Origin of the sequence: Photobacterium sp. BZF1 (genome assembly GCF_014349205.1) — a bacterium.
In the GTDB taxonomy this organism is placed as follows: domain Bacteria; phylum Pseudomonadota; class Gammaproteobacteria; order Enterobacterales; family Vibrionaceae; genus Photobacterium.
This window is the reverse complement of the sequence record NZ_JACSOF010000023.1, coordinates 1-54,396: the sequence shown is the minus strand read 5'-3', so window position 1 is coordinate 54,396 and position 54,396 is coordinate 1. Positions and strand designations below refer to the sequence as shown.

The 54,396-nt window shown below is 45.4% G+C and carries 50 protein-coding genes; 15 read left to right on the top strand and 35 right to left on the bottom strand.

The genetic code is table 11. The features are described from left to right. Window positions 1-312: a hypothetical protein gene (locus BIZ37_RS07220; RefSeq protein WP_187460934.1), complete on the bottom strand. Its 312-nt coding sequence runs from the start codon at window positions 310-312 to the stop codon at window positions 1-3. 265 nt (window positions 313-577) lie between these two features. Between BIZ37_RS07220 and BIZ37_RS07215 the strand changes: the two genes are divergently transcribed. Together BIZ37_RS07215 and BIZ37_RS07210 are read left to right on the top strand one after the other, a co-directional pair. Then, on the top strand, window positions 578-1,405 hold the full coding sequence (locus BIZ37_RS07215; protein ID WP_187460933.1) for an AraC family transcriptional regulator: 828 nt from the start codon (window positions 578-580) through the stop codon (window positions 1,403-1,405). 34 nt (window positions 1,406-1,439) lie between these two features. Next, entirely contained in the window at window positions 1,440-2,066 is a 627-nt protein-coding gene (locus tag BIZ37_RS07210) for a LysE family translocator (protein ID WP_187460932.1), read from the top strand. A gap of 32 nt (window positions 2,067-2,098) precedes the next feature. On the opposite strand, the gene BIZ37_RS07205 is transcribed toward BIZ37_RS07210, so the two are convergent. Together BIZ37_RS07205 and BIZ37_RS07200 are read right to left on the bottom strand one after the other, a co-directional pair. Further along, window positions 2,099-2,632: a porin family protein gene (locus BIZ37_RS07205; protein WP_187460931.1), complete on the bottom strand. Its 534-nt coding sequence runs from the start codon at window positions 2,630-2,632 to the stop codon at window positions 2,099-2,101. Window positions 2,633-2,772: 140 nt separating this feature from the next. Next, on the bottom strand, window positions 2,773-4,101 hold the full coding sequence (locus BIZ37_RS07200) for a ferric reductase-like transmembrane domain-containing protein (protein ID WP_255526697.1): 1,329 nt from the start codon (window positions 4,099-4,101) through the stop codon (window positions 2,773-2,775). A 194-nt stretch (window positions 4,102-4,295) separates the two neighbouring features. On the opposite strand from BIZ37_RS07200, the gene BIZ37_RS07195 reads away from it, so the two are divergent. Continuing rightward, complete coding sequence (locus BIZ37_RS07195) at window positions 4,296-4,631, top strand: PepSY domain-containing protein (protein WP_187460930.1); 336 nt, start codon at window positions 4,296-4,298, stop codon at window positions 4,629-4,631. Window positions 4,632-4,706: 75 nt separating this feature from the next. Here the strand turns inward: BIZ37_RS07195 and BIZ37_RS07190 are convergent, their stop codons facing one another. The 7 genes from BIZ37_RS07190 to BIZ37_RS07160 all read right to left on the bottom strand — a co-directional run bounded on the left by BIZ37_RS07190 (window position 4,707) and on the right by BIZ37_RS07160 (window position 11,271). Then, a complete protein-coding gene (locus tag BIZ37_RS07190; RefSeq protein ID WP_187460929.1) occupies window positions 4,707-5,477 on the bottom strand; it encodes an ABC transporter ATP-binding protein in 771 nt (256 codons plus the stop codon). Then, entirely contained in the window at window positions 5,470-6,279 is an 810-nt protein-coding gene (locus BIZ37_RS07185) for an ABC transporter ATP-binding protein (RefSeq protein ID WP_187460928.1), read from the bottom strand. Before BIZ37_RS07185 ends, BIZ37_RS07190 begins: the two co-directional genes overlap by 8 nt. A 12-nt stretch (window positions 6,280-6,291) precedes the next feature. Further along, a complete protein-coding gene (locus BIZ37_RS07180; RefSeq protein ID WP_187460927.1) occupies window positions 6,292-7,818 on the bottom strand; it encodes an ABC transporter substrate-binding protein in 1,527 nt (508 codons plus the stop codon). Between the two features lie 26 nt (window positions 7,819-7,844). Further along, a complete protein-coding gene (locus tag BIZ37_RS07175; RefSeq protein WP_187460926.1) occupies window positions 7,845-8,666 on the bottom strand; it encodes an ABC transporter permease in 822 nt (273 codons plus the stop codon). 5 nt (window positions 8,667-8,671) lie between these two features. Next, a complete protein-coding gene (locus BIZ37_RS07170; protein ID WP_187460925.1) occupies window positions 8,672-9,601 on the bottom strand; it encodes an ABC transporter permease in 930 nt (309 codons plus the stop codon). A gap of 313 nt (window positions 9,602-9,914) precedes the next feature. Beyond that, window positions 9,915-10,556: a transmembrane anchor protein gene (locus BIZ37_RS07165; protein ID WP_187460940.1), complete on the bottom strand. Its 642-nt coding sequence runs from the start codon at window positions 10,554-10,556 to the stop codon at window positions 9,915-9,917. 16 nt (window positions 10,557-10,572) lie between these two features. Beyond that, window positions 10,573-11,271, bottom strand: a complete 699-nt coding sequence (locus tag BIZ37_RS07160; protein ID WP_187460939.1) for a HupE/UreJ family protein — start codon at window positions 11,269-11,271, stop codon at window positions 10,573-10,575. Window positions 11,272-11,523: 252 nt separating this feature from the next. Here BIZ37_RS07160 and BIZ37_RS07155 point away from each other — a divergent pair, with 252 nt between their 5' ends. Together BIZ37_RS07155 and BIZ37_RS07150 are read left to right on the top strand one after the other, a co-directional pair. Next, window positions 11,524-11,892, top strand: a complete 369-nt coding sequence (locus BIZ37_RS07155) for a DUF2784 domain-containing protein (protein WP_255526695.1) — start codon at window positions 11,524-11,526, stop codon at window positions 11,890-11,892. Then, window positions 11,889-12,644, top strand: a complete 756-nt coding sequence (locus tag BIZ37_RS07150; protein ID WP_187460923.1) for an alpha/beta hydrolase — start codon at window positions 11,889-11,891, stop codon at window positions 12,642-12,644. Before BIZ37_RS07155 ends, BIZ37_RS07150 begins: the two co-directional genes overlap by 4 nt. Here BIZ37_RS07150 and BIZ37_RS07145 read toward each other — a convergent pair. After that, window positions 12,641-13,561, bottom strand: coding sequence for a LysR family transcriptional regulator (locus tag BIZ37_RS07145; RefSeq protein ID WP_187460922.1), 921 nt, complete (start codon window positions 13,559-13,561; stop codon window positions 12,641-12,643). The genes BIZ37_RS07150 and BIZ37_RS07145 overlap by 4 nt on opposite strands. Window positions 13,562-13,658: 97 nt before the next feature. Between BIZ37_RS07145 and BIZ37_RS07140 the strand changes: the two genes are divergently transcribed. After that, entirely contained in the window at window positions 13,659-14,735 is a 1,077-nt protein-coding gene (locus tag BIZ37_RS07140; RefSeq protein ID WP_187460921.1) for a medium chain dehydrogenase/reductase family protein, read from the top strand. On the opposite strand, the gene BIZ37_RS07135 is transcribed toward BIZ37_RS07140, so the two are convergent. The 9 genes from BIZ37_RS07135 to BIZ37_RS07095 all read right to left on the bottom strand — a co-directional run bounded on the left by BIZ37_RS07135 (window position 14,732) and on the right by BIZ37_RS07095 (window position 26,331). Next, window positions 14,732-15,628 (bottom strand): LysR family transcriptional regulator, encoded by an 897-nt coding sequence (locus BIZ37_RS07135; protein WP_187460920.1) that lies wholly within the window; start codon window positions 15,626-15,628, stop codon window positions 14,732-14,734. The genes BIZ37_RS07140 and BIZ37_RS07135 overlap by 4 nt on opposite strands. A 71-nt stretch (window positions 15,629-15,699) precedes the next feature. Beyond that, window positions 15,700-16,998, bottom strand: a complete 1,299-nt coding sequence (locus tag BIZ37_RS07130; protein ID WP_187460919.1) for a BatD family protein — start codon at window positions 16,996-16,998, stop codon at window positions 15,700-15,702. Further along, window positions 16,995-18,695, bottom strand: a complete 1,701-nt coding sequence (locus BIZ37_RS07125; RefSeq protein ID WP_187460918.1) for a VWA domain-containing protein — start codon at window positions 18,693-18,695, stop codon at window positions 16,995-16,997. Before BIZ37_RS07125 ends, BIZ37_RS07130 begins: the two co-directional genes overlap by 4 nt. Then, window positions 18,688-19,764 carry a VWA domain-containing protein gene (locus BIZ37_RS07120; RefSeq protein ID WP_187460917.1) on the bottom strand — a complete coding sequence of 359 codons (1,077 nt, stop codon included), beginning with the start codon at window positions 19,762-19,764 and terminating at the stop codon, window positions 18,688-18,690. The genes BIZ37_RS07125 and BIZ37_RS07120 overlap by 8 nt, the downstream gene beginning before the upstream one ends. Then, complete coding sequence (locus BIZ37_RS07115) at window positions 19,757-20,281, bottom strand: DUF4381 domain-containing protein (RefSeq protein ID WP_187460916.1); 525 nt, start codon at window positions 20,279-20,281, stop codon at window positions 19,757-19,759. The genes BIZ37_RS07120 and BIZ37_RS07115 overlap by 8 nt, the downstream gene beginning before the upstream one ends. Before the next feature lie 2 nt (window positions 20,282-20,283). Continuing rightward, the gene (locus BIZ37_RS07110; protein WP_187460915.1) at window positions 20,284-21,246 is read right to left on the bottom strand and encodes a DUF58 domain-containing protein; all 963 of its coding nucleotides are present in this window, start codon (window positions 21,244-21,246) and stop codon (window positions 20,284-20,286) included. A 9-nt stretch (window positions 21,247-21,255) separates the two neighbouring features. Continuing rightward, a complete protein-coding gene (locus BIZ37_RS07105; protein ID WP_187460914.1) occupies window positions 21,256-22,242 on the bottom strand; it encodes a MoxR family ATPase in 987 nt (328 codons plus the stop codon). A 120-nt stretch (window positions 22,243-22,362) separates the two neighbouring features. Then, on the bottom strand, window positions 22,363-24,684 hold the full coding sequence (locus BIZ37_RS07100; protein WP_187460913.1) for a multiheme c-type cytochrome: 2,322 nt from the start codon (window positions 24,682-24,684) through the stop codon (window positions 22,363-22,365). A 99-nt stretch (window positions 24,685-24,783) separates the two neighbouring features. Beyond that, window positions 24,784-26,331, bottom strand: a complete 1,548-nt coding sequence (locus tag BIZ37_RS07095) for an arylsulfatase (protein WP_187460938.1) — start codon at window positions 26,329-26,331, stop codon at window positions 24,784-24,786. 369 nt (window positions 26,332-26,700) lie between these two features. On the opposite strand from BIZ37_RS07095, the gene BIZ37_RS07090 reads away from it, so the two are divergent. The 5 genes from BIZ37_RS07090 (at window position 26,701) to BIZ37_RS07070 (ending at window position 34,288) form a co-directional block, all read left to right on the top strand. Next, complete coding sequence (locus tag BIZ37_RS07090) at window positions 26,701-28,266, top strand: arylsulfatase (RefSeq protein ID WP_187460912.1); 1,566 nt, start codon at window positions 26,701-26,703, stop codon at window positions 28,264-28,266. Window positions 28,267-28,726: 460 nt separating this feature from the next. Beyond that, the gene (locus tag BIZ37_RS07085) at window positions 28,727-29,662 is read left to right on the top strand and encodes a LysR family transcriptional regulator (RefSeq protein ID WP_187460911.1); all 936 of its coding nucleotides are present in this window, start codon (window positions 28,727-28,729) and stop codon (window positions 29,660-29,662) included. A 369-nt stretch (window positions 29,663-30,031) separates the two neighbouring features. After that, a complete protein-coding gene (locus BIZ37_RS07080; protein ID WP_187460910.1) occupies window positions 30,032-31,720 on the top strand; it encodes an NAD-dependent malic enzyme in 1,689 nt (562 codons plus the stop codon). A 300-nt stretch (window positions 31,721-32,020) separates the two neighbouring features. After that, window positions 32,021-32,233 (top strand): hypothetical protein, encoded by a 213-nt coding sequence (locus BIZ37_RS07075; RefSeq protein ID WP_187460909.1) that lies wholly within the window; start codon window positions 32,021-32,023, stop codon window positions 32,231-32,233. A gap of 567 nt (window positions 32,234-32,800) precedes the next feature. After that, the gene (locus BIZ37_RS07070; protein WP_187460908.1) at window positions 32,801-34,288 is read left to right on the top strand and encodes a sodium:alanine symporter family protein; all 1,488 of its coding nucleotides are present in this window, start codon (window positions 32,801-32,803) and stop codon (window positions 34,286-34,288) included. Between the two features lie 118 nt (window positions 34,289-34,406). Here the strand turns inward: BIZ37_RS07070 and pepT are convergent, their stop codons facing one another. The 3 genes from pepT to BIZ37_RS07055 form a co-directional block, all read right to left on the bottom strand. After that, entirely contained in the window at window positions 34,407-35,648 is a 1,242-nt protein-coding gene (gene pepT, locus BIZ37_RS07065; protein WP_187460907.1) for a peptidase T, read from the bottom strand. Between the two features lie 80 nt (window positions 35,649-35,728). After that, complete coding sequence (gene dcuC / locus BIZ37_RS07060) at window positions 35,729-37,090, bottom strand: C4-dicarboxylate transporter DcuC (protein ID WP_187460906.1); 1,362 nt, start codon at window positions 37,088-37,090, stop codon at window positions 35,729-35,731. Window positions 37,091-37,274: 184 nt separating this feature from the next. Then, complete coding sequence (locus BIZ37_RS07055; protein WP_187460905.1) at window positions 37,275-38,135, bottom strand: MurR/RpiR family transcriptional regulator; 861 nt, start codon at window positions 38,133-38,135, stop codon at window positions 37,275-37,277. Window positions 38,136-38,821: 686 nt separating this feature from the next. Between BIZ37_RS07055 and BIZ37_RS07050 the strand changes: the two genes are divergently transcribed. Further along, window positions 38,822-40,807 (top strand): bifunctional UDP-sugar hydrolase/5'-nucleotidase, encoded by a 1,986-nt coding sequence (locus BIZ37_RS07050; protein ID WP_187460904.1) that lies wholly within the window; start codon window positions 38,822-38,824, stop codon window positions 40,805-40,807. Between the two features lie 110 nt (window positions 40,808-40,917). On the opposite strand, the gene BIZ37_RS07045 is transcribed toward BIZ37_RS07050, so the two are convergent. Continuing rightward, the gene (locus BIZ37_RS07045; RefSeq protein ID WP_187460903.1) at window positions 40,918-41,853 is read right to left on the bottom strand and encodes a LysR family transcriptional regulator; all 936 of its coding nucleotides are present in this window, start codon (window positions 41,851-41,853) and stop codon (window positions 40,918-40,920) included. 128 nt (window positions 41,854-41,981) lie between these two features. Here BIZ37_RS07045 and BIZ37_RS07040 point away from each other — a divergent pair, with 128 nt between their 5' ends. The 3 genes from BIZ37_RS07040 (at window position 41,982) to BIZ37_RS07030 (ending at window position 44,008) form a co-directional block, all read left to right on the top strand. Beyond that, window positions 41,982-43,010, top strand: coding sequence for a radical SAM protein (locus BIZ37_RS07040; protein ID WP_187460902.1), 1,029 nt, complete (start codon window positions 41,982-41,984; stop codon window positions 43,008-43,010). Between the two features lie 30 nt (window positions 43,011-43,040). After that, entirely contained in the window at window positions 43,041-43,610 is a 570-nt protein-coding gene (locus BIZ37_RS07035) for a DUF1349 domain-containing protein (RefSeq protein WP_187460901.1), read from the top strand. A 107-nt stretch (window positions 43,611-43,717) separates the two neighbouring features. Then, on the top strand, window positions 43,718-44,008 hold the full coding sequence (locus tag BIZ37_RS07030) for a hypothetical protein (protein WP_370577318.1): 291 nt from the start codon (window positions 43,718-43,720) through the stop codon (window positions 44,006-44,008). A gap of 42 nt (window positions 44,009-44,050) precedes the next feature. Here BIZ37_RS07030 and BIZ37_RS30595 read toward each other — a convergent pair whose 3' ends face one another. From BIZ37_RS30595 to BIZ37_RS06975, 11 genes are all read right to left on the bottom strand, one after another. After that, on the bottom strand, window positions 44,051-44,554 hold the full coding sequence (locus BIZ37_RS30595; RefSeq protein WP_187460900.1) for a Tfp pilus assembly protein FimT/FimU: 504 nt from the start codon (window positions 44,552-44,554) through the stop codon (window positions 44,051-44,053). Between the two features lie 186 nt (window positions 44,555-44,740). Continuing rightward, window positions 44,741-45,433, bottom strand: coding sequence for an SDR family NAD(P)-dependent oxidoreductase (locus BIZ37_RS07020; protein WP_187460899.1), 693 nt, complete (start codon window positions 45,431-45,433; stop codon window positions 44,741-44,743). Window positions 45,434-45,460: 27 nt separating this feature from the next. Next, a complete protein-coding gene (locus BIZ37_RS07015; protein WP_255526694.1) occupies window positions 45,461-46,369 on the bottom strand; it encodes a hypothetical protein in 909 nt (302 codons plus the stop codon). Between the two features lie 120 nt (window positions 46,370-46,489). Beyond that, the gene (locus BIZ37_RS07010; RefSeq protein WP_187460898.1) at window positions 46,490-47,182 is read right to left on the bottom strand and encodes an MFS transporter; all 693 of its coding nucleotides are present in this window, start codon (window positions 47,180-47,182) and stop codon (window positions 46,490-46,492) included. Continuing rightward, window positions 47,179-47,727 (bottom strand): MFS transporter, encoded by a 549-nt coding sequence (locus BIZ37_RS07005; protein WP_187460897.1) that lies wholly within the window; start codon window positions 47,725-47,727, stop codon window positions 47,179-47,181. The genes BIZ37_RS07010 and BIZ37_RS07005 overlap by 4 nt, the downstream gene beginning before the upstream one ends. Before the next feature lie 136 nt (window positions 47,728-47,863). Further along, entirely contained in the window at window positions 47,864-48,757 is an 894-nt protein-coding gene (locus tag BIZ37_RS07000; protein ID WP_370577317.1) for a DMT family transporter, read from the bottom strand. 68 nt (window positions 48,758-48,825) lie between these two features. Continuing rightward, window positions 48,826-49,431, bottom strand: a complete 606-nt coding sequence (locus BIZ37_RS06995) for a DUF922 domain-containing protein (RefSeq protein WP_187460896.1) — start codon at window positions 49,429-49,431, stop codon at window positions 48,826-48,828. Between the two features lie 18 nt (window positions 49,432-49,449). After that, a complete protein-coding gene (locus tag BIZ37_RS06990; RefSeq protein WP_187460895.1) occupies window positions 49,450-49,884 on the bottom strand; it encodes a GNAT family N-acetyltransferase in 435 nt (144 codons plus the stop codon). 59 nt (window positions 49,885-49,943) lie between these two features. Beyond that, on the bottom strand, window positions 49,944-50,747 hold the full coding sequence (locus BIZ37_RS06985) for a carbon-nitrogen hydrolase family protein (protein WP_187460894.1): 804 nt from the start codon (window positions 50,745-50,747) through the stop codon (window positions 49,944-49,946). Window positions 50,748-50,879: 132 nt separating this feature from the next. Next, window positions 50,880-51,158, bottom strand: a complete 279-nt coding sequence (locus tag BIZ37_RS06980) for a hypothetical protein (RefSeq protein ID WP_187460893.1) — start codon at window positions 51,156-51,158, stop codon at window positions 50,880-50,882. 120 nt (window positions 51,159-51,278) lie between these two features. Continuing rightward, window positions 51,279-53,936 carry an ExeM/NucH family extracellular endonuclease gene (locus BIZ37_RS06975; RefSeq protein ID WP_187460892.1) on the bottom strand — a complete coding sequence of 886 codons (2,658 nt, stop codon included), beginning with the start codon at window positions 53,934-53,936 and terminating at the stop codon, window positions 51,279-51,281. Between the last annotated feature and the right edge of the window lie 460 nt (window positions 53,937-54,396).

Sequence of the window (54,396 nt, the reverse complement as noted above, 5' to 3'; positions counted from 1 at the left end):
TTAGCGCGAGTGGCTATGGAAAACAGTTCTTGATGCTACTGACATATCCATATCATCTGTCGCGACAACTTTTACTGAGCGGCTGGCGTTCAATGACAGCGGGATAAAGACTCGACCATGCTCATCAGTGGTAAATGACGACCCGTTGAGTTGAGGGACATTGGTTACATTCACTTTAAGCCCTGCTGCCGGAGCTGATTGATCTGTTGCCTTGATATGAAGACCTGAACCTGAATCTGTAATGTTGAGATCAACAGCTGAAGCTGACATTGAACCGACAAGTAAAGTTGATAGCGCGATTGATTTAAGCATGTTGTATTCCTTCTCTGACTGTTTCATTGCTTCGAAACTAAACCGTTTCGTTTTGTTAATTTAAATGTAGGCTCGGCTATTGAAGCTGTCAAGAAAATAAAACTGATTAGTTTCGATTTTTTGTTTGCATTCCCAGAGAGTCAACAGAGTCGTCAGGCGAACTGAGCAATTTCGTTCAAGTTTTTTATTGATGAGTTGAATATATTGGCGTAGGAATAATGTGAGAGACTCTGGTTAGGGAGTTGTGTTTCGAGGAGATAGGCGCGTGGAGCAAGGGAATCACTTTACATACACTGGCAGCACTCTGCAAGACAGCGTGTCTATGCTGAGCGCGACCATGAGTGATTTCAGTTACGCCAAGCATGCCCATGAAGAGTATTCGATTGGACTGACGCTGCAAGGCCGGCAAGATTTTTTTTGCCGCAACGCCTTCTACAAGAGTACACCGGGCAACATCTTGCTGTTTAACCCAGAAGATATCCATGATGGTCATTCTGGTGTAGAGCAGACTCTGGAGTACGTGATGCTTTATATCCACCCGAAGGACCTGCACCCACTCTTTCAGGCGTTGGGACACAAGAAGCACACCACGCTCAGGCTAAATGACACCCTGATTAATGACCCAATACTCCGCCACCAGATTTACGGTATGTCTCAGCGACTGCATGACAACGTATATTCAAGCATTGAGCATGAAGCAGGCTTGTTTCAAATCGCTCAATCCTTGGTGCGCCTGCATGGAAGCCTTGAATTACCCAGCCAACGCACCCGTGCAGATAGGCTGCTACTGCAAGCTAGAGACTTCATCATCGCCAACCTTGCCAGTGACATCACGATTGATGACATTGCCAACGTGGCAAACATGTCTAAGTTTCACTTCATCCGTGCGTTTCGCGAGCACTTTTGCATTACTCCACACCAATATGTTTTGAATTGTCGTATTAACTACGCGCGAAAAGAGTTACTTGCTGGGCACAATGCGACGCGGGCAGCCATTGTTTCTGGGTTTGCCGACGCGAGCCATTTGAACCGTAACTTCAAGCGAGTATTTGGTATGACACCAAAACAGTACCAACTTCAGTGGACTCGTTAAAAACACGAGCTAATGCTTTATCTTGGAGCTAGTCATGTCAGAAATATTCGCCTACGCGATTGGAGTAATGTACACCCCAGGCCCGATAAACCTACTTGGGTTACATAGTGGATTGAACAGGAAAACACGTTCTCACCTTGGCTTTTTCATTGGTGTGGGAACCGCGATGTTTATTCTATTTGTTTTCCTGGGATATGTTGGCCTTCAGGTTATTAATCCCCAAGTACTGCCCTTTGTCAGCCTCGCGGGATGCGCTTACATTTTATATATTGCATGGAAGGTAGCAAACGCCAATGTAGAGCTTACCCAAAGTCATTCAAACTCAGCCACCCTGCGTTTCAGGGACGGACTTTTCATGCAGTTACTCAACCCCAAAGCCCTTCTTGCAACCTTGCCTATCTCTACGATTCAGTTTCCGAGTGTCGGCATTACGGGGGTTGCGATTGTATTGTGGTCATCGGTTCTTGCCATACTGGCCTTCGGTGCTCCAACGGGATACTCATTGGCGGGCCTAGTGTTGGGAAAACGTATTTCGAAACCAAGTTACTTCAAAACATTCAACCTTTTGATGGCTGCATTACTGGTGTACGTATCGTTGACAATTGGATACGAGCACGTGATTACACCTCTGGTAAAATATACGCCCGAGCTATTCACATAACTCAGGCGCTGCAAGCAATGAATGGCATGAGGCTAGAAACGGCGGTCCACTGCTAGTGTGATTTGCTGGGTGTCATCCAACTCGTGCTGGCTACCGTTAATATCCATATCAAGATAGCGGTAAGAGAGATCAACACTCCAATTTTGTGGCAAGCGGTATTGCAAACCCACTTGACCGCCCCAGGTGAAGTGGGTCCGGCTTCTGTCATCAAATTTATTGTTGTAAAGACCCATTGTCGGCCCGATAAACCCCGCCAACCGCCCATCAAAAGCGAATGGCATCATGTAGTCATAAGATAATGTCATCAAGTGCATATAGTGCTTATACTTCTCCCCTTCCGCTCGGACATCATCATCCTTGTAGGAATAGGCCGCAGTGATACGGTGGTCTTGTTCAAGGATTGCCCCTGCTCGAAGCTGGAAATGCGCACTTTCACTGTCTTTTTCAACGGTACGTTTTATTTCATCTTGCTGCCAACCAACACCCGCCCCAACAAAAAAATCCGTTGCCAACGCAGGTGTCGCCACAGCTATCGAAATAATGCTAATCAAAGATAAACACCTCATTATTCACTCCTTTCTCTGCTGTAACATGGAACAACAACTCCATATTACTAAGCTGACAAGGAATATCTTTGCACCAGATCTGAGTTTTTACTCTAATTTTAACCAAAGTCAATATTGTTCAGTTTTTATACAGAAATAGATTACCTAAACTCAAATAGCTCTCGATGAAAGGCTTTTGAAGGTAACTTTGCTTTGGCAAAATCTCTTTCGAGTCGCTTACCAAGCTCGGACGGGCCGCAGAACCATACACTGCATTGATTGATATCTTGGACATTGCTGATAATTTCTTCACTGTCAAAGCGGCTTTGTGAAGTAGTATCCCTTACATGCAAGTCAACACCGGCCTCTGTCGCTCTTTGCTTTAGCTCTGCTAACAATGCACTCTCCTTCTCACGGAAACTGTAATACAAGCTCACTGTCTTATTTTTTCCAACAGCTTCTATCGCGGTAAGAAATGGTGCGATACCAATACCTGCCGCAAACCAGATATGCTGTTTTGCCTCATCGTCAAAATTAAAGCAGCCGTAAGGGCCTTCAACCTGTGCAACCTGCCCCACTTTCAGCCTATTGACCAGCGCGTTGGTGTAATCACCATTCGCTTTGATAAGTAGACGAACGGTGCCATCACGATGACAGGCAGAGGCAAGACTAAATGGGTGTGCTCGCTCTTTATCACCAAACCCAATAAAGGCAAACTGTCCTGGCTTAAACTGAAATGCCTCCGTGTTTTTGGGGTCGACCTTAAGCACCACTTCCACACCATTGTTCATGGGTGTGAAACGCTCTACTTTTGCAGGGTAGCGCTTCTGTTTTCCATTAAAGCCTAAGATAGTCAATAAGCTGCCTACTGTTGCAAGTGTGCTGGTCATAAGTAGTACCAAGCCAGGGAAAGTCAGCCACAGGCTAGCATCGAAAAACATCACCATATGCAGCACCAGCAGCAAATATAAGTACGGGAACAACTTATGTGAAAGTTGAAATACATTGTGTTTGAATTTCTTTATCCAGGCTATCAGGACAAAGGCTGCGGTAAAATAGAAACCATATTCGCCGATGAGCTGTGCAGGGTCCCCCAGCGCTTCTACCAATGTCCAGAACGGGAAGGTTTCGTCTTTAGGCGTAACAAACCCCAGATCCATGGCGAAATCATCACTCAAAAAGCTGGCCCAGTGAAACAAGGCCGAGAATGCGGCTGAAATTCCAAGGTACTTATGTAGCCGGTACTGTTGATCGAGGCCGCCCAACCATTTCTCTATTGGCCACCTCACTACTGGCCAATGCTTAACAGAGAGAATGATGCACAGCGACATCAAAATCATAGAGGCCATTCCAGTGTAGGTAACCAGATAAGTACGTACCTGCCAAAACAACGACCACTCAGGCGTTGCTTCTCCGATATTGAAGATACTGACTGGAAGCAGCAAAGCTACAAACACAATGCCAAAGCAGAACAATAAATTTCTATTCATGGGTTCTTCCATATAACAGCTCATTTGCACTGCAAACCAGAGTATCAATGAAGATGTGAAAAAATCGTTGAGTCACTATCCTAACGAGACAGAACAATAAGCTGGCATTTTCAACGGTGAGATTGGCGTTGTTGGCAGGTTACAAGTTTTGTGGGCTAAGATTTTCTTGTTAACTGAAGGTCATGGAGTAGAGAATGAAAAATTTGATTGTGCATAGTGCTTTGTTTGTCACGCTAGGATTAACCACTATTGCAAGCTATGCAGCAACAGACGCCAAGCTTATTACTGAGCAAGATGCCATAAAAGCGGCTTTGGCAGAAGTCGGAGTGGAAGTGCTTGGCATCCGCTTTGACGAGCCTGATACCCAATGGGATGTCTTTGTGAGACAGGGCGACAAGGCATTCGAGATAGAAGTTGACGCCAAAAGTGGCAAAATCATTGCCGCAGAGGAAGAGACCCTAGCGGAAATACAAGCGGAACTCTCCGGCGACCTTTCACACGAAGGCGTTGAAGGCGATGTGGACAAGTAATATCAGGTCGGAATTAGTAGGATTTAACGCTATGGGGCTTTTTATCTAGCCCCATCTTTACTCATTTTCGATACTTTACCTTAGAGCACTAGTAAGCTTGAGGTTAGATACGATCATATTTTGGGTAACAGGATGCATCGCCTCATCCACAATACACCCACTTGTGAGTTCCTCAACCACCTCGCCCTCATGCATAACGTAGATTCTGTCACATAGCATTTCAGCCAGTGCAAGATCATGGGTAATAAAAAGGCACGCAAAACCAAACTTCAATCTTAATTCATTAAAAAGATTGATGATTTGCTTTTGAATCGTTGCATCTAGTGCTGATGTCGCTTCGTCACAAATTAGCAGTTTTGGTGAAAGTGCCGTTGCGCGAGCAAACGCAATTCGTTGCAATTGACCGCCCGACAATTGATTAGGGTATCTATTAAGTAAATCACCAGATAAATGAACCCTCTCCAATAACTCTTCAGCTAATGCATCGTGTTGGGATTTTTCTATTAGTTTAAAGTTGATAAAAGGCTCAAGCAGATATTGCCTTACTTTCATACGAGCTGGAAAAGTCGCGAATGGGTCTTGAAAGACCATCTGCACTTGCTGATAGTAATCTGTCAGTTTCTGTTGATCTATCGGTTGACCATCAAGGGTAATTTCACCACTTTCAACCGTGTTTATTCTGCACAGTAATCTTGCTAACGTCGATTTACCGCAACCGCTAGCTCCCACAATTCCCACACATTCCGCGGCATCGATATTGATATTGACTGAATTTAACGCTCTGAACGGTTGACCATTTTTAACAAAGCTATGGCTTAAAGCATTAACATCAACGAGGCTAGGCATACTTCAGCTCCCGATTCGATGGTTTAAGCCTCGGCACAGCATCAAGTAACTCACAGGTATAACATTCGTCACGGCGAGAATGAATTTGATCCAAAGTGCCAAAATCAACCACTTCCCCGTCTTTCATCACTAATATCTTATCAGCAATGGCAGCACATGCCGCCAAGTTGTGACTGACCATAATTACAGAGGTATTTTGCTTGGCTTTGCGTAAACGTAGCTCGTTTAGCACTAGCTCTTGTGTTGATACATCCAATGCAGATGTAGGCTCATCCGCTAGGATAAGCTCTGGTTGCATGGAAAGAGATATAGCGATTGCTACTCGCTGCTTCATACCACCACTGAGTTGCCAAGGGCGGGATTGAAGTATTGACTGTGGATCGGCCATCCCTAATCTTTCAATTTCCATCAATGCTATTTGTTTAGCATCTGCCTTTGATATCGCTTTGTGATTACGAATAGCCTCTACAAACTGGCGCTCAATGCCCACCATAGGGCTTAAGGCTGCACCCGGGTTTTGAAACACCATAGCAATACGCCCGCCTCTTAGACTTCTCCATTGCCGGGTATTAAAGCTGGATAGGTCCTCGCCATCAAAATGAATGGACCCGCTATTAATTTTTCCACCGTTGCCGAGCAAATTGATGATGGCGCGGATTAAGGTAGATTTTCCGCTGCCACTTTCTCCAACAACAGCGAGGATTTCTCCTCGCTGAAGTGAAAAACCAATCTGCTTCAACACCTGAGTATCTCGACCATAAGTGACCGATAAACCTTGCACTTCAAGAATTGGCTGAGTCATGCTTTTTCTATATTACTGAGCGAGTTGAATACGGTCATCTACGTAATAAATCTCAGAGATAAATTTGTAAATACCTTCAATACGTTTGTTATGAACGAGGTTACCTTGTTGATAGAACAAGAAAATACCGGCGGTATCTTCCATCAGCAACTTAGAACCCTGCTGCCCTAGCTGGTTACGTTTCTCGTGATCAGTTACACGTTCAAGCTCTGCCAGTAGTTCGTCCAATTGCGGGTTGCTGTAACTCCCCACGTTGCCTCTGGCACCTGTTTTGAAGCTTGACTCAAGGAAGTACTGTGGATCTAGCGTTGGGGCTGATGTCCAACGTTCATAGATAAAATCAAATTGCCCTTGTTTGGCAACTTCAACATGGTTTTCCATTTGCAGTACTTCCATGTCAATGCCGACCTTCTTCAGCTCAGATTGCATTGCAATACCAATGTTCTGGGCCACGGAGCCGTGGTGAGTCATGCTCACATATTTCAAGGTGATTTTTTCACCTTCAAATTCACGGAAACCATCACCATTGCTATCAACAATGCCAACTTTATCAAGTAATGCTTTTGCTCTGTCCACATCGAAGCTGTAGGTGTCGTCACCTCCTAAGCCAAAAGGTAATAGCTCATTAAATGGACCTCGCGCCGGTATGCCTCCTGCAATTCGCTCGGCATAGATATCCTTGCGAATAGCGTGGCGTAACGCCTGACGAAACTCTGGTATTTTCATCCAAGGTTGAGCAAAGTTGGTGCGCAAGAAGAAAATACGCAGGTTAGGCCCGGTAAGGACATTTAACTTAGGATCGTTTTTCAGAATATTGAGATCCATTGGGTTAATTTGGGAGGCAATATCCAGCTCTCCAGACTGCAACGCCATCGAACGAGCTGCTGCATCTTGAATATACTTAACGTTAATCTGCTCGATGCTTGGCTCGCCATTCCAATACTCGGCGTGTTTCTTCAAAACTAGCCCTGTTTCTGCATCAAAACTCTCCACTTTGAAAGCCCCTGTTGCAATCGGCTTGAAGCGGAAATTCTCATCGTTTGCCGCTGCGTTGGCATCAATAATGGTGTAGAGAGGATCAGCCAACTCATTAAGCAGTGTCGCGTATGGGAACTTCAGTGTTACCACCAACCGCATACCATCGGCTTCAATAGAATCAATCGGTAAGATTAAATCTTTACGGTCAGTAATTTCCAATACCCGTTCGATCGAGGCTTTCACAGCCTCGGCATCTACTTTTTCACCATTATGAAAAACAACCCCACTGCGGATGGTAAACTCTGTTGTTATTTCATCTAGTTGTTTCCAGCTTGAAGCAACCATTGGTTTGAACTCAAGGTTTTCATCTATCTGGAGCAGATTCTCACCGACGCCAGTGCGGCTTAAAGTCCATCCGTTCCAGGCCGATGTCGGTTCGACGTCACCATCCAACCAAAAAAGTGCCATATTAACGGTTTTATCTGACGCAATAGCCGGTGCTGTAAGTGCACATGCCAAGGCACTTGCTGCCAGCACTAATGCGCGAAACAGTTTAATCATTTCAAAATTCCATATTTTTGTGCGCATTAAATACGCTCAGGGTTTAAATATTTTCGCGTTGAATCGCCTAAAATATTGAAAATCATCACCACGATAAAAATCGCGATACCTGGATAAATGACAAGCCATGGTGCACTTTGAAGATAGGCTCGACCTTCACTTAACATATTGCCCCACTCAGGCGTAGGCGGTTGTATGCCTAAGCCCAAGAAGGACAAACCAGCCATAGCTAACATCATATTGCCGATATCAAGACTTAACTGAGTAAGAAGCGCTGGCATAACCGCAGGCAATAAATAAAGCCTAAACAGTTTAAAGTTACTGGCTCCTGCCATTCGTCCCGCAATCACGGCCTCACTTTGCATTTCGGTCTTAATTAACACCCGGCTTAGACGAGCGAATTTCGTCCACCAGATAATCCCTAGCGCCAGCATCATATTAATTAGCCCAGGTCCCAATAACCCCACGACAGCAATCGCGAACACCATATCGGGGAAAGCCAACAAGGTATCGGACAGGCGCATTAGAAAGGTGTCGGTTGACCCGCCTCGCATGCCTGCCAGACTGCCAATCGCGATCCCCAGCACGAAAATAATTGCCAACATGCCAAATGTAATACCGAGGGAAACAGCTGCACCGTGTAATAGACGGGACAAAATACACCGCCCGACTTGATCCGTTCCAAGCAAATATTCTTCATTAGGTGGAGAAAGCAAAGACAAAAAGTCTGTCTCTAAGGGGTCATGCGGAGCAAGCAATGGGCCAATTAAGGCTAATAGCACGACGCTTAGTGCAATAAAGAGAGCTAAATAAAACTGATGTTTTTTATTAAAAAAAGATGAATTCATTATTATTAGCTTCTGTTACTTAAACGTGGGTCCAATAGCGCAGCAATGACATCAGCAAGCATGCTGACACTCATATATATAATCACCATGATGACAACATAGGCTTGCAATACAGGATAATCTCGAAAGGTGATTGCATCTAAAGCCATACGCCCGAGTCCTGGCCATGAGAATATTGACTCAACAACTACGGTTCCACCGAGCAACAACGCACAAGACAATCCAAATAGGGTCGATAAGCCCCCCAGTACTGACGGCAGAACATGACGTAAAATAATGGTGCTTTCTTTCGTGCCCCGAGCACGAGCACCAACCACGTATTCTTTGTTCATCTCTTCCTGGATCATGGCTTGAATTTGGCGGGTATATCGCCCAATAAGTGGCAGAGCCAGAGTTAAGGCGGGTAACACAATACTTGATATTGCGTAGGGATCAGTAATCTTAAACCAGTTTAAATTCACCACAAAAGCGATAATCAGCATTAATCCAAGCCAAAAATCAGGAATGGATATTGCGATGAATGCCAAAAGGCGAAATAAAAACTCTCCTCTCGACTCGCGGAATATAGAGCCGACCACACCGAACAGCATAGAAAAAAACACAACAAGAACAATTGCGCTCAAAGCAAGTTTGAATGTCATCACCATTCGATGGCGAACCATATCCATCACCGGCTCACCGGTTTTTAGGGAGATGCCCGCATCGAGTGTTAGTGCACCGCGTAACCACGAGAGATACTGTGCATAAAATGGTTTATCCAGCCCCATAGCTATCTGCATACTTTGCAATGCTTCTTCACTCGGAGAAACACCACGCGCTTCAAAATAAATCTGGGCGGGGTCTCCAGGGCTTAGCCAGGTAAGAAAATAAGTCAACAACGTTGCGGCAAGCACAACCATCGTAAATTCGGCCAGCTTTTTAGCCACAACACTCATAAATCACACACATCCATGGACGAAAAACCTTAGCACTCCATACAAGAAAAGTTATCATTTGGAATGAGAAAGCAATGTTATAACATAACAATACAATGTCCACCGATTTTTGAATTAATTGATGTCAGGGGCTCTGCTGTAGGAAAAAATTGACTGTAAATCAGCATATTTGGATGATTTACGCAACAAAGATGGAGCTTTTAGTTAACCAAAATTAAACCTTGGTCTGATGAAAGGCGGGGAAATATAGATATAAAGATAGGAACCAATTAAATGAATTGCATATTCCACCAAGCTTATAAGGTATAAAATATTAAAGAACTCGCTTAACCTCTACGTATTCTCCGCTCGTCCTTAGAATGACCATCACCGTATTATCGTTACGGTTGCGGAAGAACCAACCATGATTACCAGTAAAAGCAGCGACTAAGTCACCTTGATCACTAGCGACTCCGCGGCCTTTTTTATAACTTGTCGATTTGCCATTGCCATCGCCGTGCTTATCGTAATTGACTACGCCCCCTTTTGCTGTCCATTGAAACTGAGCAGTTTGGCCTTTTGCCATCACTAGTTTCACTTCAGCCCCCTGTCCCGGTTTAAGGGCGAGCATAGTTTTATCCTTCCAGACGGTCTCCGTTGATCTAGCGTTTTGAGAATGTTGCTTCACCGTCTTTAAATCAGGCGTTGCTGATTTGTTTTCAGTGCCTGCCACGATATTAACTACTTCGCTTGCGGCTTTGTCTTCCTCCGCTTCTTTCGCTAATTGCGCTTTAATCTCACCCATTTCCGTTAATCCCAACATCCGCCCTACCCCCGTTGGGTCAATAGCATACTCAGCCGGTAGGATTACAGTGACTAGGAGTATGATGGCGACGCACAATGCAATGATGGTTGAGCGAAGCAGTTGTTTGGTCGTTGGAAGCTCAGCGCGGCTTGGCATATCAGAGTTAAACATCATTAATTCCTTCTTATTACAGAGTGACAATGTAACCAGTTAGTTGGTAACCGATAAGCATAAATCCACAACTCATCATAGCGACATTAAATAGATAAGCTTGACGATAAAAGCGAGTTTGTCTGCGCCAAAATCCCATCACTATCAAAATAGCGCCAAGTGCGAGCAATTGCCCTACTTCCACACCGATATTAAATGCAAGCAGATTGGGAACTAATCCATCAGGAGAGATATCGTATTCGATAATCTTGGACGATAGCCCAAATCCGTGGCAGAACCCAAACAGCAGAGTTGCTAGTTTTGTATTGGGCTGTACACCAAACCAACGTTGAAATGCACCTAAATTATCCATTGCTTTATAAACAACTGATAACCCGATTATTGCATCAATGATGTAGCTGTTGATGCCAATATTAAAATACACCCCAAGCAACATGGTAGATGAATGCCCGAGCGCAAAAAGACTCACATACAGCGCGATGTGCTTCATTTTGTAGAGGAAGAAAACCACACCAAATAGAAAAAGAATATGATCATACCCGGTGACCATGTGTTTAGCCCCCAAATACATAAATGCAATCATGTTGGGGCCGGTAATCTCTTGTATGTACCCCTTGTCTCCTTGAGCTACAGCGTGAGCAAAAGCATCGGTACTGATAAATACGAAGAATCCTAAGATGAGAAGCATCCATTTTTTACTTAGTAGCAAAACCATATGGTTCAGCAACTTTGATTTTCCATGTATGTCGATTAAATTCATCATATTACCAAGTAGTTATTTTCATCTTCTTTGACTCAGCTTGTACTTAGGTGATCAAGCAACTAACAATAATGTTATATTATAACAACTTGGATTGTCAGATTTTTTCCTATCTTAAATCTTTGACCTGTATGTAGTTAACAACTATTGCTTTAGTTAACGCTGCTTGACCAAAGGAAGTAATGACATCTTATGATGTATCGTCTAATGGCAGATCTGGTCGTCATATTTCACCTCTTGTTTATCATCTTCGGGTTGCTTGGAGGCTTGCTAATAATATGGCGTGGCATCTTGGTGGTAATCCATATTCCGGCTGTTCTCTGGGTTTCAGTAGTCAGCTTCAAAGGCTGGATTTGCCCTCTCACCCCGTTGGAAAACCAATTACGGCAAGCGGCAGGTGATGAGGGTTACTCAGGGGGATTTGTCGAACACTATCTTATTCCGGTGATTTACCCACCAACTCTTAGCTTTGATATCCAAGTTGTTTTGGGTTTTGCTGCCTTGACGGTCAATATCGTAATTTATGCGTTCGTCTATTATTGGTATAGACACCGGCAAGGCAGGACGCATGAATGAAAAGTCTTTTGGTTATCATAGTGGTAGGCTACGCCCTCTTCTTTCTGACTTTTTGTTCCCTACAACGTCAGTTTCTCTACTACCCACAGCCTGCCAGTAATATCTATGGTGAAATGAACATCCACTTTACTGTAGATGGTGAAAAGCTATCCGGCTGGGTCGTCAATGAAGGGCAACCTAAGGCATTAATCTACTATGGCGGGAATGCAGAAAACATCGAAGCCAACATCCCTTTCTTCAAAGCGGTACTCCCTGAGTATACCGTCTACCTGATCCCATACCGTGGGTATGGTAACAATCCCGGAACGCCGACTGAAGCTAGCTTATATAACGATGCAGTGCAGATTTTTGAGGCGCTACAAAACCAGCATCAATCTGTCTCGTTAATGGGCCGCAGCCTTGGTTCGGGTATCGCCACATACGTGGCAGCCAACCGGCAAGTGGACAAGCTTATCTTGGTAACCCCTTTCGATAGCATTGAAAATGTTGCCAAGGACATTTATTGGATGTTCCCTGTTTCCTGGTTTATCAAAGACAGATACCACTCATCGAACAGAGCCAAAGAAATTACCGCCCAAACCTATATTTTCATTGCCGGAAAGGATCAGGTGATATCCCGCTCAAGAACCGATCAGCTAATAGCTGAGTTTGGCGAACAGCTGCAAGAAGTCATCGTTATCGACAATGCTGGCCACAACACGATTTCACAATACCCGGAATATACATCAGGGCTGAAGCGTGCATTGGACTAGTTTGAAAACAGTTCTTGGATAAACCCCTTCAACCAGGCCATCGCCGGATCGTTATCATAAGCTACATGCCAACCCAAGTAGAGCTTGAAGCCGCTCGCTTCAAATGGCAGTTCAAACTTGTCTAAATCCTTTGAGTAAAAGTCAACTAGTCGAGATGGTAGCGTGCAGACGTAATCAGAACTCTTCAGCAATTCATAGACAGAGGTAAATTGAGTAACCGACATCGCAATGTTTCTTCTTTTACCGTGCTTGAGCAATTGCTCATCCATGTAGCCAAAAAAACTCCCCCCCGATGTAGACACCAATAAATGCTTGAGTTCACAGTATTCATCAATATCTAGCTCTTTTGCCCCTCGAGGGTGACCCTTCCTTTGCGCCATCACAAAGGTTTCTTCGAATAAGGTCACGGCTTTTGCGTCGAGAGGAATAGCCCGCTCAGAGGCTATCACTAAATCAACAACCCCTTTGTCCATCAACTCATTGAGGTTGCTGGTTTTATTATGGAAAGCAATTTGTACCTTGTCGCCAAGCTCTGCAAACGCACGGCTAGCCAATTTATGGCTAATGACAGCCAGCGGGTAGTCAGAAATTGCAATATTGAATACTCGTTCATCAGTGCGAGGGTCAAAAGAGCGCCCCTCGTTAACCAAAATATCCAAATCCCGAAGGATGCGTTTTATCGGTGCCCGCAGTTCCTTTGCCTTGGAGGAGGCAATCATCCCTCGCCCGCTCGCTGATGGAACAAGCAGAGGATCAGCAAAGATATCCCTAAGTTTTGCCAACTGTGTGGAGACGGAAGACTGGCTAAGGTTCAACCGTTTGGCGGCATTGGTCACGTTGTTTTCATCAAGTAACACGTCCAGCGAAGTTAACAAGTTGAAATCAATACGTCTTAGCTTGTCGGTTAACTTTGTCATCGTAAATTACGATACCTATTATCAATAAGTTCAATTTTTAAGATACCCGCTGGCAGCCTACTATTCAAATGTCCGCTGAATAGCTTGAGGAACAACCATGCTAGATGTAAAACTTCTTGATACTGAACAACCGATTAAAACTGTCGAAAGTGAAATCCCACGAGCTAAACGAGGCGGTGTCGTGGTGAAAGTCGAAGCCACTCCCCTGCTAAGTTACACTCAGAATTATCTACAGGGAAATCTGCCTTACATGCTGCCGCCAATGCCCTTTACGCCGGGTACTAACGCTATTGGTACAGTTCACGAGGTAGGTGAAGGCGTGATTGGTCTGCAGGTTGGTCAACGTGTTGTTGTTGATTGTAATTGGGTAAAAGACGAAGGCGTTGAAAACCCCGAGCGTATATTAATAGGTCTAACAGGCATCACAGCGGGCAGCGGTCCCATGCTTGAGGACTATCCGAACGGTACCTGGCGTGAGTACGGCGATTTTCCTGCCTCAGTCGTGATGCCAATCGATAATACTGATGGTATTGGCTCTTCGACCCTAGCAGCTATTGCAAAGCTAATTGTGCCTTTTGGTGGTTTGCGCCGAATGGAACTAAAAGCGGGTGATACCGTCATCATCAATGGTGCCAGCGGGTACTTTGGCTCTGCAGCGGCATTACTTGCCATCTCTATGGGAGCTAATGTAATACTGACAGGTCGCAGTCAGGATAAACTCGAGAAAATCGCATCTGCAATTCAAGCCCCTGTAGAGCGTTATCGTGTTGTCGCCCAAACAGGTAACTTGGAAATGGATGTTGCCGCATTGAAGCAAGCTTTTGGTAATGGTGCCCATAAAGCGCTTTGCATGGTGGGCCAAGCCAAGGATTCACACAGCACCCTCGCCAGCCTTAATGCCCTCAATTTTGGCGGTCAATTGGTGTTAATGGGAAGTGCCTCGGCGCCACTGAGCATTGATTACAACCAAATGCTCGTCAACAACTGGGAGATAAAAGGTAATTTCATGTATACCAAAGAAGATTACCTTGCTCTCATCACTATGGTGAAATCTGGACTGGTCGATCTAAACACTATTCCCGTGCAACAGTTTTCGCTTGGTGATATCGAAAGTGGTATCGAGGCAGCGAAAACGCTTCAAGGGCTTGATAGTGTCATCCTAACGCTTAACTAAACTTTGACCACTTTAAACAGCAACTGCCTCAGCCAGCGATGACCGGTTTCAGTCGTCCGGCTGGGGTGCCAAATTGCGCAAAGGTCGTAAATATTCTCACCAAACGGCAACGGTAATGCCTTGATGTCATAAAGCTCAGAAAAAGACTCAATGGTTGATTTGGGCAAGATACCAATCATGTCCGAACCGGCAATGATCGGCAACATTTCAACAGCACCTGGAGCCCTTACGATAATATTGCGCTGATCAAGTTCCGGGATATCTTCGGCATTCAATAAACTGCGGCGGGCATGCCAACGGGCGACCACAACATGATCTTCCGCCAAAAACTGATCGATACTGATCGAATCTGACAACCGTGGGTGATGTTTGCAGCAAACAACACTGAGTTCTTCAGAATAAAGTACTTGGGATTTAAGTAAACTGCGACCTCTCGGTGGCATATCAATCACTAAATCATAGCGCTGTAGGCGCAAATCCGACTCCATGTCTTCAGTAAATAACGGATGGATTTCGAATGCGATATTCGGCGCCTCCAAACGCACTTGCTCTATCAGTGCAGGGATGATGCTGTAACTGGCGACAGAAACACAGGCGATCGAAAAGATCCGTTTTGATGTTTTGGGATCAAACTCCCTTGAAGCCGAAAGCGTCGAACTAAAGTTCTTAAATGAAGCGGCTAAGGCAGGGTAAATATCGCTGGCAAACGCCGTCGGTTCCACCCCACTGGCGTTGCGATGAAATAAAGGATCATCATAAATTTCACGCAGGCGCTTTAGTCCTTTACTCACCGCAGGTTGGCTAACATCCATCCTCACAGCCGCTTTGGAAAGGCTTTGCTCTTCATACACGGCTACAAAAATAGGAATCAGGTTTAAATCAGTGCTTTTCATTTTTAGCTGTCATTTATCATCATTCTTATGCTATTTATCATAGGCATTATTTTTCAATAAGTTAAAGTAAACTAGCCTTCCTTGTGACCCTTATCTAACTTAGGTAGCGCTTTGGGTAGCCTTAACCCATTACGAGCGCCCTTCTTACCGCTGATCATCTTCCACATCTTATGGAAGACGTAAGCTTTTTCTGCACCGGTTTGGACTTGAAGACTGGTTTTCAACCAAGCTTTATCACTATCAGCTTTGCCCATCTCCAAATGATCGGTTGAGACACGTAAGTATCGGTACAACTGTGCCCTCGCCTTCGACCACTCACCTTTTCTAACTTCTAATCCAAACAACAACCATGGCGGTGTTGGATGTCTTTGGTAGTAGCGCCGACCTGCCAGGAAAGCGACAAGAACGATGACTACAACGACAAAGACATTGACTAAGCTACGTGCATTGGCCTTTACAAAAGAAGCTGGGGTATGGCGAGCATGAAATAGTTTCCCAGCAAGAGTAACAGTTTCAAGCTTATTGGTTTTGGCATTCCACCATTGGAACTGGTGCTCTGGTAATTTGAAATCACCGCCTTGCTGAATCATATATACCGTTTCTTCCACACGGTTAGATTGATAATCGCCACGAGTTTGCGTGTCATCCAATCGATGAGGTTGCGGATAGGCCTGGAAGTAAGGCGATGAATCGCTTTTCAACAGGTTCGGCAGCAACACTGAAAGGCTATCTTGAGCATTGACAGTGACTTTGCGTGTTATGGCATCGCCAACTTTCAGGTCTTCGCTTGATTGCGCCCACTCTTGCTTTACATCGACACTTGTCGCAGTGAACCAAGGCGTATCTTCACTGAGCAAACCTGAAGGTAAACTAACATCAAAGGTCAGTGGTTGAGTATATAAAGTACCTGCTACATTGCTGCCATCTGGTGCTGAGACCTGCACGTTCACAGCGAGCGGCGGCACTTTGTAGGCACCTGATTTAACTGGGTACAAGGTGATTTCCCACCGTTGCCGCGACCAGGTTTGCCCGCCTTTTCGCTCGGTATAATTAGTTGCCAACTGGTTGCGCTGCTTAGCAATCACATTGGGGATTTCTACCGATTCAATTCGGGTGCCCCCGGTAAACCAGCGCGGGGTGGCGACCTCGACATAAAGAATGATCTGTTCATTGACACTAAAACCGGACGAAGAATCGCCTACCTTTCTGTCGCTGTTACCTTCCTGTTGCGAGTCGCCTAACCAGGCTTTTACTTCTACATCATTACTGCTCTGTAATTGATCAATAGTGACAGCGTAACTTTGAAAATTGACTAACGACAACACTAAGCCAAGCCACAACGTCAAGGAGGTGAAATATTGTGTTCTCATTGTTGCACCTCCGAGGACGGCACGTTGCTATTTACATCATTGAGCTGAATTTGAAATTTAGCCCGCAAGAAATACTTTGGATCGGCCTCTACCCTTTTTAGCCATTTGTCAGCCAGTTCATCACTACCTAGAATTTCGTTGGCATTCAGTGTGTCTTTGATCATGAGTTCTGCAGCGGTTTTTTCATCGGCCCCATCAGCTGTCCTCGGTTTGTCATCACTCAGCTCGAAGGACTCCTCTGGCCCGTCAGTCGTTCCAGCCTGACTTTCACTGGTGCGGTTGATTTCTTCAACGATACCGCCAATCACCTTGAGATTATGTTCAACGTCAGGCCGCAGTGAAGGGTCAAGCGATGGCTTGTCAGCCAAAGACTGGAGCAAGTCCCTGGCTGCAAGGTATTCACGTTGCCTTGCCAAAGCACTCGCCGCGTTATACAAGCCAAAGTCACTGTCCATTTGTAAAAATGCACGGTGGGCCTGCTTGTATTCACTGGCATAGTAATAGGCTGTCCCTTTCCTTAGCGGGTCAACGAAATGCTTCGCAGCCTCTAAGTATTCCCCTTTATTGAATAGTCGCTGGCCTTGCTGATCTGGGGTTAACCACAAATCCCACCACCATTGGGTTGTTCTGTCCCAGGCTGTCACCTCTGCAATGGGCTCAGTGGTTTGCGCTTTTGACACAACGATAGTTTCAGCTTTAACAACGGGCGTAATGAACAGGCTTCCACTCAACGTCATCACCACGCACCATTGCACCAACCAACCTTTGCGGAACCAAAGTAACATTACCAGCGCAATAGGTAACAACAGTTGATAACCCATGTCCTGCCATGGCATTGACGATTCACCGTTGAGCTGCATATTACGCTCAACAGAACGATTGAGTTGCTCGATATCGCTACTATCGACAGTAGCTTCAATGAATCGGCCGTTTGTATCGCTAGCAAGTTGCTTAAGTGAATCAAAATCTGCTGGCGCATCACTGACGACATCTCGGTTACCTGCACCCAATATCATCAGTTGATAAGGCTTATCCGCAAAATAGTCTTTAAAAGCTGTAGCAGTATTTGGGGTTACACCATCAGATACCATCAAGACTGTTGAACCGGGCCTACCTTGCAGTAACTGATCGATAAGTGGCAGAGCCTGTTCGGCGAACTTACCCTCGACAGGCATGATTTCAGGGGATATGGCCGCTAATATCGGTTCAAACACCTTGGTATCTTGGGTCATTGGCATAGCTACATGAGCGGTTCCTGCATACACCACCAAACCTGTGCTACCACCTTGACGAAGGGCTAATAAGTCACGCACTTTATGCTTCGCCCGCTCTAATCTGCTTGGGGGTAAGTCTTTCTCTAACATAGATTCGCTGCTATCAAGCAACACCAGCATTGAGGCTTTATCCTCACCAAATGGTGAAGCTTGGCGCTGCCATGTTGGCCCGGCACAAATCACTATCGCAATCGCGATAATTGCCATCAGTAACTTAAGCGGCAGTTGTTTACTCCAACCTTTTTCCCCTATGGTCAACACATTTCGCAGGTGATCAGGCAGCACATCTTTCCAAGAAGGCTGGTTATCTTCCCGCCAACGCAGCCACAATAAAAAACCCATAGGAACAAAAGCCAACAACCACATTGGTCTAATGAAATGAAATTGCGATATCACCTGTTGCAGATTCAAACTATCAAACATGGTTTCCCTCCGAGGCGGCTTCTTTTGGCTCTGCTCCAGAGTTCCAATGCTTACGACTGTTCCTTCGTCGATTGAGTGTTGCCAACGAGAATGCAACCAAGTACATCACAACAACAACCGCAATCAGATAATGGTGAATACTTTGCTTAGGGCGGTACGTTGAACTTTCATAGAGTTGAGGCTCAAGTTTGCCAATCTCTTCATAAGCGGCAGACAGCGCCTGACGATCAAGAGCAACAAAAGCCTGCCCGCCAGATTCTTGGGCAACACGGTTGATAGTGTCCATATCGAGCGCCGTTTCACCCACTGTTTGAGGGTCACCCATTGCAATCATATGGATCCGCAAACCTTTTGCCTTGGCAACCTTTGCGGCTTCAATCGGCTCCACAAAACTATCGGTATCATTACCATCGGTAAGCACGATGGCGACTTTCTCCCTATCTTCGTCACCTTTTTCCTGGTGGCTTTGATCAAACACTTTAATAGCTAATCCCATCGCATCACCTAAATGGGTACTCTGACCTGTCATGGCGACTTCAGTTTGGTTCAGCAACGCCAGCCACACATCCTGATCGGCGGTAAACGGTGTTTGCAAAAATGCTGCGTCGCCAAACAAAATCAAACCCAAACGATCACCCTCTCGGGTTTTGACAAAATCTGCCAGCACCTCTTTTACGGCATCGAGACGAGAGACTTTTTGACCTGATGCCGAGGTAAAATCTTGCTCGGCCATTGATCCTGAAAGATCCACCAACACCATGACATCTCGACCAAAGCTCTCCCTTACCTGGGGAGAACCCAAAATAGTTGGTTTGGCTAACGCAATAATAATCAGCACCCAGGAAATCACTAAGGTCATACGCTGCCACCAAGATGGCATTAACTGATTAGCTCCTGTTGAAGGGGTTTCACCCAACGCCTCTATCAACTGGCTGAAAAAAGGCACTTTAATCGCGCTCTGCTTGGTGCGATAAGCTGGAACAAAATAGACAACCAACAGTGGTAGTGGTAAAGCCAAAAACCACCAAGGATGAATGAACTCCAAATCGATCAGAGAAAAGTTAAACATGACGCCCTTCTCCCTTCGAAATGCGAAGCTTTTTCTGGCTTTGGTGTACCATCATCCAATTCAACACTTTCTGTTGTAAGCTTGCTCGCTCGTCAGTATTCAATACCGTTGCTGGATCAACCAAAGACTGTGTCCATTTCTGACCGAGGACGCCATCAAATGTATCTTTACCATCCCCCAAACAGTCAATCTGACGCAGTAATGAAGTTCCAAATAACTTGCCATTGGCAGGGTCTAAATACACCAGCACAATTTTTACAATCGAATACAAGCTATCTTCAAAACTCTGATCATTAAGGTTGAGGTTATTTATCGCACCTATTGCCTCAGTGCGATAACGGTTCTGCCACCAAGTTTGAAGCCGGCGATAAACGAGGAAGACAGCCAGAATCAACAAACCAACGGTGAGAATTTTCCAGCCAATTGTCTGAGGCATCCAGCTGACGCTATCAGGGACGGTGACATCATGGAGCTCACGCAGTATGTACGTGCTCGGCGGCGAATGTTCAATGCTCATGGTTATTGTCTCCCAACAAGTCGCTGGAACTGACTAATGTGGGAACCAGACGTATCCAACTCAATAAACGGAAGGCTTTTCAATGCCATCAACCGAGTGAGTGACTGGCGAGTAAGCAAGCTTTGCTCAGCTAAACTGGCACTGGCACTGGCAATTTTCTCCTGTGAGTCCAGCGTCAGCTGATATTGCCCGTCCCCGACCACCCAATTGGATTTGGCGAGTTCATCCGGTAAGGTCTGCTCGAGAGGATCATTGACCATCACCGCCAATACATCATTGTGCATTTGGAATTGTTTGAGCAGATCAAGGTGCTGCTCTTCGCAGTCTCGCCAGTCGGTAATAAATACCAAGGTCGACTGGGATAAATTCATTCGTTTGAGTTGCTCAAGCCACAGCGAAAAACTCACCTTGTCACTATTGGTAGAATCAACATTGAGTTGCTGGTTGGCCTTGGCTAGTAGTTTTAGCTGCGCCATAAACGCATGCTGGGAACGTTGAGATTTGCTGTGGTAGATCTTGTCAGTTGAAGCGATAACAACACCAATGCGATCGCCATCTTTGAGCACTCGCCAACCACACATGGCAGCAATTTCTGCGGCAATGACAGATTTCATCACCTGAGTTGACGAGAAAAACATCTGACTGCGCTGGTCGACGCAGATAATGACATTGCGATCTTTTTCTTCGGTATAACTGCGGACATGCGGCTTCCCCGTTCGTAGCGTCACCTTCCAGTCCAGATTACGAATATCATCGCCAAGTTGATAATGACGCAATTCTTCAAAATTCAGCCCACGTCCCCGAAACAGAGAATTATGACGGCCCGACAAAACGCTACCGGCTTTAAGGTGCGGTAATAGGCTAAACGTATTTATCTGGGACTGAAGACGCACCAAACGGGAGTAATCGCAATAAATACGGCCATCGAGCCCGGCAGGCTGTGGGGCAATATTAGGCTTTGCCATAATCCCCCCTTAACCGATTTCTACGTGATCGAGCAACTCTTCAACTATCTGTAAGTGGCTGATCCCATCAGCTAACGCATCATAGCTAAGCGTGAAACGATGCCCGAGCACCATTGGTGCCATGGCACGAACATCGTCCGGCAACACATGATCTCGACCTTGTAGCCAAGCATATGCCCGGGCACATTTATCCAAGGCAATAGAGGCTCGAGGGCTTGAGCCAACTTCAATCCATGTCGACAGGCTTGAGTCGGGGTAGCGCTCTGGCTTTCGGGTCGCCATTACTAGGGCAACAATGTAGCGTTCAACCAAATCGGAGACCGCCACGTCCGGTAGTTGGCGGCGGGCTTCAAGGACAATATCGGTTTCAATATACGGCTGTGACTGGTCTACGGTGCCTGATTCACCTGTCCCCAGTTCCTCACCTCGAACTAGGCGAATAATATCAAGCTCGGCGTCATCCTCTGGGTACTCAACCGTTACCTTCATCATAAAGCGGTCCATCTGCGCTTCCGGTAGCGGGTAGGTCCCCTCTTGCTCCACCGGGTTTTGCGTCGCCAGTACCATGAACAATTCCGGTAATTGATGGGTTGTATCGCCGACAGTGATCGTCCCTTCTGCCATGGCTTCTAGCAATGCCGCCTGCACTTTAGCTGGCGCCCGGTTAACTTCATCAGCGAGGACAATGCTGTTGAAAATGGGGCCCTGTTGGAAGTGAAGTTGCGGTTTGCCATCGAGATCTTGATAGATCTCTGTGCCGGTCACATCCGAAGGCAGCAGGTCAGGGGTAAATTGGATTCGACCAAATTCTGTATTGAGCAGTGTGGCTAAAGACTTCACCGAACGGGTTTTCGCTGTTCCAGGTAAGCCTTCTAACAAAATATGACCATTGGCCAGCAAGCCTATCACCAGTGCTTCAACGACATGGCGCTGGCCGATAACACTTTTTTCAGTTTGCTCAATCAGCTGATTAATAGCCTGCTGTGCTTGGTTCATAGATTCCCTCACCTACTTAGGTTTTAGTATTTTATGACCTTTATCGTACCCATAATCCCGATAACTATTAGTTATATTAGCCATTACATCCGCAGGACTTTTCATGGTTTCAATTTACTGTCAGCCCCTAATCAGAGCTTTCAACTGGCTGACTATTTCAGGTGGCACCATCTTGCCAAGTTGCTGGGTACAACCTTCAAATGCCGCAGCCACTTCTCCTATTTGGTAATTTCGAGCCAAGACCTCACACTGGGCGTAAAGGTGCTGTGGGTTACCACTGAGTTCAAAGGCTGTATTGATAGCCTTGCTGGCTGCCAGCACATCGGTTTTTTCCAACGCTAAACCGTAGACATACCAGTAATGGGAATTACCCTCTGCCATTTCAGCTGCCCTTTTCAACAAAGACTTGGCTTGTTGCATCTCGCCAGCACGCAAATAAGCCAACCCTGCGCTGTAGGGTAACGCGCTGTCATTTGGCTGAGCTTTCATACCCTGTTGCAACACCTCTAAGGCTAAGCCTTCTTCATTTTGGCTCCGGTACAAGTCAGCCAGATTGACATAACTATTGGCAAAATATGGCTCAATCCCTATTGCCCCTTGATACCAAGAGACAGCTTCGTCAACGTCCCCCATTGCACGATAAACATTACCTAGGTTTGTTCTGCCAAACCCTCTATCTGCATTGAACTGTTGAATTTCGATATATTCTTGCAATGGCTTGTTCAGGCTATCTTTTTGCTGAAGATTCATCTGAGGCCAGTGCACAACCAAAGCCGCTGCAGTTTCTGTCCGTACCGACAACACCGGGTCAGTTAGCAATGGAGATAATATCTGCCAACGCTCCGGCCAACCGTAACCGGAGGAGCCTTCAATTGCCCCCAATCGTATTAACTCGCTGTCATGTTTGACCGCTCTTGCCAACGCCACCAAGGTGTTCTGTCCGGTATTTCCTGCCATACGTAACACTGCAGAGGCACGGATAATGTCGCTTAAGCTCGAATCTTGCGCTGTGTATGAGAGTGCATCGGGTGCGGCTTTATGGCCAATGCTGTCGGCATAGAATGCAACACCGAAGTGCTGTTGGTTGCGGTACGTTGAGTTCGGAAAATGCTTGGCAAGCGTTTTGTCAGCCCATTGATCTGTTTTCTCTTCATGGCACCCAGTACACACATTAGGGGTGTTGATGTGCTTGCTGATATCCGGCCGTGGGATATGCCAACTGTGATCCCGTCTGGGGTCAATTTGCATATAGGTGGTTTCTGGCATGTGACAGGTAGTGCATTTAGCTGCTTCTGTCCCTTCTGAGTGAAGCGTATGTTTGCTGGAAGTGTATTCTGGTGATACATGGCACTGACTACAAACCGCTTCTTCAGGAATCTTCAGTTTTGCAGAATGTGGCTCATGGCAATTGGTGCAGGTTACCCCTTTCTCTGCCATACGGGATTGTAGAAAAGAACCGTATACATAGTCTTCATCATATATTTGGCCATCATGGTAATACAGCTCTGGGGTGATCAAGCTGAGCCGGTATTTATCGAGGAAGGAGCCTTTGACATGATCCGCTGTCTCGTTAAGTTGGGTACGGCGACTATGGCATTGCGCACAGGTTTGTATTTGGTCTGTCGGCTTTATAGTGGCCGGTTGCAGGGTTTTATGGCCTTCTTTAGCAACCCATTGTTTAACCGACACAGTCAGATCACGCTCGAACCCCATCAGTCCATCTGAATGTAATGCAGGCTTAGCACCATCGTGCTCTGTGACATAATCGATGTGCCCACTGGCAGGCCCGTGGCAAGCTTCACAGCCTACATTGATTTCTGACCATGTCGTTTGGTAACTATCCGCCTTGGTATCGTAGTTTTTCTTTAGGTTGGTTGAGTGGCAATCGGCGCACATAAAGTTCCAATTTTGCCCAGTGTTGGTCCAATAGAATTCATCTACTGGCGTGGTATCCGGGTATAGGTGAAACCAACGTTGCCCTCCTTTTTCTGGTGGACGAGAGTCCCACGCAAAGGGAATTAACTGAATACGGCCATCAGGAAACTCGACCATATATTGCTGTAGGGGATAAACGCCAAAGGTATAGCTAATTTTGAAGTCAGAGAATTGCTGATCTGCACCCGCTATATTGACCCAATACTCATCACCCTTTCTGAAAAAACGATTGGATTTACCCTTGTGTTCGAGTTTTTGATCGGAAAAGTTAGCCATTACTGACTCAGGCGTCGCATGCTTCATCGCCATTTCATGATGGGAACCCCGCCACGCTTTTACCTGCTCGGTATGACAATCAACGCAAGCTCCACTGCCAACGTACTCAATGGATTGAGCAGTTGCATTATCAACGGTAAATCCTGATACGAATAAAACAGCAAAACAGTTAACAACGAAGTTGTTGAGTTTGAATTTGCAAAGCCAATCCCATTGAAACAACCGTGCCATAGCCTTCCTTGAAGAATGATATCCCTGCAATAAAGATAGTGTATAGAGGCGATAAAGGGCTCCGAAGAGCCCTAAACATTCGTATTTAAATTCAGTACCTTATTTATTTGTTGGCTGTTGAAGTTTTTCCATTACCTGATCAAGCGAGAAACTTGCTGCTTTCTGCCTTGGTGGGAACTCCTTGAAGGTTTCAAGGAACTTGGCCACATAGGCTTGCGCTGGCACTAGCATAAAGGCACGGTCAAGCATCCAGTCGTAGTAAGTGTTAGAGGTAATGTCAGCGACCTCATAAGGGTCCATCCTCAAGTTGAAGATTTTAGGGACGCGAAGTGGAGTGAATGGTTCAGCCCAAATACGCAGTGTCCCTTTGGCACGCTGCTCTAAGAATACGATCTTCCAGTTGTTGTAGCGAAGCGAACTCAAATCACCGTCATCGGTAAAATAGAACACTTCTTCACGAGGCCCTTTTTCCACTTCTCCTATCAGGTATGGCAGGAAGTTGTAGCCATCAAGGTGTACTTTGAATTTCTTATCACCGGCTTGGTAGCCTTCCAGAAGCTTCTCTTTGATCTTGTCATCACCAGCGGCTGCAAGGAAAGTCGGCATCCAGTCCATATGGTGCATGATCTCATTCGATACACTTCCCGGTTCAATCTTACCAGGCCAGCGCACCATGGCTGGTACCCGGTATGCCCCTTCCCAGTTGGTATTCTTCTCACCACGGAATGGCGTCAGACCGGCATCAGGCCAGGAGTTCATGTGCGGGCCGTTGTCGGTCGAATAGAAAACGATGGTATTGTCCTTGATACCAAGATCATCCACTTTCTTCAGTAGCTCACCGACATGGTTATCATGCTCAACCATACCGTCGGCGTAAAAGCTGATCCCCGTTTTGCCTGAGTTCGCTTCTTTGACATGGGTACGGAAGTGCATACGAGTCGCGTTCCACCAGACAAAGAAAGGCTTCTCGGCTTTCACCGCGCGATCCATAAAGTCCAGCGCAGCCTCTAGGGTCTCGTCATCCACCGTCTCCATCCGCTTACGGGTTAGCGGGCCGGTGTCTTCAATCTTACCGTCGGCATAAGATTTGATCACACCGCGCGGACCAAATTTCTTACGAAACTCTGGGTCTTTAGGATAATCAACATTTTCCGGCTCTTCCTCCGCGTTAAGGTGGTAGAGGTTACCGAAAAATTCATCAAAACCATGGTTGGTTGGCAGGTGTTCGTCTTTATCACCAAGGTGGTTCTTACCAAACTGACCGGTCATATAACCCAGCGGTTTAAGCAACTCTGCGATAGTGGCATCTTCCGCTTGCAAACCGAGATCAGCACCAGGAAGCCCGACTTTACTCAACCCGGTTCTCAAAACAGTTTGCCCAGTAATAAACGTTGAACGACCAGCGGTACAGGATTGCTCACCATAGTAATCGGTAAACATCATCCCTTCTTTGGCAATACTGTCTATGTTCGGAGTGTGATAACCCACTAACCCAAATGTGTAGGCACTGACATTGGTTTGTCCGATGTCATCACCCCAGATAACTAAAATATTGGGTTTCTCTGCTGCGATACTACTGCTTGCAGCACCGACCAGCAGTGTTGCAAGTATCATTATTCGGCTTTTGAAGCCTTTTCTCGCTGTCATATAAACCTCAGTCACTAAGTTAAAATGGCGTCCTGCAACAAAAATTAATAGCTCACTGTGGGTAGTTCCGCGACCTGTACCACTCAAAATTAAGTATTTTTCTGCGATTAAAATAATCCGAAGCAGTGCCTTAAGACCAACCTTGCCTGCGTGTTTACCTGTGACGATCATCACAGTCGAAGTCGAATCTGACCTACTCAAAATTAATTAAAATCCCCGATAAAACAGAATATTAGCTGACGTAATTAACAAAAGGTTATAACTGCTATAAAGCGACAAAGCCCCTTAATTGCCAGTAACTTAGCCACCAACAACAAATAAGCACCTTGCGTGCAGGTAAAAAACTCTCTTAATTTGAACGGAGTTACTATGGCAAACCAAGTAAGTAAACTGGCTGTCGGCCTTGGGGTTCTCGCGACCTCGAGCGCTGCTGTTGCAGCAGACAAGCCGAACATTTTGGCGATTTTCGGTGACGATGTAGGTTACTGGAATATCAGTGCGTATAACCAGGGCATGATGGGTTATGAAACCCCAAACATTGACCGTATCGCCAATGAAGGTGCACTGTTTACTGATCACTATGGCCAACAATCTTGTACCGCTGGTCGTGCATCATTCATCACTGGCCAAGAACCGTTCCGTACCGGTTTGCTAACCATTGGTATGCCTGGCTCTACTCACGGTATCCCTGATTGGGCGCCGACCATTGCTGACCTGCTGAAAGAGCAAGGTTACATGACCGCACAGTTTGGTAAAAACCACTTGGGCGATCAGGATCAGCACCTTCCGACAGCCCACGGTTTCGATGAGTTCTTCGGTAACCTCTACCACCTCAACGCGGAAGAAGAGCCTGAAACTTACTACTACCCGAAAGATCCTGAGTTCCGTAAGAACTACGGTCCTCGCGGTGTAATCAAGTCTTACGCTGACGGTAAGATTGAAGATACCGGCCCGATGACCCGTAAGCGTATGGAACATGCCGATGAGGAGTTCCTTGAAGAATCACTCGCCTTTATGGAAAAGGCGGTAAAAGCCGATAAGCCTTTCTTCATTTGGCACAACACTACCCGTATGCACGTTTGGACGCGCCTACAAGAGAAGTACCAAGGCAAATCGGGCATCAGTATTTATGCTGATGGCATGTTGGAGCATGATGACCAAGTCGGTATCTTGCTCGACAAACTAGACGAGCTAAAAATTACCGATAACACCATCGTAATTTACTCAACCGACAACGGTGCTGAAACCGTGACTTGGCCTGATGGCGGTGCTACACCATTCCACGGTGAAAAAGGCACAACATGGGAAGGCGGTATGCGTGTTCCTCAGCTTGTTCGCTGGCCGGGTGTAATCGAACCGGGTTCACGTATCAATGAAATGATGGCTCACCAAGACTGGCTACCAACTCTGATGGATGCTGCTGGTGTGCCAGATGTGAAGGAAAAACTGGCTGAAGGCTACACAGCCAACGGTAAAGACTGGCGTGTTCACATCGATGGCTACAACTTCAAACCTTACTTCGAAGGTAAAGAAGACAAAGGCCCTCGTGAGTCTCTACTCTACTTCTCAGCTAACGGTGAGCTAAACGCGGTTCGCTGGAACGACTGGAAACTGAACTTCGCCGTGATGGAAGGTAACATTTCTGATGCTGTTCGCTTCGAGCAGAACTGGCCACAGATCATCCACCTTCGTGCTGACCCATTCGAAAAAGCACCACACGAGTCTGGTATGTACCTTCGCTGGATGGCTGACAACATGTGGTTGTTCGTACCAATTCAGGACGTAATCGGTGATTTCTTCAAGACCCTGCCTGATTACCCAATGCAGCAAGGCCAATTGATGAACCCTGCGTCGATCAATTACCAATCCCTTGGCCTGCAAGGCAAGATGCAACAACTTGACGCCCTACAGCAGAAAGTTGAGACAATAAAGTAACTGTGCTTCCTTTTGGATAAAACCAAAACGCCCGCCATTCTATGAATGCGGGCGTTTTCTATTTTCTTGTGATTTGGGTTTGGGTTGGGAGCTTTGGTAGTGGTCGACAAACCTATCCCTCACACTGCGAAGATGGTTGGCGCTTTTCCTTTGCACAATCTCACGGATCCTTCTGTTATCCAAGCTCAAAGCTTGAACTCCGCATTACAGTAGCTGCAGCGATATATACTCTTGTAGAGCAAACGCTGCCACCAGCGCCTCTTCACTTTTACCACTATTTTATGTTTGCATGATTCATCCATCACCATCGCCTGCTTTTGTCATACAAGGCGGAAAAGTATAGGAACAGAGCTCGTTTCGTTAAACCGTTAATATGGAAACCCATCGTTTCACTTTATGGAACAGTAAACCCTACAGACTCTGATAAAATAGAACTAACAACCATTATCATCTTGGTAATATGAAAACTGAAGATATTAAGCTATTTCATAAAGTTGTAGAGTTTGGGTCGCTCTCAGAAACAGCCAAGTGGTTGGATTTACCCAAATCAAACATTAGCCGGCGGATTAAGCTGCTAGAAGATAATATCGGAATAAAATTATTTCATCGTCACAGTAGGAATGTCACTTTGACTGAGTCTGGGAATCGCTTTTATATCTCAACGGTGTCTATCATCAAGGATCTCGACCGAACCGTTTTATCGCTTCAAACACCAGAAGATGATCTGCAGGGCAAACTCAAAATCATGATCATGCCCGTCATGCTCAATAAAGCTCAATTGGTGTTGGACTTTATGACATTGCACCCGAATATTGACGTTGAGGTGATTAGCTCACCCTATGAGCAAGATTTAATTAAAAACAATATTGATATGGCTTTTCGGTTATCGAACAAAGTCAGTGAAGAAAACTTGGTCGCCCGGGAGATGGCGAGAGAAACATTCGGTTTATATGCCTCACCCCAATATATTGCTGAATTTGGTGAGCCGCAATCACTGGAAGATTTAGTAGAGCATTTGTTCATTGTCTATAGATTTAGTAATGGTCAAATTTTCGACAAAGTAACGAGTAAAAACGGAAATATCATCCAACCGAAGTCTTCACTTACTGTGAACAGTATATCGCTAATGATAGAAGCGGCGACACAACATAAAGGGGTACTTTTTACCTCTAGACGCATTGGCAAACAGTTTGTGGAAAAAGGTCTTCTGCAATTAATTATCCCAACCTACGCACCAATAATGAATTTATCATGGCTTGTGCACCCGCCAAGACATTTCATGTCACGTGAGGGTAAGGCCTTCCTTGATTTTGTCTTGGAAAGGCAAGCGGATTTGCTGTATCCAGATTCAGAACTAATAGATGTGTTGAGAACGCCATTCAACCCACAACAATAGATGATCACAAGAAAAACCAAGCAAGTCATAAAAATTAACAAACACAACCAAAAGCGAGCACAATTAACAAAAATCAAACCATGATAAATCCGCTAGCTTCATGCGATTTTTATCCACCATAACAAGAAACAAACAACAACAAATTACAACCAAAAAAGCAAATAAGGAGCAACATAAATAACATAAATTCAAACACGAACATTTTACCGTGTTAATGACCGTAAAAAACCCCTCCAAAACTTGATCTAGACCTCGAAATTTCTGCGCTTTCCCTTTGAATAATCAGCAAGGTAGATCTACGATTAGCGCCTAAATGGAAAATCTTACGATAGCCCATTTCCTTACTACCCATGAAACAGAGTCTATTGCATGAATAACGATAAACGCCCCCTCTATATCCCTTACGCCGGCCCTGCGTTACTAGAAACTCCCCTGCTAAACAAAGGTAGTGCATTCTCTGTCGAAGAGCGTATGTTCTTCAACCTGGAAGGTTTGCTTCCAGAAGCTATCGAAACCATTGAAGAACAAACAGAACGTGCTTATAAGCAGTTTTTGAAATTCGAAAACGACATGGATAAGCACATCTATCTTCGTAACATCCAAGATACTAACGAAACCCTATTCTACCGTTTGGTTGAAAACCACATCTCAGAGATGATGCCTATCATCTACACGCCAACTGTTGGTGCTGCGTGTGAAGACTTCTCGAACATCTACCGCCGTGGCCGTGGTCTTTTCATCTCTTACCCTAACCGTGACCGCATTGAAGACATGCTAAACAATGCATCTCGCCACAACGTAAAAGTGATTGTTGTGACCGACGGTGAACGTATTCTTGGTTTGGGCGACCAAGGTATCGGTGGTATGGGCATTCCAATCGGTAAGCTTTCTCTGTACACAGCTTGTGGCGGTATCAGCCCGGCTTATACCCTACCGGTTGTTCTAGATGTTGGTACCAACAACCCACAGCGTCTGTCTGACCCAATGTACATGGGTTGGCGTCATCCTCGTATTTCTGGTCAGGAGTACGACAACTTTGTTGACGAGTTTATCCAAGCCGTTAAACAGCGCTGGCCTGATGCGCTCATTCAGTTCGAAGACTTTGCGCAGAAGAACGCCATGCCTCTGCTTGAGCGTTACAAAGACAAAGTATGTTGCTTCAACGATGATATCCAAGGCACAGCAGCGGTAACCGTGGGCTCACTACTTGCCGCATGTAAAGCAGCAGGAAGCAAGCTGTCTGAACAACGTGTGACATTCTTGGGAGCCGGCTCTGCGGGTTGTGGTATTGCTGAAGCGATTATTGCTCAGATGGTCTCTGAAGGTATTTCTGATCAGCAGGCGCGTAGCCAGGTGTTCATGGTTGACCGCTGGGGTCTGCTGGTTGATGACATGCCGAACCTTATCAACTTCCAGAAGAAGCTGGTACAAACACGCTCAACAATCAATGAGTGGGATACGGAAGATAACAACATCTCGCTACTGGATGTAATGCGCAATGCCAAACCAACGGTTCTGATCGGTGTATCTGGCGTTCCTGGCCTATTCAGTGAAGAAGTGATCCGCGAAATGCATGCCCATTGCGAGCGTCCAATTATCTTCCCACTGTCAAACCCAACCAGCCGTGTGGAAGCGACTCCTGCAGATATCATCCGCTGGACTGACGGTAACGCATTGGTTGCAACCGGTTCTCCGTTCGAGCCTGTCGTTCACAACGGTAAGACTTACCCGATTGCCCAGTGTAATAACAGCTACATCTTCCCTGGTATTGGCTTGGGCGTACTGGCTGTAGGTGCTCGTCGTGTAACAGATGAAATGCTGATGGAAAGTAGCCGTGCCCTAGCAGAGTGCTCACCACTGGCCATTAACGGTAGTGGTGCCCTTCTACCGCCATTGGAAGAGATCCAGAACGTTTCTCGTCATATCGCATTCGCCGTTGCTAAGAAAGCGGTTGAGCAGCGTAAAGCGCCTAAGAATACCGACGAGCGTATTAAAGAGAAGATCAACGACAACTTCTGGGATGCAGAGTACCGTCGTTACAAGCGTACTTCTTTCTAATACAGACCGCTTATAGTCACCACAAGCTATTTTGTATTAAGGACCCGCCAATTGGCGGGTCTTCTTTCAATGAAATGGCTAGGAAACAGCCACATTAACTATGTCCTTATACATTCTTTTTTGGATTTGCAAACTTGCTTAGCTGCAATATTAATAATTTTCGTGTTTCCTCCAAAAAATCCTTTAAGCCGATACTCAATACACCCCTGCAGAATTACTATATTCGAATCAAACTAAGCATTAGTCTGATATTGGGTATAAAACTCCCTCGTGTATTCATAAAAAGGTATTGGTAATAATATGCAAGATCTGCCAATTTGCTCTGAATGTGGCCAAGATGAAGAATATCTCATTTCAGAATCTGGGGGATATGTGTGTATCTGCGGGCATCAATTTGAAGGGCATAACGTCGAAGCAAATAAAGAAAGCACCAGTATTTCTAATCGGCGTGAAGAAAAAACCAACGCTTACCAAGCCACCTACCAACACCGCAAAACTGCCTTACTGCACTAATTTCATATTTTCACTGGTTAAAACCGCTTTTAATGGGCGGTTTTTATTTAACTATTTCATGAAATATTATTCATTACTGCCATTCAATCCCTTCACAGCCATTCTCAAATGTTAAGAATAGTTGAAATCCACACAACAAATCACGGTTAAATATTCTGCGTTATTTGGTTAACACAGAGTAAAAACCAAAAATATCATCAATTATACAATGTTCATTAAGCCTCTGTAAGAAACGTAGTGACACAAAGATAAACCACTGAAATTATTGATTTAATTATACAGAATGCAGTGTTGCAAGCTTGAGTTGCGCGAATCTCATTGAAAAAACGTGATATACATCACGCTGATGTGAGAGAATTTCGTGCTAACTTACCGCCCCGTCTACAGATGAAACACCTGATTCTATGTTTCACATATGTAACTTCAACAAGTTACACATGACTGGATTCTTCCAGTTAATAACAAATATAAATTCAGAATCATATTCATGAACTGTCATGTAAATGGACGTTTCAGTTTGCTCGACCAACCTCTAAATCGGTTGAGTGTCATATACAGGAAATTAGTATGAGTGTTACAAACGAAACTTGGTTGACCTCGCTGAACGATGGCCTTGAGGCTGTCATCGGCGCAATTAACGGTGTACTTTGGGGCCAACTCCTTGTTTACCTACTGGTAGCAGTCGGTATTTACTTCACTTTACGTCTCGGCTTTATCCAAATTCGCCAATTCCGCCATTCTGTTGATGTCCTAAAAAGCGGTAAAGATGTTGATAACGGTATCAGCTCTTACCAAGTGTTCTGTACATCAATGGCAGCCCGTGTAGGTACTGGTAACATGGCTGGTGTTGCTGTTGCACTTACCGTTGGTGGCCCAGGTGCTATCTTCTGGATGTGGTTGATTGCCCTATTCGGTATGTCTACGGCTTTCATCGAATCAACACTTGCTCAGATCTACAAAACTAAAGATGTTGACGGCCAATACCGTGGTGGCCCAGCCTACTACATGGAAAAAGGCCTAGGCATGCGCTGGATGGGTTCACTATTCTCAGTGTTCCTGATCATTGCATTCGGTCTGGTATTCAACGCAGTACAAGCAAACACCATCACAGATGCGCTAAGCCACTCTTTCGGCTTTGACGAAACCATCATGGGTGTAGTGATTGTTGCCTTCTCTGCCTTCTTCATCATGGGCGGCCTACGTAAGATTGCAGCAGCATCAGCGAAAATTGTTCCAGTAATGGCTATCGGCTACCTGGCAATCGCAATGATCATCGTGATCATGAACATCACTGAGCTTCCAGCAGTACTGGCTCTTATCGTTAAGAGCGCATTTGGCTGGCAAGAAGCGGCAGCAGGTGGTGTGGCTTACACCATTGCACAGGCAATGCAAAGCGGTATCGCTCGTGGTCTATTCTCGAACGAAGCCGGTATGGGTTCTGCAGCAAACGTTGCAGCAAGTGCGACACCAAACCCGAACCACCCAGCGTCTCAGGGTTTCGTTCAAATGCTAGGTGTTTTCGTTGATACCATCGTTATCTGTTCAGCTTCTGCAGCAATGATTATGCTAAGTGGCGTGATGGATCAACCAAACGCGGCAACCGGTATCAGCCTGCTTCAGCAAGCGCTAACAAGCGAGCTAGGTAGCTGGACGACTTACTTCATGGCTGCAGCGATTCTACTGTTCTGTTTCTCGTCAATCATCGCGAACTACAGCTACGCTGAAACTAACGTGATGTTCCTGAACGGTAACACTAAGAAAGGCCTATTCGCTTTCCGTGTGTGCGTACTTATCATGGTGATGTTCGGCTCTGTTGCTTCACTACCAGTGGTATGGAACCTAGCTGACGCATCTATGGGTATGATGGCGCTAATCAACATTGTTGCGCTGGTACTACTGTCTAAGTTGGCTATCAAGGTTATCAAAGACTACGAAACACAGCTTAAAGCGGGTAAAACGCCAGAGTTCGACCGCTCTAAGTTCCCAGAGCTAGATGACCTAGACGGTGCATGGCACCCAGAAGGTACTGAGCCGGTAGCTGCTACTAGCAAGTAATCTACTCTGACAATACAAACTAAAGAGCCAGCGTAAAAAACGCTGGCTCTTTTTTTATTGGCTATTAAGCATCTTTACTTGCTTATAACGCCCCTAGGCGTTGACTCCCCATCGCGCGTTAGTTTGCATATTCCTCAGCAGTAATCCGAATCACATCCACCACCACATCGCTTGCAGCTTGAAGTGACTTAACAGGCAAGTATTCATAGATGGAGTGGAAGTTATGGGCTCCGGTAAAGATATTCGGACAAGGCAACCCTTTTTGAGAAAGCACCGCGCCGTCATAGCCGCCACGCATTGGAATCGCTTTCATCTCGATATTGTTACGTAGATAAGCTGCCTTAGCGATTTCAATAGGGAAGCCAGCCTCACCTTCCAGACTGTTGGCAACGTTCTCGTAGCGGTCTGAAAGCTCAATCTCGATATGTCCTTCACCCCACAATGATTGGCAGCTATCAGCAAGTTGCTGCAAGAAAGCCATACGATGGGCATAGCCCTGCTTGGTAAAGTCACGGATATCCATTTTAAGCACCGTTTTGGCACTGTTACCAGACATCTCTTTGACCCAGTAATAGCCTTCCCTACCCTCGGTATATTCAGGTGCTTCACCCAGTGGCAGCATGGCAATATATTTCTGTGCCATCAACAGAGAGTTTTTCAGTTTACCCTTAGCAGACATAGGATGGGCTGACTGACCGGTAAAAGTCACTACCGCGTTACCCGCATTCCAGTTTTCATAAACAAACTCACCGATGCCGCAGCAATCCAAGGTATAGCCGAAATCAGCCCCGAAACTTTCAACATCAAATGCCTTGGCACCGCGCAAACCTTGCTCTTCATCAGGCAGGAATGCCACTTTGACCGGGCCATGTTCAATCTCTGGGTTTGCAACCAACACCTGAAGCGCGTGCATGATGGCTGCAATCGCTGCTTTATCATCTGCACCTAACAAGCTGGTGCCATCGGTCACAATGATGTCTTGTCCCTGATATTGGGCAATTTCAGGAAACTCTGATTCCTTGAGCACTATCTCCAATGCTTCATTGAGTACGATATCCCCGCCTTGGTAAGAAACAATTTGGGCTTTGGTGTCGTTGGTTTGCTCGGCACTGGTATCTAGGTGGGCAAAGAATGAAACCGTAGGTAAATCTTTATTAGTATTGGCCGGTAGGGTCGCGGTAAGGATCGCGGTATCGCGTAGAACGATCTCTTCCATACCTAGTGCCTCTAGCTCTGCTTTAAGCAGGATCGCCAATTCCATTTGCCCTTGGGAAGAAGGCATGATGCCAGCAGCTCCCTTTTCGCGGCTAGTCGTTGTATTGATACGGGTATAGTTGATAAATCTATCGACAATATTCATGTTTCAGCTCCGATCTGAATCGAAAATACGGCAGAGAATTGTTCTGCCGTAAACTTAGTTGTTTTCGTTGTTAGCCCTGCTTACACAATGAGTTGTGAGCAAATCATTACCGTCAGCAATCCACCAAGCATTGGAATCGCAGTTCGTTTTGCCAGCTCAATTGGGGAGACATTGGCCACCGCCGCACAGGCGATCACAACACCGGCAACCGGTGAGGCCGAACGCATCAGGCCTGCTGATAACTGCATTGGTAGCGCGACATGTGCCGCAGCTGTACCGACTTGTGACGCCACATCAGGGGCAAGGTTGGAGAAACTAAAGAATGCGGCATTACCTGACCCTGATAGCATAGTAATAGTAATGATAATACCCACCAGCATCACAACCATGGCTGAATAACCTAGGCCCAAGTTTGCTGCTGAGTTAAGAAGCAAATCGATAAAGCCAATCGCGCTTAGGCCAACAACAAACACCTGAGCGGCAATGATCAGGGTAACCACACCGGCAAATACACCGCCCATACCTTCTAGGTACACTTTCAACGAAGCAGCAACGGTTTTACCATCACGGGTATAAATAAAGTCACACACCATAGAGACAAACAGTGCGATAAACATAGCGGTAACCACGTCCATCCGAATTGAGGTGATTGCAAACTTACTGAAAGTAAGAAGCAGCAGCAATGGAAGTACAGGCAAAATAGCAAACCACTTAGGTGCTTCACGCTGCTCTTTTGACTCAAGATTAAATTCGTGAGTCACGCCGTTCTCTTGGTCTTTGCGGTCAAAGTAACGCTGGCAGAAGAAATGAAGAACCGCGATAACCGCCATCGCAGCTATGGAGACAGGTAACTGGTAGCTAGCAAAGTATGTAGCGACATCAATACCTGACACTTCAGCAGCCTTGTTCGCTGCCGATGATGCTGGGCCAAGATCCAAGCAACCGGTTGTTGCAACAACCGCTGCCGCCGCTGCCGGGTTACAGCCTACACCGACCAAAACCGGGTACATGGCTACCAATAAAAGTAGCGCCAGGCCGGTCGCACTAGGAATGAATATATTAATCAACTGGCCGATAACATACGCCATCGCCAACACCAAATAAGGGTTCTTCACATAAGACAGTGGCTTGGTCGCAATCTGCACCATGGCATTTGCCGCACCGATGTGGCCCATGTATTTCGAGAAACCACCCACAGCCATGATAATCAAGCCCAACTTGGCGAGCGTAGAGGATGAGATAACCTTGATCACTTCAAAAAAGTCGACAACCACAGAGCCGGTATGTGCCCCACCCTTTGGCATGAATTCGGTATTACCGCTTATCACTCCAAGAGCAATCATCATCAAACCTGCCAAAAATAACACTGCCTGAGTATTATATTTTTTGACAATAAAATATCCGACACCAAATATTGATGGTAGAGCTAAGTATGTAATCATTAAAAACCCCTTCAAGAGAGAATAAAAATGTGATTTATTGGTTTAATAAATATGAGCTAAAAATTGGATACATTAACACCACACCTGATTATCTCAACGTTAATATTTGGCAGAACCAAATAGTTAGTTATAATAATTCAATCAGGCTAATATAAATAAATTTGTTTGTATTAACTTTAAGGTGTTAGTTTTTAAATACACTGAATTCGTCGAACAATCCTTCTATTCGTTTAAATCGATTATCTTTTTCTTGGTGCATCGAAAGCCCTTTGATAAACGCTTCTATCAATGCAAAACCCGCCGCACGATTATTGAAAAAACCTCTTCCGGCACTTTCGACAATAAACTGGACATCACAATATGAGACAAAAGGGTTCACAGGTTGATCAGTCACTAGGATGTTATGACCTCCGCACTCATGGAACCAACGGACAAGTTTGATCGTGATAGACGAATAGCGGTGATAAGAGATAGCCAGCAACACGTCGTCTTTGGTCACATCCACTAATTGATGCGGCAAGGTTGAGATATCAGCTTTCAATAACACGACATCTTTACGTAAGTACCTAGCCAATAGGTAAAAGTATGTTGCTAATGCTTCAGAGGATGCACTACCCATCACGTACAGTTTACCCTTATCCTGTCGCATTAATTTCATCGCTGACTCAAAATCTTGTTCAGGTAAACTGTTGAATGTCTTATCCACATTATCTATCGTTTCTTGATAATGATTTGCCAATAAGCCCTCGATAGTATCTTGCGATGCTTCATGAGTATGGTATTCATAGCGTTCGATTGGCGTGGTTAACGTTTGTGCCAAATCGTCTGACACTTCTTTTTTAAATTGAATAAAACCACTAAACCCTAAACGCTGTAAAAAGCGCCCTAAGGTTGCTTTCCCTACCCCAATTTGTTTACAGAGCTCATCAATTTTAGCAAACGGCAGCATGGTGTAATGTTCCATAAAATACGCTGCAATACGTTTCTCTGCTGCCGTATAAGAGTCAAATTTATTGACCGCATTAATGAACTCTTGTTTATTCATGGGTGTAATTTCCCGCATTTTTCTTTATGTGGGAAATTTTTCCACTCAAAGGTTAAATAGGCAAGGGAATACGATTTTCCCAGCAAAAATTTGTGATCACCCGCTTAAGCAACACACATCAGCATCAATGATTCATTTTTTGTTTATCTTATTTTTACACCACTTTAACAGAGGACCTTTATACGGTATATTGATTTCTTGATTAACCGCTCAATTTTAAAGTTGTTATGCTTTTAACGCAAAAAAGCATTTAATATTCAACTTATATTTTGCGCTAAATCAATTCACCAAGGTTGTGAGATTTTATTCATGGGATATTTTTCCCAATTTGGATGAACTTCACAAAAAATTGAGCGATTGATTACTTTAAAAGCAAAAGCACATCAATACATTCACGCGAGGAATCATTAATACACTTGATTACAAGTTCATACGTAAATTCAACCGTTGAACTACCACCTATAAGTGCCTTTATATTCAATCACCTGCGCTAATTTAAGCAATCGTTACACACAATCGTTTGCTTGGCGGTCAATAACCGAAGTTTTATGTCTCCGTTTTGTAATTGCTCCTCTGTTTTAACTCGTATATAGTGCGCAAGCCTTACAGTAATAAGGCTTTTCTCTGTGGTTGAATAGTATTCACAGCATTCACCCATCAACAGATAATTATAAATAGGTTATCCCATGAAGTTTACTAAGCCTCTTATCGCGCTTTCTGTCGCAACGGCGCTAGCTGGTTGTGCTCAGTCTACAGTTGAAACAGGTGACTCTTTTACCCTAACTGTCGCCCACATTAACGACACGCATTCCAATTTCGATCCTGTTAAGTCCAGCTTCTGGGCGCGAAACAAGCTAGTTTACAACGAGTTCGGTGGCTTCCCTCGTTTGCAAACGATGGCTGATGAGTATAAGAAAGCGGCTGAAGATAATGACCAGAGCTTCTTGTTCCTTCACGGTGGTGACGCATGGCAAGGCAGCGCATACTTCAAACTCAATGAAGGCGCAATGAATGCCGAACTACTGAGCCGCTTAGGTATTGATGCCATGGCACTGGGTAACCACGAGTTCGACCTGAATAACACAAAACTTAACCAGTTCATTGGCGACATCAATTTCCCTGTTCTAGCTGCTAACATCGACGCTAGCCAAGATGCCGACCTGAAAGACCAAACCAACCTCAAGCCTTACGTTGTTTACGCGTTCGACGGCAACCAGAAAACAGAAGTCACTGACCTAGATAACCTTCCTGCTGGCAAAGATATTGTTGCTGTCTTCGGTATCGCGCTAGACGACATGCCAAACATCGCGCCTAATACTGGTGACGTAATTTTCCATGACATGGTGGAATCTTCGCAGGCAACTGTTGATATGTTCCATGCAAAAGGCATCAACAACATCATCGCGGTTACCCACATCGGTAACGCAATTGATGTTGACGTTGCATCACAGGTTAACGGTATCGACCTGATCGTAGGTGGTCACTCACACACCCTACTGGGCGACTTCACCAACCTAGGCCACGACAATGGCGGCGAATACGCCCAAATGGTTCAGAACCCTGACGGTCAGAGCCAGACATGTGTTGTTCAAGCTGGTGAATACGCACAAGCTATCGGTCAGTTGGATGTTACCTTCGACGCCAACGGTAAAGTGACTAACTGTGCAGGCCTTAACGTATTGCTAAGTAACGACGAGTATTTCCACTCGCCGCTACGTGAAGCCGGTAGCGAATTCAGCGCCGATGAGACCGCCAACGTGGTGAGCTTCATCGAAGGTGAAGACAACATCACCATTACCGAAGAAGAAGCGGTAATGCGTCAGATCATCGACACCAAGTACAAGCCAGCGGTTAACGAAGCTTACGGTAAGGTAATCGCTCAGGTTCCTGAAGAAATCAACCACGAACGTCGTCCGGGTGACGGCGGTACAGACGCACACGGTTCTGATGTAGCCCCTATCCTGGCAGCAGGCCAGTACTACTGGGCTAACTCACCAGAAGTTGTTGCTGTTACCGGTATGAAAGTTGACTTCTCTCTGATCGGTGCTGGCGGTATCCGTACCAACATTGAAGCGGGTGAATACCGTGAAGGTAACATTTCACTAGAACTACTACCATTCTCTAACTTCATGTCTGTCGTACCTGTAAAAGGTAAAGACATCAAAGAACTGATCGACGGTACAGTTTCTGCGACCCTTCCTGAAGGTTCTCACGCAGGTAAGTTCCCATACGGTGGCCACATCCGTTACCAGTACACAGAAACGACGCCTTACCAAAGCGGTAAGCTAGATTACGTTGAAGTGATGACTGGCACTGCTGAAGCACCGGTTTGGACACCAATCGAAGACAACAAGACCTACAACGTTGCAATCAACAACTACAATGCAACAGGTAACGATGGCTGGACTCCGCTATTTACAGCCCAGCAGAAATCTTCTGGCCGTGTTGACCTTGCATATGTTGACGGCAAGCTGACAGGCTTCAAAGTGAAGAACATCGTCGAGGCCGATGGTCGTTTCAAGGTGAACTATGAAGGCGCAGCCCCTAACTGTAAGGCTGACAACTTCCGCTGTAACACCGATGCACAAGCTGTTATCGACTACATCGCTGAAAACATGCCAACACTTAAGCCGCTTGACTACAACGTAGTAACGTTTAACCGCGCGAACTAATTTGTATCAATCGCTATGAAAAACACAAAGAGGATGGCATAGGCCATCCTCTTTTTTCTATTTATTCTGCAGTAACTTTATTTCCCTCTACGGCTCCTGTCTTGCTAGTTCTACTTCAACACACTCTTTTCTAGCACTTTTGCGTCCACCAGCTTTAATAACACTTCACGAGTTTGCTCTCGCAAAAAATCACGGAGCATTCTTACTGTCGGTGTAATCGACTGGCGGCTCGGGCAGACAAGCCATAGCTCGGTCGGGGTGGGTTTGTAGTCTGGCATCAGGTTAATCACCCGCTCATTGAGAAGATCACCGGCCATATCCAAGCAGGATTTAATGGCAATCCCCTGCCCCGATACACACCAGCGCCTGACCAAATCCCCGTCATTGGAGGAGCGGTTTCCCTTTAGTTTCACTTTGTGGCTCTGCTCACCAACATTAAACCGCCACTCATCCTGAACAATATCGCGAAGCTGGTAGAACAAACCATTGTGTTGTTTCAGATCCTCTAGCGAGTTAGGAGTCCCATTGGATTCAAGGTAGGAAGCTGACGCACACATCAAACGAGGCACATTACAAATTTTGAAACCATACATACTGGCATCATTGGGAGAGCCGTACCGCAAGGCCATATCTACCGAGTCACGATAAAAGTCGATATTGCTATCACTGATATTACTGCGCAAGGCGACATTAGGGTGATTGGCAAGAAACGCATCCAGCCATGGAGTCACCACATTCCTACCAAGATCTGACGACAGGGAGATCCTAATTTCACCATCTATATCATCTAGGTCTTCACGTACATTTTGCTTTGCATTTTCAAGCATTTGCAGGGCTTGTTCGCACTGGGGTAAATAGCGCTCTCCCGCAGGAGAGATCCTAAGTTGTCTGGTAGTACGAACAAACAACTCAACGCCAAGTGAGGCTTCAACCCGTTTGACTGCTGCACTGGCCGTTGCCACCCGCATATCTAAACTGGTCGCTGCCGCAGTAATACTGCGAAACTCCGCCACCTTCAACACCACTTCAAGATCTTGGATGAGCATATACGTGCCTTCAATAAACTTATTATCAAATCTCTTTTGATAATATATCAATTTCAACGCCGTTTTTAAGTTAAGTGACAAGGCTTATGATGACTACCCATTAATTCCATACCGACCGGATAATCACGATGCCGTCTATTCAGTTTCAACAAGGGCCAATTCGTCCACCATCAGAAGCCGATAGTTTATTGATCAGAACAACCCAAGGTTGCCCTTGGAATAAATGTCGTTTTTGTACCCTGTTTGACGGAATGAATTTTTCCGTCCGCCCTGTCGAAGATATCAAACGAGATATCTGGGCGGCGAAAGCCTTTTATAAGGGCCGGAAATTCGATACCTGCTTTCTACAAGACGGTGACTCGTTCGCCATGGATACGCAGGATTTACTGGATGTATTGAATACACTTAAGCAGGCATTTCCGGAGCTAAAACAAATAAGCTCCTATGGCCGCGCCCAAACCATGACGAAAAAGTCACCGGAAGAGATGAAAGCCATCTGCGACGCTGGCCTCAACATGCTTTACTGCGGCATGGAGTCTGGTTCGATTGATGTTTTGCAGAAGATGAAAAAAGGCATCACGCCTAAGTCTATCCTCAAGTCAGCGGAGTACGCCAAACAGGCAGGCATGAAGATGATGACATTTATCATTCTTGGCTTGGGTGGCAAAGAGCTTTCAGAGCAGCATGTGAATGAAACAGCTGCCCTGCTAAATCAGATTGACCCCGATGAAATCCGTATTCTGTCGCTGGCCGTTAAGCCCGGTACAGAACTCGATAGTATGGTGGAAGATGGTAATTTCACTCCTCTGACAGAGCTTGAAATGGTCGAGGAGCAAAGACAGCTGATTAGCCTTCTAGAAAACGTAAAGGGTAATTATGGCAACTACCACTCCATCAACTTGCTTATGGAGCTAAATGGTAAATTGCCTGAAGATAAGCCTCAGTTTCTTGCGACTATCGATCGTTTTTTGGCATTACAACCAGAGCATCAACATAACTTCATTCTCGGTCGCAGAGTTCACTATTACAGTCAGTTGGACGATATGAGCAACCAGCTTTACTTTGATACAGTACAGAGAGAATTAGACAGAATTGAGCAATCTGGTACTACGAATATTGACGATATCTTTTATCAGCTGCGCCAGCGCATGATTTAACTTCATTGAATTGACCAACAGGAACTGACCATGATTGAAATAAACAACTGGCATATTCGCAATGACAACCCAGTGAACTGGCGTATTGAAGACCAAGAATTGCTTGTCCAAGTCTCTGAAGGAAACATCTGGGGCGCTGGCTCATCGGAGGTGGACAATATGTTTATCCATCCAATCAAGCAAGATAGCGTTAAAGAGAAAGGGAATTTCAGTGCACAGGTCGCAATTAATTTAACCCCTAAACGGACTTACGAACAAGGTGGGCTGGGCATTATTTGGGATAACGACAACTACATAAAGATCAGCAAAGAGATGTTCAATGGCAAGCTGTCGCTGGTGTTTGTTATCGAGAAAGACGGTTACCCTTCAGTACAGCAGCTTATCGATTACTCAAAAGATGATGTGGTTGTCAAAATCGAAAAGCGTGATAGCTTGGTAACCGCTTCCTATGCCGAGTCTGTCGGTGGTAAATGGACAGTGGTTGGTACTGCTGGTGCCCTTGACGGCGAAGAAGCAGGGCTAATGCTATACACCTTCGGAGGATCAAAAATGGCCCCGTCGACAGCAAGATTTTCAAACTTTGTGTTGGCCTCAAACTAAAACCCATACAGATAAGTAGCAAGCAGCCGAAGACAAACCTAGAGGCGTTTTTCAGCCTCTAGCCTCTGCTATTGATGCAAGCTACACTATGCTGCACCAGAGCCGTAATGATTAATACAGAAATGAACAAACCCACTTCACTTTGGCAACGCTTTAAATCCGCCGCCGCTGATGCCCTTGATTTCCAATCCCGCGTGTGGGTCGTCAATATCCGAAGCAGCACGCTTCAAGATGAATCATTTGTTGTCAGCGAAGATAATTTCAAGCAACCCTTACAATGGATGAAGAAAAAACAGTTTGATACCGATATGCTAGAGAAGGTTGAGGAGATGAAAGTCTCTCAGGTATTGGTCTTTCATATTGAGGGCGTCAGGTATCGGCTACTTCGGGTGAAATAGCTAGTAGCCAGTGAACCATTTATTGCTTGGTTGTTGGAGTACCTAGCAACCTTCATAAACTTTGTTTACTTTGTAATCTAGTAATGTACCTGTCTGTACACCGTTATTATCACTTATATGAATAGGCATTGAGATATGAACATAGCACCTTCCCTTTTCAACTAAAGGCAGCTCTTCTTTGTTCAGATCTTTGCCCATATAAATTACTGTGCTCGTCATATCAAATGAAGTAACACCAAAATCACTAATATCCATTGCCTTTTCAAGATCTTCCTTGAGCAAGCTCATATGACCGTATATGACGCGAAGGTCTGTCCCTGGAATTTGTGTATAGTCCAATGTGTAATCCATGCCATGCATCATCGCTTTGCTGACAACCATGGTATCTGCGGCTTGATATGCCCCTACAAAACCATCTAGAGCCGCCTTGCGGGCATCGGAAGCAGAGTTTAAAAAGCGAGGTGCTGCGAAGACTGCAGTGATCGCCAAAATCACAATCACGACAACCAACTCAATAAGTGTAAAACCTCGGGAAAGGCGGCTCATATAAAACCCTAGTTCAAAATGTACGCTAAAAACCAATAAGCACAATTATGCATATTGATGATATAGCTCCATTATACGTTGGGAGCATGGGTTTACTAGCAACTACTCGCTATTACAATGTTTAGGTATGTATCGTCTATCCAGACAAAAGAGCTCAAAGATTCCCTATTTGGCACCCAAGGATAATTACCAATCAATCCGTTGACCATCACGGAAGAAACCGCCTGACGGGCCATCTTGATCCATTGTCGCCGCCCATACGATGCCTTTTGCGCCTTCTTCGATAGGACGACCGCCTGTGCCCCCCATATCGGTTGCTACCCACCCCGGACAAACCGCATTGACCATAATACCTTTAAGGCTTAACTGGTTTGCCAGCATCAGAGTCAGTGCGTTCAAGGCAATCTTCGACATGCTGTAAGCGGGTGTCGAGCCCCCCATATTGTGGAGTGCCCCCGCCCCGCTACTAACATTGACGATTCTGGCTTTCGGACTTTGACGCAACAAAGGCAACAGGGCTTGTACCATTCGCCACGCACCAAAAACATTGGTATCCATCGCTTGTTGTACAGTCTCTAAATCCGCATCAACCACATTCTGCCAAGTATCATAATGTATCGCGGCATTATTGATTAACACGTCCACGCTTTGTGCTTCACGGTTTACAAAGTGCAAGAACCTCCCAACACTATCAGCATCAGTAATATCGAGTTGCGCAGGGAGCAAATTCTTACTGCCTAGATCCTCTACGGTCTGCTGCGCGCTTTCTAATTTTCGCGCAGTAACAAAGACTTTATATCCTAGCGAGGCTAGCTGGCGGCTGGTTTCTTTACCTAAACCGCGATTAGCGCCGGTAATGATTGCGACTGGTTGGGACATAACCTACCCTCTAAAACTTGTCATGGGTTATTCGATAACTTCGGCACGCAGTTTGGCAATTTTCAGCTGACCCTGCTGCAGAACCACTCTGAGTTGCTGATGAACCCGCATATCGTATTTGTCGCCACTTTTTGCCGTCGCTTTCCAAACCACATCATAGCTGACCTGCCACCCTTCATCCTGGTTGCCTGAGATAGACAAGTTTTGAATATCATGGGCATTCCAAGTGATATTATCGGTCACCCCTTTGTACCAGCGCAGGAAGTCATCATAGGACTTTACCGGAAAATCTGGATAGTACATGTCTACCGGCTCTGCGATTTTTTGTAGGAAGAAGCCAGATTCACGTTGATGGTCGAAGCCGGCAAACCACTGGTAGACAAAACTCGCAACATCATTACGGCTCAGCTGCTCACGGGCATGACTGTCATAGCTGTCGCTCAATAGATTCATATCAATCTGCAAACGTTCGATCAGCCCTGATTCATCAAACGTGAAATATTCTGTCCACTTATGGGCATCAGGGGCAACCGTCTTCTCGCCATCAGGTAGTGATTGCTGCAGGGTGCCATACAACTCAACTTTTACCGTGTTGCCACCCACATTGCCTTTTATCTCATAATCAAAGTCATCTTGAGTGCTGTAGATAGCAAACCAATCTTTGATCGATTGAATATGCCCTTCTCTACCCTGATATTCTGTACGGGTATCATCATGGACGATTGTCTTGCTGTCTTTGCTAAACAGCGCCATTCGCTGCTCAGCAAATGCCTCCATCCCTTTTTCTTCAGAATCTGATTTGCCAATTAGTGAGTATTGAGAGAAGAAAGCATTAATTGTGTCTGCGTGTTGCCTATGTGTCTGCGGGTCTTGTGCCGCTACTTGTAGGCTCACTGCAGCAAGTAGGAGAAAGATAACTGTTCTGATTTTCATCATGCTCGTTTCCTATCGCTTTAAGGTTATATCGGGGAATAGGCTTAGATATAGACTAAGCCTTTTTCGATATATGTGATTGAATAATACTGCTTGGGGTTTTGTACCTTATTGCTCAGAGGATTAATGCGCTGAGGCCGTTTTAACGTCTTCGTTCAACGTTTTGGACAAGGCGAACACAACTAGGGCTAGTACAGCAGATAAACCATAAACCAGCGCAACCTGTGTCAAATCCGTACTATCAATCAGTTTGGTAAACAAGGCTGACACCAGCGCACCGACACCAAATGTCGTCGCGGTATACAATCCACTCGCCGCACCCGCATTCTCTTTAAAATCAGCCAGTGCGTTAGCAGGGCTGCTACTTAGCAAAATGGTACAGCCCACTGCAACAATCACCATAGGCATGATTAATGAGTACCATGCGTGAATACCGCTCATGGCAAACATCAAAGCCGCGCCCAACACAATCAAGGTTAGGGATACACCAATAAGCGTTTTAATATTCATCAACTGGTTGAGCTTTGGTGCAAGGAAACTCCCCACCATAAAGACGACAGCTATCGCCATAAACATCTGGCCAAACAGGATCTGAGACACACCAAGTTTTCCCATCAAATACATCGGCGCAACGGTCAGCAGGTAGATGAAAAGCGTTTGGGCGACAAGTGCAAAAAACAGGTAAGTACGAAAGCGAATATTCCCCATCACCGACAGATAACGCTTTACGAACCCATGAGTATTCACTTCTTTAGTGTTATCTTTGTGTTGAACACTATCAGCCGGAAGCGCCAGCATAATCCAAGCAATACTCACCGCCCCATCACTGCCATAAGGCTAAACAGTGTGAACCAAGCACTCTTCTCAACAATATAAGCACCGATCAAAGGAGCACTAACAGGCACAAATGCCAGAATGCCATTCAAGTAGCTATAGGCTTTATTCAACGTAGCGCCTTCAAATCGCATCCGAATCAAAGCGAAGATCGCTGTGAAGCACGCACTGCCTCCAAAGCTTTGCAACGCCCGATAAGCAAGAAATTGCATTGATTCGTCTTGCTCAATGCCTGAAATCAGCATTGAACTAACAGAGAAAATCACCAACCCAATAAGGGCTGTTTTCTTCTTACCAATGGTATCCGCCATGCCACCCCAAAATAGCTGGCCTACTCCCCAGAACAGCATGTAAACACTGATAGCCATTGAAGGAACATTTTGGTTATTGAAGAACTCACCGATTTGGTAAACCGCTGGTAGGAAAATATCTAAACCCAATGGTAAGAGGGTGAAAAGAGGTAAACCAGCAAGTAAGGTTAAGCCAACACCGTGTTTTAGCGGGCGGCTCTGTGTTGTCGCATTCATGTCTGTTTCCTAGCTCTACATCGATGAAAGGTATCTTATTCAAAACGATTGTTAGCAACTAGACAGGCAATAATTAATAGATTATTAGGCTGTTGCTAATAGTTAGCAAACCATTAGATAACGGCTAAAACGAAGCTTACTCATTGCTTCTTGTTGCAAAGACTAAGGCAATACCGCCCAGAACCAACAAAGTGGCGATTGTGGCGGAAAGAGTGATTTGCTCGCTAAGAACTATCCAACCACCAATGCTGGCGATTGCCGGCACCGAAAGCTGAACGATTGAAGCTCGCAATATAGAAAGCCTTGGTAAGACAGCATACCAAATCGCATAACCAAGACCTGAAGCAACCGCGCCAGACAGCACCGCTAACACTAAACCACGAGATGAAATAAGCTCAATTTGAAATGGCATTGGCATAAACATCCCAGCAGTCACGGCAATGCCTCCGCCCAGCAATGAGGCCAATATAAAGCTTATTGACATGGTCAAAAGCGAGGGGCGATCACTTTCACGCTTTCCTAACAGAGTAAACGCAGCCCAGCATATCCCGGCAATTGTCATCAACACGGCTGACCCAATATCGGGCCGGGTGGCATTAGGGATAAGTAAATACCCAAAACCAGCCAGGGACACAACCAGTCCCACCCACTCCCAAAGGCTCATCCTGTTACCGCTGAAAAGATGAAAACCAATCATGGTGAACTGGACTGACGCAAACAAAATTAAAGCCCCCGTGCCAGTCGCCATCTTCACATATGAAAATGAAAAGGTCGCAGCGTAACCAAATAACATTAGAGCCCCGAGAAAATCGGTTTTTCTCCAGTTAAACGGGCTGAAGAATGATTTGGAATGCAAGGCAATAGTCAACACCGCAAGGGTTATTGCCCCTGAGACCAATCTCACTAGGGTGAAATTTGCGGCATCAATAGCCCCTTCAGCTAATGCCAAGCGGCACAATATCGAGTTACCCGCAAATGCCAACATGGCGCTAGAAACATACACAGCTGTTTTTAATGGAGAAGAGTTCAATTCAAATTCCACCTAATGAGTGTTCGATTAACATCATAGCGGCTCTTTTTCTAACAAGATAAAACTGGTTAATTGCCTGCCATCATTCCTGAGAAAGGAATTTTACAAACTGGGTAAAATGGCTCTTCACCAAAAGGCGATACGGCCAGTTCTATTTCACCGTGGTTGGTGTATGTATCGAACAACTCGTTATCCTCCTTGACCCTGCCTGCTAGTTTATCTACCGTCTGGTTTTGCTCTGTACAATTACCTTTTTGGCCTTTTTTAAAAGCCTGGTAAATCTGGTTAACTGACATAACAGTTAATGCACAGTGCGTTTCCTCATGACGATAAAGTTGCTCGATATACTCACGATAAAGTTCGGTAATTTCAGGGGAAGCCACTGATTGTTTGATACGCGGCAGCTTATAGGTAATGTCGAGGTTAAATACTTTAATCTCGCAGGTATTATCATCTGTCCAGTAATCATATTCCCAACCCGTATAACCATCTGCATTCCTATCCCTCAGGAACTTTGGTTTATCAACATCAAACGATGCCTCGATATCCGATATTGAATCACCTTCAACAATATACACTTCATAATGCGTCGAGAATGAAAAAGGCAGCGGGGCTTCAGTAGCATAGGCAGAAATTGGAACGATGCCGGCTAAAACGAACAATTTATATAACAAATTAATACCTCGCGTTAGCTACACATTACTCGCAGATGATGAGTTGTACGAAAACATTCTTACCTCATCACGAGGAAACCAACCGAGTTTTTCATAAAAGCCCTGCGCATCCAGGTTATCATTTGCCACAAATAGATGAGTCTTTGCAATGCTTTGTTTTTCCAACGCATTTATAGCATTTGAGATAAGTTGAGCACCAATACCTTGCCCTCGGTAGTGTGTATTCACTGCAAGGTGCTGTATGTAGCCTCGCCTACCGTCCGTCCCCACCAAGATAGCGCCAATAATACCCTCGTCGTCAAAAGCAACAAAACTCATCCCGGGATTACGGGCTAGGTATTTGGCAATATTCTGTTGTGAGTCGGCATCACGAAGTAGCATCGCTTCAATGCCGGTCCAAAGTTTGATGACCTGTGGGTAGTCTGAGATATCCATTTCTCGTATCCGTGTCATTCCTTTTCCTTACTTCTTAATTAGCAACGTCAAACTCTTTTGTGCGCCTGCTTTATCCTTTAGCAAGATAAAAACTCTATATCTCTAATAATCTCCCGGCTTCCAGTTGCACCATGTTCAATCGTGCAAAACGTAATACCCTCTTCCATATGGCTACCTCGAGCAACTAAATGGCCATGTTTATCCCAGACACTACACTGACCTGCAGTATCCCAACCACCAGTATTACCGATATAGTTTGCAAGCAAGACCGGGCACTCTAGCCCCTCAGCAATACCTGCCAATATCCGGCTATCGGTTTCGAAACCAGACTGGGATATCAAGGCGCTGGCTAGATATATATGCGCATTGTGTTCACGAGCGCTTTTGTGATGCAGTGGCTCGGTAAAATCGGCACAGATCGCTAGGAATATATTGAAACCATTTACAGAAAATGAATAGTCCTGCTCACCGGCACAGCAAAACTCACTTTCACCATCATGAAGGTATTGCTTTGAATAGAAATCTGTATGGCCGTTAGGATGGGAAATAATAGCGCCGATATTCGGCTTTTTGTCCGTTTTCGTTATTCCATGAAGTGTCTTTTCTGGGCCCGACAATGGGCAGCCTGCCACTATCGTGATTTGCTGTATAGAGGCAATGTCAGACAAGCGCTGTATTAGTGGAGATTGTTGTTCGATAGCCAATCGCTGCAAAGACGGCAGTTCGTAACCTGTCAGCGACAACTCCGGAAACACGATAACATCGGCATCATGACGTGCTGCTTCGACACATAACCGCTCATGCTTTGTTATGTTTGATTCTATGTCACAAGGTGTAACCTCTAACTGTGCCAAGGCAAACCGAATAGTGCTTAACGTCACGACCTACTCCCTGTCGAAATGACCCAAAAACAACCATGGCTATAATAATGATTATATCAATCAGGTCAATGTGTTAGGGAATAATACCGAGCACCACAATAATTACCGCTTTTATGCTAAGTGGCGGTGAAGCTATAGCTTTTCCAATAGTTCATCCAAGCTAATAGCTGGCTGGATGTCAATTTTGGCCTCCAACATAGCAAACAGGGGCTCATTGATTTCAGCCATTGATAGTTGCTCGGTTGCCTCAAAGATAATGGTCCCTGCTCGGCAGCCATCATCTAAGTGAAAATATGCCGCTTCAGGGTTTACCTTCTCCACCAAGTTCTTGAAGGCTATTGCCAAGGTGCCATCGGCAACTGCTTCATTCCCTTTCTTGGCCGGAATGGAAAAACGTAATATACACCGCATTATGTGCTCCTTATTTATCGTCTACAGTTATGTACACTCCGTATTCAATCAACTTTAGTACAGCCCCAAAAAAACAACCGGCACAAGGCCGGTTGTCTGGATTATTTGATATGGTGTAATTTAGCGCTGCTTCCTACGTAGAATTGCCACCAACATCAAACCGAACAGCATAGGCAATGGGATACTTGCACCACCACCTGAGTTACCCGTTCCGCCTTGGCCTTTATCATCGGTATCGTTGTACGATAGGGTCACAATAATCGGGTCGTGATCCGAAGACGAATAGATATTATCTGACTTCTCTAGATCACCAGTGTGCTTACGGCTGTACTCGAACAAGTTACTCTCGGCAGCATTAATATGCCATGCCTCAACAGCTGCCACCTTGTCTACCAACGACGGGCTTGCCAAAGCATGATCCAAACTACCCAGTTCGCCCTCGTAGCTATAACTGAAGTCAGTTTTATGCTTCAGATTTACAAGGCCATAGCCTTTCTCAACCAACTGCCCCTCGTTCTCAAATACTTCACCATCAAGTGTGGTGTATGAAGCAGTATGGATTTTGCCGCCACGATCAGCCTCATCAAATGAAGTTAGTGTCAGGATAGGATCTTCCATGCCATAAGAGTTCAAATCTCCCATGACCAATACATCACCTTTGATATCTTTGACCGCTTCACCCAAAACTTTTGCCGCAGAGACACGGAAGTTGTTACAGCTACCCTGTACATCTTCCTCGTCAGCGAAGATGACATCGTCTTCCCAGCATGTCGAACCTTTTGATTTAAAGTGGTTAACGATAACGGTCAGATCATCTTTTTCGCCAGGAATATTGAATGTCTGCATCATTGCATGGCGTTGGTAGGCACTTTTCACCCCACCGCCATCAAGTGGTGCATGTTGCTCTGGCATCACAATTTTCCTAGCCTGATTCTTGGCTTTCACCTTATCGTGACGGTAGATGATACCCACGGTAATTGCGTCGGTTCCGAAATATTCGATACCTTCAAATCCCGAGTCATCTTTAAACGTCAGATCCGACTTGTGCACTTTAACGGCCTGGTAATGATCTTTCTTATCCGTTTGTTCATCGTTTAATGCATTCACCAAAGAATCGAGTGCACTGTTGTCATCAAAACCGTTATTTTCAAGCTCCATAAGGGTAACGATGTCAGCATCCATCGCGACGATCGCATTGACGAGCTTGGCCTGTTGAAGAGCAAATTCATCAACCGATGGCGCGCCACGATAGCAATCATCATCTGGGTTGACCGTTACCTCTTTACACATATGGTTCGGATTGCCAGATTCCGCGTAAGAGTTAAAGTAATTCAATACATTGAAGCCAGCGACCTTGATGCCATCTTCGTCCTTGGTTAAGGGTTCATCCACCCTGTCATTTTCTGGCAGACGCAAGATATCCCCACTACCAATAACATTGGTTGTCACGAGTCGGTATTCACCGTAGCTGTAACCCACCATCGCAGTCAGGCCGTTAAGCTTATCGCCCATGCGGAGATAACCATCTACAGGATTGAAGTTATCGAACCAAGGCACTTCACCATCTTTGGCTTTGTAATCTGATTCGACATAAACACGGCTGTTCGCATTTTCGGCAGCCTGCTGCTTGGCGGCTTCTGTCTCTGCGGCATAAAGGTGCGTCGGGTTATAAAGCGGCGTGTTATGGGCCAGCATCAGGTTATTACGGTATGAGGCATAATCGAAACTGAAGTTACGCGTAATCACCAACGGGCTGTCTGCATCAAGCAATACCTGCATACCTTCATGGCGTTCAAGAGCGGTATGAAGATCTTCACCTTCCTTAACTCGGAAAGCTGTCGGCACTGGAATTGGGTTATCCGTGCTAACTACCTTAAACGCATTGTTGCGAACATCCAATTGGGTATTGCCGTAGTATTCTTTGACTGTTGCCTCAACACAGACTTCTGCTCCCGGCTGAATGTCATTCGGTGCCGTGCCGCCGCCCAAGAAAACAAACACCCCATCCGATGTGTTTTCGTTACCATCACCGTAAAGGTCTTGAAGGTAGAAGCCTTTGTATAAGCTCTCACCTCTAGCGGTAACAACACCACGAACAAAGTATTTTTCTGGGCTCTCGAAGCTCCCTTCTGGCACTAACGGGCTTCTATCACCATCGCCTTGAACGTCATAGATTGGCACGAGGTTATCGGTATCACATACGAAAGGGTTCGGTGGCGGTGTTGTGCCATCACAGGCTTCGAGGCCGCTACAGCCTAGGCCATCGAAAGTATCCGTTGGAAAAGTTGTCCACTGCGCATCAAGGTCAAATTCATTCTCGACATCCGTCCTTCCAGTCGTCACTGAAGGGTCACGGCGAAGGGTCACATCTTTGGCAAAGTCTTCACGCACACCTAGTTGGCCCAAGCTGTCAATCAACTCTTCACCATCGAACAAAGCAACGACATCGTCACCATTAAAACTCAGGCTGCCTGATGCTTGGTCACCTACCTCTTTGATATCTGATGACGCAGAACTATGGTGAAGGACATAGCTTTCACCCACCGCCAAATTAACATCGTTCAAACTGATGGTGGTACCAAATGAGTCTGCACCGTTTATTGCCAACTTCACGCTATATTCTGAGAGGTTAATTCCAGATTCAGAAAGGTTGGTCACCTCAATAGCTTTATTATTACTCGTTCCTTCAACATATTCCGTTATTAATAACTGTGCAGAAACCGATGATGACATCAAAGCCAGGGCAATAGCACTGGCTAATGTGTTGATTCGTGTCATGTGTAAACTCCGATATAAATAAAAACCAGAGGCTATCCGGCCTTAGGTTTTCCAACTGATAGTATTATGCTCAGTGAATAATTATTTAATTAAGATAATTTCGAATGTAATATCGAGATACCAATTTGAGCGAGACTATTTTTATATATCAGTGTTACAAATATCAATTTGATCTGACACGAAATGCAGTTTTTCTTCAATTCTTGACTCAGGTGCACAAGGTTACATACCAACACAAATACTGCTCGCAACATTAAAAAGAAACCATTGATTTAAGCAGATAAAAGTGCAAAGGCGTTTTTAATTGGCATTAAAGAAACTTGAAGATGAAAACCTACGTTACATTGTCACCCAGTAATAAATGACAGATTTAAAATAAGTTGAACTTGGAAAATAACATGAAGTAATTAAAAACCGCTGATGATTATTCTCCATCGGCGGTTATTTCACCAATATATTC

Bases quoted from the DNA above. Each gene is read 5' to 3' on its own strand.
- BIZ37_RS07220 (WP_187460934.1), bottom strand. From the start codon at position 312: ATGCTTAAATCAATCGCGCTATCAACTTTACTTGTCGGTTCAATGTCA.
- BIZ37_RS07210 (WP_187460932.1), top strand. From the start codon at position 1,440: ATGTCAGAAATATTCGCCTACGCGATTGGAGTAATGTACACCCCAGGC.
- BIZ37_RS07205 (WP_187460931.1), bottom strand. From the start codon at position 2,632: ATGAGGTGTTTATCTTTGATTAGCATTATTTCGATAGCTGTGGCGACA.
- BIZ37_RS07200 (WP_255526697.1), bottom strand. From the start codon at position 4,101: ATGAATAGAAATTTATTGTTCTGCTTTGGCATTGTGTTTGTAGCTTTG.
- BIZ37_RS07195 (WP_187460930.1), top strand. From the start codon at position 4,296: ATGAAAAATTTGATTGTGCATAGTGCTTTGTTTGTCACGCTAGGATTA.
- BIZ37_RS07190 (WP_187460929.1), bottom strand. From the start codon at position 5,477: ATGCCTAGCCTCGTTGATGTTAATGCTTTAAGCCATAGCTTTGTTAAA.
- BIZ37_RS07185 (WP_187460928.1), bottom strand. From the start codon at position 6,279: ATGACTCAGCCAATTCTTGAAGTGCAAGGTTTATCGGTCACTTATGGT.
- BIZ37_RS07180 (WP_187460927.1), bottom strand. From the start codon at position 7,818: ATGATTAAACTGTTTCGCGCATTAGTGCTGGCAGCAAGTGCCTTGGCA.
- BIZ37_RS07175 (WP_187460926.1), bottom strand. From the start codon at position 8,666: ATGAATTCATCTTTTTTTAATAAAAAACATCAGTTTTATTTAGCTCTC.
- BIZ37_RS07170 (WP_187460925.1), bottom strand. From the start codon at position 9,601: ATGAGTGTTGTGGCTAAAAAGCTGGCCGAATTTACGATGGTTGTGCTT.
- BIZ37_RS07165 (WP_187460940.1), bottom strand. From the start codon at position 10,556: ATGTTTAACTCTGATATGCCAAGCCGCGCTGAGCTTCCAACGACCAAA.
- BIZ37_RS07160 (WP_187460939.1), bottom strand. From the start codon at position 11,271: ATGGTTTTGCTACTAAGTAAAAAATGGATGCTTCTCATCTTAGGATTC.
- BIZ37_RS07155 (WP_255526695.1), top strand. From the start codon at position 11,524: ATGGCAGATCTGGTCGTCATATTTCACCTCTTGTTTATCATCTTCGGG.
- BIZ37_RS07150 (WP_187460923.1), top strand. From the start codon at position 11,889: ATGAAAAGTCTTTTGGTTATCATAGTGGTAGGCTACGCCCTCTTCTTT.
- BIZ37_RS07145 (WP_187460922.1), bottom strand. From the start codon at position 13,561: ATGACAAAGTTAACCGACAAGCTAAGACGTATTGATTTCAACTTGTTA.
- BIZ37_RS07140 (WP_187460921.1), top strand. From the start codon at position 13,659: ATGCTAGATGTAAAACTTCTTGATACTGAACAACCGATTAAAACTGTC.
- BIZ37_RS07135 (WP_187460920.1), bottom strand. From the start codon at position 15,628: ATGAAAAGCACTGATTTAAACCTGATTCCTATTTTTGTAGCCGTGTAT.
- BIZ37_RS07130 (WP_187460919.1), bottom strand. From the start codon at position 16,998: ATGAGAACACAATATTTCACCTCCTTGACGTTGTGGCTTGGCTTAGTG.
- BIZ37_RS07125 (WP_187460918.1), bottom strand. From the start codon at position 18,695: ATGTTTGATAGTTTGAATCTGCAACAGGTGATATCGCAATTTCATTTC.
- BIZ37_RS07120 (WP_187460917.1), bottom strand. From the start codon at position 19,764: ATGTTTAACTTTTCTCTGATCGATTTGGAGTTCATTCATCCTTGGTGG.
- BIZ37_RS07115 (WP_187460916.1), bottom strand. From the start codon at position 20,281: ATGAGCATTGAACATTCGCCGCCGAGCACGTACATACTGCGTGAGCTC.
- BIZ37_RS07110 (WP_187460915.1), bottom strand. From the start codon at position 21,246: ATGGCAAAGCCTAATATTGCCCCACAGCCTGCCGGGCTCGATGGCCGT.
- BIZ37_RS07105 (WP_187460914.1), bottom strand. From the start codon at position 22,242: ATGAACCAAGCACAGCAGGCTATTAATCAGCTGATTGAGCAAACTGAA.
- BIZ37_RS07100 (WP_187460913.1), bottom strand. From the start codon at position 24,684: ATGGCACGGTTGTTTCAATGGGATTGGCTTTGCAAATTCAAACTCAAC.
- BIZ37_RS07095 (WP_187460938.1), bottom strand. From the start codon at position 26,331: ATGACAGCGAGAAAAGGCTTCAAAAGCCGAATAATGATACTTGCAACA.
- BIZ37_RS07090 (WP_187460912.1), top strand. From the start codon at position 26,701: ATGGCAAACCAAGTAAGTAAACTGGCTGTCGGCCTTGGGGTTCTCGCG.
- BIZ37_RS07085 (WP_187460911.1), top strand. From the start codon at position 28,727: ATGAAAACTGAAGATATTAAGCTATTTCATAAAGTTGTAGAGTTTGGG.
- BIZ37_RS07080 (WP_187460910.1), top strand. From the start codon at position 30,032: ATGAATAACGATAAACGCCCCCTCTATATCCCTTACGCCGGCCCTGCG.
- BIZ37_RS07075 (WP_187460909.1), top strand. From the start codon at position 32,021: ATGCAAGATCTGCCAATTTGCTCTGAATGTGGCCAAGATGAAGAATAT.
- BIZ37_RS07070 (WP_187460908.1), top strand. From the start codon at position 32,801: ATGAGTGTTACAAACGAAACTTGGTTGACCTCGCTGAACGATGGCCTT.
- pepT (WP_187460907.1), bottom strand. From the start codon at position 35,648: ATGAATATTGTCGATAGATTTATCAACTATACCCGTATCAATACAACG.
- dcuC (WP_187460906.1), bottom strand. From the start codon at position 37,090: ATGATTACATACTTAGCTCTACCATCAATATTTGGTGTCGGATATTTT.
- BIZ37_RS07055 (WP_187460905.1), bottom strand. From the start codon at position 38,135: ATGAATAAACAAGAGTTCATTAATGCGGTCAATAAATTTGACTCTTAT.
- BIZ37_RS07050 (WP_187460904.1), top strand. From the start codon at position 38,822: ATGAAGTTTACTAAGCCTCTTATCGCGCTTTCTGTCGCAACGGCGCTA.
- BIZ37_RS07045 (WP_187460903.1), bottom strand. From the start codon at position 41,853: ATGCTCATCCAAGATCTTGAAGTGGTGTTGAAGGTGGCGGAGTTTCGC.
- BIZ37_RS07040 (WP_187460902.1), top strand. From the start codon at position 41,982: ATGCCGTCTATTCAGTTTCAACAAGGGCCAATTCGTCCACCATCAGAA.
- BIZ37_RS07035 (WP_187460901.1), top strand. From the start codon at position 43,041: ATGATTGAAATAAACAACTGGCATATTCGCAATGACAACCCAGTGAAC.
- BIZ37_RS07030 (WP_370577318.1), top strand. From the start codon at position 43,718: ATGATTAATACAGAAATGAACAAACCCACTTCACTTTGGCAACGCTTT.
- BIZ37_RS30595 (WP_187460900.1), bottom strand. From the start codon at position 44,554: ATGAGCCGCCTTTCCCGAGGTTTTACACTTATTGAGTTGGTTGTCGTG.
- BIZ37_RS07020 (WP_187460899.1), bottom strand. From the start codon at position 45,433: ATGTCCCAACCAGTCGCAATCATTACCGGCGCTAATCGCGGTTTAGGT.
- BIZ37_RS07015 (WP_255526694.1), bottom strand. From the start codon at position 46,369: ATGATGAAAATCAGAACAGTTATCTTTCTCCTACTTGCTGCAGTGAGC.
- BIZ37_RS07005 (WP_187460897.1), bottom strand. From the start codon at position 47,727: ATGAATGCGACAACACAGAGCCGCCCGCTAAAACACGGTGTTGGCTTA.
- BIZ37_RS06990 (WP_187460895.1), bottom strand. From the start codon at position 49,884: ATGACACGGATACGAGAAATGGATATCTCAGACTACCCACAGGTCATC.
- BIZ37_RS06980 (WP_187460893.1), bottom strand. From the start codon at position 51,158: ATGCGGTGTATATTACGTTTTTCCATTCCGGCCAAGAAAGGGAATGAA.
- BIZ37_RS06975 (WP_187460892.1), bottom strand. From the start codon at position 53,936: ATGACACGAATCAACACATTAGCCAGTGCTATTGCCCTGGCTTTGATG.